Below are 50,565 nucleotides of genomic sequence, written 5' to 3'. Positions count from 1 at the left end.
CGAGGCCACCGCGGCCTGGGACGTCAGCGCCGTCCTCAGCGTCGTCGCCGACGCCGTCGACGACGACCTGCTCCAACGCGTCCTGCTCCAACTCCCACCCGGCTACGACCTGCTCTTCGGCCGCCCGAAAGCAGCCTGACCACTCCACCCCTTCCGCCCGGCGCCGCCGCCGGCGACACCGGGCCGGACGGCCGGGGCCTCGGTGGCCGGGCTGCGCAAGCTGGTTGACGAGCGGGGGCCCGCCGATGTCAGCAGTGTGATCAGCCCGTACAGTCGCCCCCATGACGACACCAGTACTGCGGGCGATCGAGTGGGACGGGACGTCGTGGGACGACCCGTCCGACGATCAGCTGCACGATCTGCTGGCCGACATGAGCCTGACCTGGCGCTTTGTCGTGGTTCAGCGACTCGACCTCGAACCGGCAGGTCAGCACTACATGCAGGTCGGCCTCAACGATGACCTCAGCTACCAGGTCGAATACCGTGACGGTGGCCCGGACAGGCACTTCCACGCCCATGTGCCGCGCGCGCACGGGGTGTTCGCTGTGGAGCCCGTTGCCGAAGTGCTTCAGGACTGGGCCCGCGGCCGACCGGGCTGGCGTGACGCACTTCCCTGGTCTCCGTGCCCTCCCGGAGAACCGGTGCGATGAACCGCCCGCCGCGTGACGTCCGCGCCGTGAGCGTCCCAGGCACTCGTTGAGTTGTGATGGTCGCGGTCGCCCCGTGGCGGATGGCGAGCTTGTCGTATCTCGAGGCCAGCGCGCGGTCGCGGCCGGAACCGCACCGAGCTCGTACTGCCCTGCGACGGTGGCCCCTGGTGTGGGCGGCCCGGGCCGTCGCTCACAGCCTCGAGCCCGACGAAGGGGGAGGGCCGACCCGGCAGGTGCGGGCGCGTGCGCGCCGGGTGCATCCACCGGGGCCGTCATCGCGGAAGCACAGGTGACGGTGGACGGGTCCCCGGACTCGGTGGCGCGTGGAAGGAGGACCGCACGATGATCGCTGTGGAGCGCAGTTTCGTGGTGCACCGACCCTTGTCCGAGCTCGTGGCGTACCTGGAGGACTTCGCCCGTGCCGAGGAGTGGGACCCGGGCACCGTCAGCTGCGTGCGGCTGGACGACGGGCCCGTGCGGCCCGGCGCCCGCTGGCGCAACACGTCGCGGTTCCGGGGCCGTACGACCGAACTCGACTACCGGCTCGTCGTACGCGAGCCGGCGCGGCTGGTGTTCGTCGGGGAGAACGGGACGGTCACCGCCGTCGACGACCTCCGCTTCGTGGGCGTGGGCGTGGGCGAAGGTGGGGATGCCGGTGGCGGCGGTGGCGGCGCGGGCCCCCGCACCCGGCTGACGTACCGGGCGTCCCTGACGTTCAAGGGTCTGGCCAGGCTCGCCGCACCGTTCCTGCGGCCCGAGTTCGAGAGGCTGGCCGACGGGGTGACCGCACGCCTTCCGGCCGCGGCCGAGAAGCGTCCCTCCTGACCGCGCCGCCGCCCGCCCCCGCGGCGAATCCTGGAGCCCGGGGCGCATCGTTTCCGCATCGCATGGTGGGTGGTATGTCCGATTCGGCGTACGGGATCACGACCGGGGCGGTGGCACGGCGCCTGGGGGTCTCGCCGACCACGGTGCGCTCCTGGGACCAGCGGTACGGCATCGGGCCGGCCGTGCGCGCGGAGGGGCGGCACCGCAGGTGGAGCCCGGCGGACGTGGCGATGATGGAGGAGATGTGCCGCCTCACGTTGTCCGGCGTCCCGCCCGCCGAGGCGGCACGGGCCGCCCGGCGGCTGCGCGCCGGAGCACCGGCCGCGGCCCTCGACGCACGCGCAGCCGCACCCCCGGCGGCCCGCCCGGCTCGCCCTCCCGACCCGTCGGGGCCTTCCGGGCCGGCGGAGCCGCGCGCGATCCCGGTCGCCGCGCCACTCCCGGCCGCCGCGCCCCCGGTCGCCGCGCCACTCCCGGCCGCCGCGCCCCCGGTCGGCGGGCCCCCGGTCGGCGGGCCGTCCCGCGGGAGCCGTCGTGCGGGGCCGGGCGGCGGACTTCCCCTGGGCGACGTACGACAGGAGTGCCGGGGACTTGCCCGCGCGGCGGTGCGCCTCGACGGTCCGGCGATGGACGGGCTCCTGGAGGAGGTCGTGCTCCGGTACGGGCTGGTCACCGCCTGGGAGGAGGTGATGTCCCCGGCACTGCACGCGGTCGGCCGCAAGTGGGAGTCCTCCGACGACCGCTACGTCGAGGTCGAGCACCTGCTGTCGTGGCACGTCTCCACCGTGCTGCGGCGGGCCGCCGTCACCGGCCCCGGCCCGCCGGCGGCCTCTTCGGCCTCCCCGGCCTCTTCGGCCTCCCCGGCCTCTTCGGCCTCCCCGGCCTCCTCGGCCGCTCCGGTCGTGCTGGCGTGCGTCCCGGCGGAGCAGCACACGCTGCCGCTGGAGGCGCTCGCCGCGGCACTCGCCGAACGGGGTCTACCGGTCAGGATGTTCGGCGCGGCGGTGCCGGACGAGGCCCTGGTCGCCGCGGTCCGCCGGTCGGGACCGGCCGCCGTCGCGCTCTGGTCGCAGGCCCGGTCCACGGCGAACCACGCCCTGGCCCGGCACGTCGCGGACACGGCGTTCGGGATGAGGGGAGCGCGCACCGCCCCGCTCGTCCTGCTCGCCGGCCCCGGCTGGCTCGGCCGACCGCCCGGTCCGGGCACGGTCCGGCCCGCCGGACTGCGCGAGGCCCTGGACGCGATCGCGCGACGGTACGGGGACCAGGCCGCACCCGCTCAGTGACGGTACGCGGCGGTGGCGGCCTCGACGAAGGACGCCCTACCCGCCGGAGGCCGTCCGCCCGTCCGCCGTACCGCGCGGCGGACGCGGGAAGAACCCGCTCGTACGGGCCCGGTAGGCCGCGTACCCGGGCCGATCGGCCATGTGCTCCTCCAGGAGCCGCTTGCCGCTGCCCCAGATGAGCAGTCCGCTCATCACGACCGGGGAGACCAGGACGAGGAGGGCGGTCCCCCAGGTGGCGCAAGCCGTCAGGTACAGGCCCCACCACACCAGGAAGTCGCCGAAGTAGTTGGGGTGCCGGGTCCAGCTCCACAGGCCCCGGTCCATGATCCGGCCCCCGTTGGCCGGATCGGCCTTGAAGCGGGCCAGCTGGTGGTCCCCGAGCGCCTCGAAGGCCAGGCCCACCGCCCAGACGGCGAGTCCCAGAACCCCGGTCGCCCCCAGCGGGCCGGGCACCAGGACGGCGACCTGGACGGGCAGGGAGACGAGCCAGACGAGGGCCCCCTGGAGCAGGTAGACGGTCCGCAGCGCGTAGAGGACGGGGTTGCCGCGGGCACGGGCCAGCATCCGGGCGTACCGGGGGTCCTCGCCGTGGCCGCGCCCGCGGCGGGCGATGTGGGCGGCGAGCCGCAGGCCCCAGACGACGGTGGCCAGGGCGACGGCGGTCCGGCGCACCTCGTCGCCGTGACCGGCCGTGAGGGACCAGGCCACGACGGCGACGGCGGCGAACGCGACCCCCCACGCGACGTCCACGATCCGGTGCAGGCGCTTCGCGGTGCCGACGGCGAACGCCGCCAGCATGACGGCGAGGGCCGCGGCCGCCGAGGCGGCCAGGACCGCGCCCCAGGCACCGCTGTCGACGACGGCGGTCACGACGGGCTCCCGTACACGGCGGCACCGGCGCCCGCGCCGTCACGGCCACGACCCGTGCTCATGGCGTGCTCTCCGCGCCCCCCGCACCGTCCCCGCCGTCGCCGACGAGCCGCAGCTGGCGGACGTCGAGGTAGCCGGCCCGGAAGCCGGCCTCGGAGTAGGCGAGGTAGAACTCCCACATGCGCCGGAAGACGCGGTCGAAGCCGAGGGCGGCGACGGCCGGCTCCTCACGAAGGAACCGTTCCCGCCACTGCCGGAGGGTGGCCGCGTAGTGGTCGCCGTAGCCCGTGTCGTGCGTGATCCGCAGACCCGCGGCGGCGCTCTCCCGGGCGATGGCCCGCGAGGAGGGGATCAGGCCGCCGGGGAAGACGTACTTGCTGATCCAGGTGTGGGTGCGGGCGGTGGCGAGCATCCGCTCGTGCGGCATGGTGATGGCCTGCAGCGCGATCCGGCCGCCGGGGGCGAGCAGGCGGCGCAGCGCGGCGAAGTAGTCGGGCCAGTACTCGGCACCGACGGCCTCGATCATCTCGACGCTCACGACCGCGTCGTAACGGCCCCGTACGGCACGGTAGTCGAGCAGCTCGACGCTGACGCGGTCGGCGACCCCGGCGCGTGCCGCCCGCCGCCGCGCGAGGGCCAGCTGCTCCTCGGAGAGGGTGACCGTACGGACGCGGGCGCCGCGGGCGGCGGCGCGGATCGCCAGTTCGCCCCAGCCGGTGCCGATCTCCAGGAGCGCGGTGCCCGGGCCGGTCCCGGCCAGGTCGAGGAGCCGGTCGATCTTCCGGTGCTGCGCGGCGGTGAAGTGCGCGTCGGAGAGGATCCCGGGCTCGTCCGGGAGGGGGTCGAAGACCGCGGAGGAATAGCTCAGGCCCGGGTCGAGGAACAGCGCGAACAGCTCGTTGGACAGGTCGTAGTGGCGGTGGATGTTCTCGCGCGCCCCCTCGGGGGTGTTGAGCTCGGCGGCGGGGCGGCGCCGGACCCAGGCGCCGCGCAGCCGGCGCAGTGGCGCCGGGACGAGGTCGTCGACGTGGCGGGCGAGGACGGTCAGGACGCCCACGAGGTCGTCGGCGTCCCATTCGCCGGCCATGTACGACTCGCCGAAGCCGATGAGTCCGTCCGCCCCGATCCGGCGGTGGAACGCGTCCGGGGCGTGGAGCACCAGGGTCGGCGGGGCGCCGTCGCCCCCGCGGCCGTGGGGCACGGCGGGCGGGTCGCCTGCGGCGCGGACGCGCAGCGGCAGGCGCGCGAACGCCCGCTCGACGAGCCGACGGGCGACGGCCGTGTGCACGGCCGATGCCCGGGGCAGCCGGGCGACGCCGGGCCACCGCTCGGGATCGACCGCGAGGCGATGCGGCGTGCCGGGGGCTGCCGTCGCGGGGGCCACCGGGGCGACGACCGGCCCCGTGGTGAGGGAGGAGGTCACGGGGTGCCTTCCTGGAGGGGACGGGGTTCGCTGGAGCTGGAGCTGGAGCTGGAGCTGGAGCTGGGGCTGGGGCTGGGGCTGGACCCGGCGCCGGGGCCCGGGTGGGGGCGGGGCCGGACCGGGAGACCCTTGAGGTACAGGCGGATGCCGTGCCGGCGGATGCCGATCGAGACGCCGAGGGTCGACCAGGGATGGCGCAGCGCGGCCGCGAGCAGCGTGCGCGGGCGGGCGGGCCGGTGGGTGCCGCGGACGGTGGCCGTCAGCGGGCGTGAGCCGTCCCCGAGGCGGAGCTGGACGGTGAGGTCGAGCCGGTCGCCGGGCAGCGGCAGCCGCATGCGGTAGGAGCCCTCGACGTCGAGGAACGGCGAGACGTGGAAGTCCTTCGCGACCTCGGCGCGGGCTCGCCCGTCGGGCCGCAGCAGGTAGCAGTGGCGCCCGCCGTAGGTGTTGTGGACCTCCGCGACGACGCAGACGGGACGGCCGGCGCGGTCGTGGCACCAGTACAGGCTGAGCGGGTTGAAGACGTACCCGAGGACGCGCGCGTGGGTCAGCATCAGCACCCGCCCGTCCGCCTCCCGTACGCCGTGCGCGGCGAGGTACGCGTCGAGGCCGGCGCGCACCGTCGGCGCGTCGCCCTCGAAGTGGTCGCGCGGGTCGAAACGGGCGAGCGGCCGCAGCGGCCCCGGCGGGACGGGCAGGTCGTCCAGGTCCACCAGCCACATGTACGTCCGGTGGCGCAGCGCGTACCGGAAGGGCGTGGTGCGGGTGTGGGCGACCTCGGTCTCGTACAGGGCGGGAACGGTCGGCAGGTCGGCGGCGTCCGGCGCGCGGGACGGGGGCTCGTCGGCCGGGGGCACGGGGGGTTCGGGCGTACCGAGCCCGGGTGCGCGGGGCAGGGGCGCGGCGGGCATCACCAGTCCACCCCCAGGTGCCGGGCGGCCTCGACACCCGACCGGCAGCCGTCCTCGTGGAACCCCCAGCCGTGGTACGCGCCCGCGTACGCGGTCACCGGGGTACGGAGCTCGGGCAGGAGGCGCTGGGCCGCGACGGACTCGGGGGTGTAGACGGGGTGTTCGTACGTCATCCGGGCCAGGACCGTCGACTCGTCGAGGCGGTCGTCCGGGTTGAGCGTGACGATGTGCGGCTCGGCGCACGGCAGTTGCTGGAGCCTGTTCATGTCGTAGCTGACCTGGACGCTGCCCGGGCGGGCGGCGCAGGAGGGCAGCCGGTAGTTCCAGGAGGCGCGCGCGTGCCGCGAGCGCGGAAGCAGCGTCGTGTCGCGGTGCAGGACGGTCGGGTTGCGCGAGTAGGTGAAGGCCCCCAGGACGCGCCGCTCCAGCTCGGTGGGGTCCGCCAGGAGGCGCAGGGCCTGGTCGGGGTGGACCGCGACGACCACGGCCGCGTGCTCCACCGCCTCGCCGTCGGCCGTGACCACCGTGGCGCGGTCGGCGCCGCGCACGACGGCGCGTACCGGGGTCGCGGTTCGGACGGAGGAGACGGACTTGGCGACGCGCTCGACGTACGCGGCGGAACCGCCGGTGACGGTCTTCCACTGCGGGGACCCGGTCACCGAGAGGAGCCCGTGGTGGTCGAGGAAGCGGAAGAGGTAGACGGCGGGATAGCGCAGTGCCGTGTCAGGGGCGCACGACCAGACGGCGGCGACGAGGGGGAGAGCGAAGTGGTTGGTGAAGTGCGCCGAGAAGCGGTGGTCCCGGAGGAAGTCGCCGAGGGTGCGCGTGCTGTCGTCGGCGGACAGCAGGCGACGCGCGGCACGGTGGAAGCGCGGGACGTCGGCGAGCGTCAGCAGGTGGCGGCCCCGGCGGGCGTTGCCGCCGCCGAGCAGGCCGCGGACCCCGCGCGCGCCGGCGTACTCCAGGCCGCATCCGTCGCAGCGGACGGACATGCTCATCTCGGCGTCCTGCGTCGCGACGCCGAGTTCGCGGAAGAGGCGCAGGAGGTGCGGGTAGGTCCGCTCGTTGTGGACGATGAAACCGGTGTCCACCGCGAGCGTCCCGCCCTCCCGGGCCGGCAGCTCGTGGGTGTGCGCGTGGCCGCCGATCCGCCCTTCGGACTCGTACAGCACCACGTCGTGCGCGCGGGAGAGCACGTGGGCGGCGCTCAGGCCCGCCACCCCCGCCCCCACCACGGCGATGCTACGTCCGCTCATCGTCTCCACCCTCGTCTCCACCCCTCTCGTGTACCGGCCGCCGCGCCCTGCCGGGGCGGCGGTCCGTTCTGTGCGGTCGTCCGGTGTCTGCCGGTGTCTGCGGTGGGGTGTTCGGAGCCCTCGCCCGGCCGGATGGGCCGGATCAGCCGCGGATGTCGGTGCCGATGTCCCTGCCGGTGCCGGTGCCGGTGCCGGTGCCGGTGTCGGTGCCGGATCCCGTGCCCGCACCGGCGGGGGCGAGGTTGTGCCGCATGCGCTGGAGGCCGCGGCGGGCGTGGCTCTTGACCGTGCCCAGCGGGAGGCCGGTGCGGTCGGCGATCTGCGCCTGCGTCAGGTCGGCCCAGTAGGCGAGCGCCAGGACGTCGCGCTGGACGCGCGGCAGCCGCGCCAGTTCCGCGGTGACGACGAGCCGGTCGACGACCCGCTCCGCTTCCTCACCCGCCCCGCCCGGACGGCCCGCCCGGCCCTCGTGTTCCAGGCCGGCACCGAGGGCCAGGACGAGTTCGGTGGAGCGCGTGCGCGCGGTGAGGGCGTCCGCGACCTTCCGGCGGGTGATGCCGCTCAGCCAGGCCGGCAGGGTGCCCCGGTCGGGACGGAAGCCGGCCCGGCCGCGCCAGGCCGCCACGAACACCTGCTGCGTGACGTCCTCCGCCTCGCGGGGGTCCCCGAGCGCCCGGGCGGCGATCGTGTGGACGAGCCTGCCCCAGCGGCGGTAGGCCGCGTCCAGGCAGCGCTCGTCGCCCGCGACGAGTCCACCGGCGATCGAGGCATCGGTGTCGGCCCCGGTGCCGCCCTCGGTCCCGGTGTCGGCTCCGGTCCCGGTCTCGGCTCCGGTCCCGGTCTCGGCTCCGGTCCCGGTGTCGGCGTCCGTGCGCGGGCCCGTGCCCTTGACGCTGCCGATGGGCTCCGCCAGGTCGGAGCCGCCCGTCGTCCGGTTCGCGGTCATGACGGTCCTCCTCCGGTGGGGGCGCGGGTCCGGGGGCCTTCGGCCGCCGCGGAGCCGCGGTCCGAGGGACCCTGCGGTCCCGTGGGTGTCCTCCTACGTTCCGGCCGCCGGGCCCCGCGCCGCAATTCGCATCGTTTCCGCATCGAAGTGGGGCGCGCGTCGGTTTCCGGCGGCTGTCGCGGCCCTGCTCCATCGCGCGATCGCCGGGCCGCCGCCCCCCGGCGTCGCCGCTACCGCCGCCGCACCACCGCGCCGCTGTCCGCCGCACCGCCTCCGTGGCCCGCCCGCGGACGAGTTCGCCGGGCCCGTTCCGCGCAGGGGCTGGTCCGCAGGAGGCGCGGATGATGAACTGCCTCCCATCCGCCGGCCCGTCCGCTCCGAAGAACCGACGACACACCCGCACGGGGTTCGGCGGCCGGCCCACCCGAAGGACGGCCGGCCACGCCCGAACGACACGGACAAAGGACCGGCATGCGATGGACGCCCCGCCCCCCGACGGCCGACCCCGGCCGCCCCTCCGCCTTCTCGCAACGGCCGGAGCGGTGCCGGTGAGCCAACCGATCCCGTTCGGCACCCGCCCCGGCCGTCGCGACCGCGCGGGCCTCGTCGAGGTCGTGCAGCAGGTCGCCCGCGGCGACAAGCAGGCCTTCTCCGCCCTCTACGACGCCCTCGCGCCCATGGTGTTCGGGATCGTCGTCAAGGTCGTGCGCGACCGGGCCCAGTCCGAGGAGGTCGCCCAGGAGGTGATGATCGACCTGTGGCGGCAGGCCGCCCGCTACCGGCCGGAGGCCGGCGGCGTCACCACGTGGGCCGCGACGGTCGCCCACCGGCGGGCCGTGGACCGGGTCCGCTCGGCCCAGGCCGCCACCGACCGCGAGCAGGCCCAGGCCGCCCGCGCGCACGCGACCGCGTTCGACGAGGTCGCCGAGCAGGTCGAGACCCGCCTGGAGAGCGAGCAGGTACGCCGTTGCCTGCGCGGGCTGACCGAGCTCCAGCGACAGGCGGTGATCCTGGCCTATTACCAGGGGCTGACCTACCGTGAAGTCGCGGCAGCCCTGGGCACACCGCTTCCCACGATCAAGACACGCATGCGCGACGGGCTGATCCGGCTCCGCGACTGCATGGGGGTGACCACATGAAGCACCACGCGTCCGACGCCCACACCCTCGCCGCCGCCTACGCCCTGGGCGCACTCGATCCCGCTGAACGCGAGGCCTTCGACGCCCACCTGAAGACCTGCGAGGCCTGCCGGCAGGAGGCCGGGGAGTTCGAGGCGACCGCGGCACGGCTGGCCGCCGCCGTGTCCCAACCGCCGCCCGTGGCGGCCAAGGCGCGGGTCATGGACGCCATCGAGGGGGTGCGCCAACTGCCCCCGCGCGTCCCGGCCGCCACCGTGTCCGAGCGCGCCGTCCGAGGCGGGCTGCGCCGCAGGGCCGTGCCGCTGGCCCTGGCCGCCGGCGTGGCCGCCGCCGTGCTCGGCGGTGCCGCGGTGTGGCAGGCGCGCACCGGCGAGGACCTCCGGCAGGAGGCCCGAGAGGCCCAGCGGCAACTGGACGCCGTCAGCACCGTCCTGGCCGCACCCGACGCCCGCACCGTCCACGGCAGGGCCGCCAACGGCGCCCTGACCACCGTCGTCACCTCCCGGCGGCAGAACAGGGCCGTCTTCACTGCCGGCAACCTCCCCGCGCCCGGAGCGGGCCGGACCTACCAGCTGTGGCTCGAACACGACGGCACGATGAGCCCGGCCGGGTTCATCGAGGGAGACGGTACGGTCGTCCTGTCCGGCAGCCCCGGAGACGCGGGGGCGGTCGGCCTCACCCTCGAACCCGCCGGCGGGTCGCCCCGGCCGACCGGCGACCCCCTGCTCGTGATGCCCCTTCCCGTCTGACCCGCCCCACCGCACGCGAGCAGCCACCGCGACGGGCTGCCGGCCGCCGCCACGCCGCAGCGGCCGACCAGGAAACAGGAGGTGACGGTGCGCAACCAGACCGACCGCGAGCGGACCGACCGCAAGCGGACCGACGGCACGCAGACCGACCGCGAGCGGACCGACCGCAAGCGGACCGACGGCACGCAGACCGACCGCGAGCGCACCGACAGCGGTCGGGCCGACCGCACTCGGGCCGACCGTGAGCAGCCCGAACCCGAACCCGCGCACACGGACCGTGCCCGGGCGGACCGCGGGCAGGCGGGCGAACCGGCCGCGCTGCTGCTGCCGCCCGCCCGACCCCTGCCCGCGGCCGGGGTGAAAGCCGCGGTCCTGCTGCTGCACGGAGGGCGGGAGGCCGGACTGCAGCCCCCGTCCGCCCTGAACCCGCCCGATCTGCGGATGCGGCCCTTCGCACGGGCGATCGGGAAGGCCACCGCCTCCGGCGACGTGCTGGTCGCCCGGGTCCGCTACCGGCACCGCGGCTGGAACGGGCACCATGCCCACCCGGTCGCCGACGTCCACCGTGCCCTGGACGAACTCCGCGGCCTCGTGGGCCCGGTCCCCGTGGTCCTGGTCGGGCACTCCATGGGCGGCCGGGCCGCGCTCCGCGCGGCGGCCGTCCCCGGCGTCGCCGGCGTCATCGCCCTCGCCCCGTGGTGCCCTCCGGACGACGGCGTCGGCCACCTGCGCGGCCGTACCGTCGTGGCGTTCCACGACGAGGCCGACCGCGTCACCGCCGCCGCCGACACCTGGAGCTACCTGGCCCGTGCCCACGCCGCCGGTGCCCGTGCGGCGGGGGTGCGGATGCCGGCCGGCGCCCACACCATGATCCGCGGCGCGCGGCACTGGCACCGCCTCACGGCCCGGACCGCCGCCGCGCTACTCGGCCTGGGAGACCTCCCTGCGGCCGTCGCCGCCGGCTTCGCCGCCGGAGGCCTCCCCCGCCCCGCCCACGGACCGGCCGGCGCCGCTCCCGGACGGTGAGGGGCCGTCGCCCCGGACCTCAGCGCGGCGAACGCCGCCGCGAGCACCACCCGGGCGGAGGTGACCGCCCCTCCCGTCGTGACCAGCCCGCGCAGCACGCCCTCGCGGGTGCCGTGGAGGACCGGGGACCCCCCGCGCGCCGTGCCCGCGCGCACGGCGGCGTCGAGGCGTTCGGCCGAGTCGTCTCGGTCCGGGGCCCAGCGCAGGCGACTTGGGGGCGGTCGGTAGGGTCGTGCCCCGACCGCAGCGCCGAGGAGGCCGTCCGATGGGACCTGTCACGCTGATCACCGGAGGCTCGACCGGCATTGGTGCCGCCACCGCCCGAGCCTTGCTCAAGGAGGGCCACCGGGTGGCTGTCACCGGACGGGACACGGACAAGCTGACCGCCTTCGCCGCCACGGCCGGAGCGGGCGGGCGGCTCCTGACGATCACCGGGGACACCGGCGACGAGCACGACGTCGCCGCCGCCGTGCGCCGCGTGGTGGACACCTGGGGCCGGCTGGACAACGTCATTGCCAACGCCGGGTTCTCGCTGCCCGGGAACCTGGAGAGCCATGCCCCCGAGGACATGCGGGCCATGGTCCTCACCAACGTCCTGGGCCCGGCGCTGCTGGTGCGGGAGACCCTGCCGAAGCTCAGGGAGTCCAAGGGCCGGATCGTGCTGATGGGTTCGGTTGCGGGAGTGCGCCACACGCCCGGCAACCTGTACTCGGTCACCAAATGGGCCGTGCACGCGCTGGCCGAGAACACCCGGCTGCTGGTCGGCCAGGACGGGGTCGGCGTGACCGTCGTCGCTCCCGGGGTGGTGGACACCCCGTTCTGGGACGAGCGCGGCGGCAGCCCCGAGACTGCGCTGACCGCCGAGCAGATCGCGAACACGATCGTCTTCGCCCTCAACCAGCCTGCGGGCGTGGACATCAACCACATCACCGTGCGGCCGACCGGGCAGCTCGGCTGAGCAGGCTGGTGAGAAGCGGTTCCCCATCCGACGGGAGGGCCGGGTTTCCCAGGTCACATGGCGTGGACACGGATCCGGGCAATGCGGTGGACGTCGAGTCCGCCCTGATCTCCGCGGTCCGGGCCGGAGACACGGACTCGGTGAGGATCCTCCTCCATGAGGACAGCGACCCCGGTCTTCGGGATGCCGCGTTCTGCCTCGCGGTCCGGATGCACGCGGGGCACATCGCTCAGCTCTTGCTCCAGTACGGTGCGGACTCCGCCCGGAGCAGGCAGGAGGACCTCATCCCCCTGAGCGAGGCGGTCGACTGGGGTTCGCCCGCTCTGTTCGACGCGCTCCTGGACCACGGGATCCGGGGCAGGTACCCCGAGTCCGAACTCCTGGAGGCGCGGGACCTCGCGCGCCGCTGGCACGAAACGGGGGTCGAGGCCGAACTGCGACGCCGTACGGGCTCCCGGGATGCCGTGGTCCGTACGCAGGTTCAAGACGACGAGTACTGCAGCGTCGACGAGTTCACCCTTGGTGGCATGACCGTGCGGGACGGCCATGGGGCGATCCTCACGTACGTCGAGGAACTGCTGGGGATCCGGACCTCGTTCGAGGAACTGACGGACCGCGCCTCGGCCCACGCCGACCAGGAGAACCACACGACGTGGAGCAGTGCCACCATCCTGCTGGCCGGCCGACGCGACCAGGCGACCTGGACCGCTGCGGCAGCGCTGCGCACGAGCCCGGACCCGTCCCGCCGGTTGTTCGGTGCCGAAGTGCTCCGGCTGACCCATCTGTTCGACGACAGCGACGAGGACACGTTCGCCGGTCCCGCTCTGGACGTGTTCACCGACTGGTCGGCCGAGGAGACGGATCCCACCGTCCTCACCGAGGTGCTGGTCGCCCTCGGAGAACACAGCGACCGCCGCGCGGAGGCGGCCCTCCTGCCGTACGCCGGCCATTCCGAGGCCCGAGTACGGCGCGCGGTGGCGCACGGGCTCACCGGCGGGTCGTCCTCACCCCCAGCCTTCTCCAACGACGCCCGCGCGGCGTTGCTGCGGCTGATGGCCGATCCGGACGCACTGGTACGGAAGACGGCCTGCTGCACGGTTGCCGAGGGACGAGAGCACGATCCCGACCTCGCGGACGCCATGGCCGCCGTACTGGACGACCCGGACCGCCTGGTCCGGCTTGCCGCCGTCTACGGACTCGCCCTCCACGACGACGAGCGGTGCGTGGAAGCGGCACGCTCCCTCGGCCCGCCTCAGCGCGGTTCCTTGGAAGAGGAGTCCTACCTCGAAGCGGCGTGGCGCTACGAGTGGCGCCGCGACCGCCGCTGACGTCTCCGCCTCGACCCACCAGATGCATCCGGGCTGGGGCCTCGCGCGCGGACCTCCGAATACCTACCGCGCCGCCTTCCTAAAATCTATGACGGCCGAAGTAGACATTGGTGGGCGGCGGGGGTATGGTTTCTTTCGTAGCCCAGAGAGGACCAAGGGCCCGGCGCAGATGACCGGGCAGCAGTACCCGCAGTTGCAGGACGGTGCGGTGGCGGAGTGTCGAAGCCGGAGCGGTTACAAAGGCGACGGGACTGGCGACCGGACCGGGCGGCCCGCAGTCATCGGGGGCTGCCAAGCAGTTGACGAAGAGGGTGGCGCTCGGCCAGGCCACCGGCAATGAGCAGTACAGCAGTACCGGTAAGTGATCGACCCCAGAGGGAAGAACGGAGGAACCGAGCGCCATCAGGATCGCCCGGGCGGAAAGCGGAGCCCGGGTACCGCAGGACATCGATAGTGAGGTGGTCTCCGGTCAAGCAACCGCGATCCCCGCAGTCCCGACTCCGTTCAGGTCGGGCCGGCGGAAGCAGGAAGCCGGTGCAGTATCAGGGCCGGCAGATGGTGTAGCTGTTCCTTCGGGGCCCTGGTGCCATAGGCGCCAGGGCCCCTCGACACGTTCACCCGTTTCACCCGTTGCATGAGAGAGGTTTCATGGCAGCTGACAATCCGACCGGCCCGCTCGGCGGCCACCTGGATGACGACGACTACCCCGCCTACACCATGGGGCGGGCCGCCGAGATGCTCGGCACCACGCAGGGCTTCCTCCGCGCGATCGGCGAGGCCCGCCTCATCACGCCGCTCCGCTCCGCCGGCGGCCACCGCCGGTACTCCCGCTACCAGCTGCGCATCGCCGCCCGCGCCCGGGAACTCGTCGACCAGGGCACGCCCATCGAAGCGGCCTGCCGCATCATCATCCTCGAGGACCAGCTCGAAGAGGCCCAGCGTCTCAACGCCGAGTACCGCCGCGCCGCCGAATCGCCCGGCCCGGACGCCGCGGCCTGAGGTCCCTGGACCGCTGGAACAACGAGGGTTCCCTACCCGTACTCCGCCGGGACGCACCGGCTCGGTTCCTCTGGTGACAGGCCGTTGCCGGCGGTATCGTCTGCGTCAGCTGTCGTGGTTCGGAAGTTCCCCTCGCCCACGCCTTCGCGGTGGGTGTTTTGCTGTGCTGTGCCGCAGGAACCAGGGCGATCACCTCCGCCTCCCGCACCGTGCGGAGGCGTCCGTCGACTGGAAGGCATGAACATGGCTACGGGAACTGTGAAGTGGTTCAACGCGGAGAAGGGCTTCGGCTTCATCGCCCAGGACGGCGGCGGCCCGGACGTCTTCGCCCACTACTCCGCGATCAACTCGACCGGCTTCCGCGAACTCCACGAGGGCCAGGCCGTGACGTTCGACGTCACCCAGGGCCAGAAGGGCCCCCAGGCCGAGAACATCAACCTGGCCTGACCTTTCGGGCTCGGCCTACGAGTGCCGCGACCGGCCCGCTTCGCGCCCTGACCGAGGAAACCGGCCCGGACGCCCGCCGGATGGGGACCGCGCACGCCTGTGCGCGGTCCTTCCATCGCCCCGTGGAGCGGCAGAGCATGTGTTGACCGGAACACTGCGCCGACCCCAGGGCGCAACCGCTGGTGATCGTCCGGTGGCCTTTGGGCGATCAGGCGCGGTCGTGGAGCGTGACGTGGTAGCCGTCGGGGTCGGCAAAGGTGAACGTCCGGCCGAAGGGGCCGTCGATCGGTGCGGACGCAATGGTGTGACCGTCGGCGACGAGCGCGTCGTGGATGGCCTGGACGTCGGTGGCGTGGAGCCAGATCGCGGCACCGATGCCGGGCTGAGCGACGGTTGCGAGGTCGGTGCCGGGAACGACGTCGCGGAGTGCGAACGCGATGGGCTTCGTCTCGAAGACGACGGCGTGCGGAGGTCCGGCCGGCGAGCGGACGAGGCCCAGGTACCGCTCGTAGAACGCCTGTGAAGCGTCGAGGTCGCGCACTTGGAGCGAGATGAAGTCGGGGCCGGTGGCGGGCATGAGGGCACTCCTTTTTCCGTGTCAGTTTTCTGACATGCGGCAAGCTATGTCAGAATGCTGACATGAGTCAAGAAGGTGTCGGCGTCGACCTGGAGACGTCACTGGGCTACCTGCTCAAAGAGGCGTCGAGCGCCCTCCGTGCGGCCATGGAGGAAGTGCTGCGGCCGCTCGGGATGAGCGTGACGCACTACTCCTGCCTGGAACTGCTGGCGCAACGACCGGGCTTGTCGAACTCCGAGCTCGCGCGGGGCGCGTTCGTGACACGGCAGACGATGAACGTGCTGCTCCAGGCCCTGGAACGGGACGGCTACGTGACAAGGCCTGCGCAGGCACCCGTCGGGAAGGCGCTCCCCACGCGGCTCACGCCCCGCGGCCGACGAAGCCTCGAGACGGCGAGCGCAGCCGTCCGGTCCGTCGAGGCCAGAATGCTGGCCGGCCTGACCGAGACCGAGCAGTCAGAGGCGTTCCGGATCCTGCAGGGCATGATCCATTCCCTGCGCGGTGACGACGAAGGTGCGTAGCCCGTGCCGCGGCGCACGTAGCGTCGCGCTCGGACAGGAGGGCTGCCGAGCCTGAATTCCGCGTCGGCGACCTCGAAGACCGACAGACGGCCCTCGGCGTGGACGCCGGCGCGGCGGGAGGCGTACGCGAACGACCGGGGCCGGCCGACCTCGCTGGTCGTCGCCACGGCCGCTCGGACCCCAGCAAGGCGGACCGGGACCCGGCGGCCCGGTGGCTGCCACCCTCGGTGGACGCGCTGTGCCGGCACGGCGCGGGGCGGACCGGAACCACGCGGCGCCGGGGCCTGGACGTGAGGACGGGAGCGGTTGACGAGGTGGAGCGGGACCAGCGGTTGGACATCGCGGCGGGCTGCGGTGGTACGGACGTGGAGTTCACCCGGGCCTCGTAGGCCGGGGTTGGAAGTGCTGCCGGCGGGGCGGGGTCTCCGCCTTCGGGCTTCGTCTCGAATTTCCCGAACCGCGGCGCCACGGCTTGCCGGACTGTCTAGGCTGAGCGCCGCTCATCTCCACTGATGCCCTGGAGCCCTCCCTGTGTCCATGCCTCCGCAGCAGCCCGGCTACGGCTACCCGCAGCAGCCGTACGGCCAGCAGCCCCCGCCCCACGGCCAGCCGCAGTGGACCCCGGCCCCACCGCCGAGGCAGGGCATGAGCACGGGCGCGAAGGTCGGACTCGGCTGCGGCATCCCCGTCATCGGATTGCTCCTGCTCGGCGCCTGCGGGGCCATCATCAGCGCAGGGCAGGACGCCAAGCCCAAGTCGGCTGCGCCCAGGCCGTCTCCCTCTCGCTCCGCCGGCGCCGGTTCGGCCAAGGCGGCGCCCCTGTTCGTCGGCGAGAACCTGAAGCAGGCGAAGGCCGCTGCCGACGCGGCCGGATACAACGCCATCTCCCACGACGCTGGACCGGGCAACGCCGGACAGTGGGACGACGACAACTGGAAGGTGTGCTTCCAGACCGTGGCCGCCAAGCCGGTCGCAGGAATTCCCACCCTGGACTTCGGCGTGGTCCGCAACGAGTGGCCGTGCCCGGCCGAGGACGGCGCCCCGATCCCCTACCCGAAGACGCCGAAGGTCCTGGGACAGACCTTCGCACAGGCATCGAAGGCCCTCGCGCCGATCGGCTTCGAGCGGATCGAGCCGCAGAGCGCCTACACCGACGTCTCCGTGCCCGCCTCCCCGGACGACTGGAAGGTCTGCTTCCAGGACCCCGAGGAGGGCAAGGAGATCCAATACCCCAAGACCACCACCGCCTACCTCAAGCTCACCGCGCCCGGAACCGCGTGCCCGAAGACGGAGTACACCCAGCTCCACCCGGACCCGACGCCACCGAGCACGGGGGACGACAACACAGGGGACGACAACTCGGACAACACCTCCGGCTCCGGCGGCGGCGGAGACTCCTACTACAAGAACTGCACCGAAGCAAAGAATGCCGGCGCCGCTCCCATCCACAAGGGCGAGCCCGGGTACAGGCGGGCACTCGACCGGGACGGCGACGGCATCGCCTGTGACCGCTGACGACCCAGGACTTGGCTGAGGCCGCCGTCGACGCAGACGCTGTGCCGGTCCGGTGCGAGGGGGCCGCGACCGGCCTTCGGCGGCAGGACGCGCACGATCGCGGTCGGGGGGTTGCGCCCCGGCGCGCGGCCTCGGCGAACAGCATGAGCAGCACGCCGCGGCCGACGAGGCGGCGTCCGACGGACCGGACGGCGGCCCCGCCGGGTCGGCCGGGACCGAGGAGGACCGGACGGCCGCCCGGCCGGGACCGAGGAGGGCTGAACGGCCCCCTCGCGGGACCCGGAGGCCCCAAGCGCCCCCGGCAGTCGGCGCCCGACAGTGGAATCGGACCCCGTCCAGGGCGCCGGCCGACGGCGCCGCGCTACCCAGGAGGACGACATGGCAGGCAGACAGATGGAACGCAGGCACCTCCTCTTCCCCGACCTCGCAGACTGGCTCGGCGTCGACTCCCCACGGCTGCGGACCTGGTGGCCGGGCGACGACATCCGCCCCATTCCCATCGAGGTCACCACCGAGGCGGGGACGTCCGCCCTCCGTGCCGAGCTGCCGGGAATGGACCCGGAGGAGGACATCGAGATCACGGCGGAGGGCGACACCCTCACCGTGAGCGCCGAGCACACTGAGACCAAGGAGGACAAGGAGCACTCCGAATTCTGGTACGGGTCCTTCCGCCGCAGCGTCAGGCTGCCGGGCGAGATCCCGACCGAAGGCGTCCAGGCCGCGTACGAGGACGGCCTCCTCACGGTCCGCGTACCCATGCCGACCCAGGCCGCCGCCCAGACCAGCCGGAGCATCCCCGTACGCGGTGGTGCCGACGACATGGAGGGAGAGTCATGAACACCAAGCGGGTCCTGGTCGCCTACGGCACCAAGCACGGCGCGACCGCCGTCATCGCCGAGGAGATCGGCAAGACCCTCCGCGAGGACGGCCTCGACGCGGTCGTCCTGCCCGCCGACGACGTGGCGGACGTGTGCAGCTTCGACGCCGTCGTCCTCGGCGGCGCCCTGTACGCCGGTCACTGGAGCGGCAAGGCCAAGCGCTGCGCCGAACGCAACGCCGAGCACCTCAAGCACCGTCCCCTGTGGCTGTTCAGCAGCGGCCCCGTCGACAGCTCCGCCGAGCAGCACGAGATCCCACCGGTCAAGGCCGTGGCCCGCCAGATGGAACGGCTGGGCGCCCGCGAACACATGACCTTCGGCGGCAGCGTCACCGACAGCACCCCCGGCTTCATCGCCAAGGCGATGGTCCGCCAGGGCAAGGGCGGCGACTTCCGCAACCCCGAGCGGATCCACACCTGGGCCCACCACATCAGCCAGGAGCTCACCGCCGTCTGAGGAACGCGTGACCCTCCGGACGCACGTCGACCTCCTTCAACAAGGCGTCCGGCGGGACCGTGACGACCTCACGGGTCATCAGGCCTCTCACTTCGCGGTGTCTCAGCCACTCTCTCCTCTCCTTTGGACGGGACGGGCCCGCACGGCGGACCGGTGTCGTCGCGGGCGGTGTCGTCGGGTCGGGCACGTTGCGGTGGAGCACCGCACTTCCGCCCGTCAGGCGGGGACTTCCGCGCGCAGCTTGACGTCGACGACTCCCGGGACCGAGCGGGTGGCGCGTACGAGGACGTCGTGCATCGCCGGATCGGGGATCGAGCCGGTGAGGCGGACCAGGCCGTGGTCCACGTGGACGCGGACCACCGCGGACCCTCCACCGGGAATGAGCTGCTTCATCAGGACTTCCCGGACTTCCTCGGCGATGTCCTCATCGGACCGCAGGTAGATCTTCAGGAGGTCGCCGCGGCTGACGACGCCGACGAGGCGGTCGTCGTCGTCGACGACCGGGAGGCGCTTCAGGTGCCCGCGGGCCATCAGGCGGGCGGCGCCCGTGATGGTGGCGTACCTGCGCACGGTGAGCGGCGGTACGGTCATCAGCTGCCCGGCGCAGATGTCGTGAGAGGTGTCGGTGCCCTCCGCCTTGCGCAGCAGGTCGGCCTCGGAGACCACGCCGAGGACTCGGCCTTCCGCCGACACCACCGGCAGGGCGCTGATGCGCCACCGTTGCATCGTCTCGACGATCTCCTTGACCATCGCCCCCTGGGCGACGGAGACGACGGCGTGGGTCATCACGTCGTCCACGGTGTGCAGGTGCTTCATGATTCCTCCAACGGGAGGGTCGGGGCGCAGCCGCGCCGCACGGCCGGATCAGTCGTGGGCGACCACGACGACGGGGGCGGTCACGTGGTGCATCACGGCGTGCGTGACCGGGCCGAGGTGGGCGCCGAGAGGGGAGCGGCGGACGTGCCGGCCGACGACGACCAGGTCCGCGTCGGTGGCGGCGCGGACCAGTTCGTGGCCCGCATGACCGCGTACGGCCGTGGCCGTGACCGGTACCTTCGGGTACTCGTGCCGCCAGGGCAGCAGGGTGTCGTCGAGCAGGTGGGTGACCGCCCGCTGGATCTCGTCCTCGGCGTCGGGGTCGGCGTAGGCGACGTACTTGTAGGCCGGCGGTAGATGCCAGGCGTGGACCGCGTGCAGGGGGCAGCGGCGGCGCGCGGCCTCCTCGAAGGCGAAGTCGAGCACCCGGTCACAGGCCTGGTGGATGTCGACCCCGACGACGAGGCGCCGGTATTCCGGCGTCTCGGCCGGGTCCGGGTCCGTGGAGGTCCGGACCAGTGCCGCGGGCGTGTGCACCGCCGTGAGCGTCGAGAGGGCGACGGACCCCAGGAGGAAGCCGGTCGTCGTGCCCAGCCCCCGGGATCCCAGGACCAGGAGTGAGGCGTCCGTGGCCTCGGCCGCCAGCGCCGCGGCCGGCCTGCCGGCCAGGCGGCGCGTTCCGGCTTCCAGGCCTGCGTAGCGGTCGCGTACGTCACGTACGGCATCGGTGAGTTCCTGGTCCGCCCAGCGGTCGGCGGCCACGCGGTCCATGCGGGCCTCGACCGGGATAAGGGGCGCGTCCACGACATGGACGATCCGCAGGGGAACGTCACGCAGTGCGGCCTCGCGGGCGGCCCAGCGGGCCGCGGCCCGGCTCTGGGGGGTGCCGTCGACGCCGACGGTCACGTGCTGCCTCATGGTGCACCTCCTCACCCGGGGCGTGGTGCGGGCGGCCCGGAGGCCCGGGACGGGCCGCCCGGTGGTCGGTCTTGATGGCACCGACGCCCGCACGGAAGACGAAGCGCCAGGGTTGGGCGTTGTGCATGGACGGCGCGGTGACGGCGTCGTCGACGATGCGGACGACGAGCAGAGGGTCGAGCGAGGCGGTCATGGGAGGCTCCGATCCAGTTCACCACGGCATCGCGTCCCGGGTGGGGAGGGTCGGAGCGGCCAGGGCGTCGTCGACCGTCGCGCCCGTCGGCCCGGACGTATGGGTCCTGGGTTCACCGTCCACCGCGGGGCGCACGGCGGGGGAGGGCCGAACGGTCCCGTCGGAGGCCCGGTCGGGCCACGTGACGGGCACCGCCCGGCCCGGTCCCGCGCGGGTAGGGACCTTTCGGTCCCCACCGGGACCCGGGCGGCCCTCTCGCCCCGTCGGCGGGCGGCGCAGCGTGGGAGGTGCCACCCGTAGTTCTCGGTTGGGAGGAATCGTGGAAGGCACCATCCGGACCCCGGACACCAGCTCGGTCGTCGTCGGCGTCGACGGCTCGAAGCCCGCGCGCGCGGCCGCCCTGTGGGCGGCGGACGAGGCCTCCCGCCGGGGCCGCCCCCTGCACATCCTGTACGCGGCCGACACCGACAACAAGGCGCTGTACCTGTCCGCCGAGATGATCGAGGAAGTGCGCGCGGCCGGCCGTGCCCTCCTTGACGGCACCGCCCGGGCGGTCACCGAGGAGCATCCTGACCTGCAGGTCACCACGGAGTTCAGCCGCCGCGACGCCGTGTCGAGCCTGCACGCCGCCGGCGGCGTGTACGGCACGATCGTGGTCGGCAGCCGCGGCGTGGGCGGCTTCAACTCCCTCATGCTGGGCTCCACGGGCCTGAAGGCCGCCGCTGGCGCGAGGACACCCGTCGTCGTGGTCCGCGGCGACGGGGGTGGAGCGGAGAGCGGCACGGTCCTGACCGCCGTCCGCGACGAGCACGATCTCGTCTGCGCCCGCTACGCGGCCCGTGAGGCCGAACTGCGCAAGGCATCCCTGCGGCTCCTGCACGTATGGAACCTGCTGGAGTCCGTCGGACTGGTCGTGGGCCAGCTCGACACCGTCGACGAGGTCGCCCAGGAGCACGCGCGGCACCTGACGGCCGTCGCGGACCAGATCCGCGAGGAGTTCCCCGCCCTGACCGTCCAGTCCGACGCGGAGAAGAGCATCTCCGTCGGCGGCGTGCTCGTCGAAGCCACCCAGCACGCCGACCTGCTCGTCATGGGCGGGCGCCGGAACCGCGGATTCATCGGCAGCACGCTCGGCCGGGCGACCCACACCCTGGTCCACCACGCCCACTGCCCCGTCCTGCTGATCCCCCGCACGCCCGCGCCGAAGGGCGAGCCGTGAACCGCCGGCCGTCCGACCGGGTCGGCATCGTCGCCGGGATCGACCCCACCAGGGAGTGGCACCTGCCGGTCGCCTGGGCGGCCGACGAGGCCCACCGCCGCCGACTCCCGCTGTCCCTCGTCGTCGCACAGCCCGTGCGCGGCGACGCCCGCGGATCCGACGGCGCACACCTGCCCTCGTCCGCGCGCCACGCGGCGGCGCAGACCCTGCGCGAGGCCGGCGAATGGGCCGGCCTGCGCCACCGGGGGCTGGTCCCCGTCCTGGAAGTGGCGGACGGCTCCCCGGCGGCCGTGCTCGGCGGGATGTCGCGGGAGGCCCGCATGGTCGTGCTGGGATCCCGGCACCTGAGCCGAACGGAGGAGTACCTCAGCGCCGGCTCCGTCGTGGTGCCCGTCGCCGCCCAGGCGACCTGCCCGGTCGTTGTCGTGGGCGACGCGGAGCACGTCACCCAGCAACCCCCGTACCTCGTCGTCGGCGTGGACGGCAGCCCGCACGCGCAGGCCGCCCTGGCCTTCGCCTTCGAGGAGGCCGCACTGCGGGGCGCCGCACTGCGCGCCATCGCGGTATGGCAGGCCCCCGTGTTCGCCCTGCACGACGAGGAGACGGCGCTCCGCGCCCAGCGAGCCCTGCTCGCGGAGGCCACCGCAGGCTGGCCGGGGAAGTACCCGGACGTGCGGCTCACCCGCGAGGTGCCGGTCGGGCACCCCGTCGAAGAGCTCGCAGCCGCCTCCGAGCACGCACTGGCCGCGGTCGTCGGCCGGCGGGGCCGGGGCGGCTACACCGGCATGCGGCTCGGCTCCGTCGTCCACGGCATGCTCCACCGCGCGCACTGCCCGGTCGTCATCGTGCCCGCCGACTGAGGCAGCCGTGAGCAGCCCCGCGGTCGACGCCGCCAGGACACCGCCGTCCCCGGCGCCCGCCCCGCGCCGGCTCACCGAAACGGACGTACGGCGTCGCCTGGCGGAGCACGGCCCCGACGAGGTGGCACCGCCCGCCCCACACCGGTGTGGCAGCGGGTCCTGGCCCGACTGCGCGACCCGCTGATCATGGTCGGGCCGGGACCTCACCGTCCTTTCCTACGCCGACCCGCTGCCCGCGGTGCAGGCGCTCGCACACGCCGCCGACCGCACCGCATGGCTCGCCCGCCCCACGGGAACGGCCACCGATCCCGGCGGCGTCGATGCCCGGCGGGCGGCCGAGGTCGTCGCCGACTACCCGTCTGCCGGCCGTGGGGACGTACGGGTCCCGGATGGGGACCGTTCGGCCCTCCCCGGTCCCGGTGGCGCGCCAGGAGGATGACCCCATGGACAGCGACCGGCCGCTCCTCGTCGCCACCGGAGTACGCAAGGTCTACCGGACGGGCTCGGTGGCCGTGACGGCCCTTGCCGACCTGGACATCACAGTGGGCTCCGGCGAGCTGGTGGGGGTCATGGGACCGTCCGGCTCCGGCAAGACCACCTTGCTGAACTGCCTCTCCGGCCTGGACGACATCGACGACGGCCGCGTGCTCATCGACGGCCGCGACCTCTTCGCCATGTCCGACGGGGCAAGGACCCGGCACCGGGCGCACACCATGGGATTCGTATTCCAGGCCTTCAACCTCATCCCGGTGTTCTCCGCGGTGGAGAACGTGGAGCTGCCCCTGCTGCTCGTGGGCACCCGGCCGTCCGAGGCCCGCGGCAGGGCCCTGGCCATGCTCGACCGGGTCGGCCTCGGACATCGGGTCGAGCACCGGCCGAGCGAGATGTCGGGCGGCGAGCAGCAGCGCGTGACCATCGCCCGGGCCCTCGCCGGACGTCCGGCGATCGTGTGGGCGGACGAGCCGACCGGCAACCTGGACAGCACGATGGCCGACCAGGTGATGGACCTCCTGTGCGAGCTCAACGAAGAAGAGGGCCAGACGATCGTCCTGGTCACCCACGACGGCGCCATCGGCAGCCGGGTGCCGCGCCTGATCCACATGCGCGACGGACGGCTGGTCGGCGACGTCCGCCAGGACGTGGCCGACCGTCGCGTCGGCACCGACCTTCCCCTGGGCTGAGCCATGTACCCCGGCCTGCTGGCACCCCTGCTCATCACCCTCGGGCTCGCCCTCGCCGCCCTCGCGGTGGCGGCCTTCCGCCAGCCGGTGTCGCGGCGGCTCGCCTTCCGGCAGCTGGCTCGCCGCCCCACCGAGGCGGTACTGGTGATCGGCGGGTCCGTCCTCGGAACGGCCATCATCATCGGCGCCCTCGTCGTCGGCGACACCCTGGACTTCTCGGTCCGGCAGGAGGCGTACCGAACCCTGGGACCGGTGGACGAACGCGTGGTCGCCCCGCCGGGCGCGGCGGGGCGTGCCGTCACCGGGCGGCTGGCGGCGCTGGCCCGCGATCCCGACGTCGACGGCGTACTGACCGCCCAGGCCACCCAGGCATCCGCGGTGAGCCGACCGGACGGCCGGCCCACCGCCGAACCGCGTGTCCTCGCCTGGCAGATGGACTTCACCGACGCCTCCCGATTCGGCGCGCAGCACGGCGACCCGGGCCTGGGCGGACGGCAACCGGGACCGGACCAGGTCGTGCTCAACGCGCCGCTGGCCCGCTCCCTGCGCGTGGGAGCCGGGGACACCGTCACGCTGTACCTGTTCGGGACGCCGCAGACGTACCGGGTGGACCGGGTCGTGCCCGAGCGAGGACTGGCCGGCGTGGGGCTGGGCGGTCGGATGAACCGCGACGCGTTCCTGGCACCCGGAACGCTCGACGCCGCAGCCCGGGCGGCCGGGACGGAGCCGCGCTCCGTCACCTTCGTGTCCAACCGCGGCGGCGTCGAAGCCGGCGACGCCCTGACGGCGAAGGTCGGCGCGGACATACGCCGGGCACTGGGACCACTGTCCGGCCAGGCTGCCGTGGAGACGCCCAAGCACACCGTGCTGCGCGACGCCGAGCAGGCCGGGGACTCCCTCGGCGCGCTGTTCCTCATGATCGGCAGCTTCAGCATCATCGCCGGTGCCCTCCTCCTGGTGAACATCTTCGTCATGCTCGGCGAGGAGCGGAAACCCCAGATGGGAATGGTCCGGGCGGTCGGAATGAAGCGTTCCCACCTGGTGGGGTCCTTCACCCTCGAAGGGACCGCCTACGCCCTGCTGTCCGCGCTGCCGGGCGTGGCGATCGGCATCGGCGTCGGCTGGGCCGTCGCCGTGGTGGCCGCGGAGATCTTCCGCGGCTGGTCCGTCGGCGGGAGCAGCATCCAGATCGCCTTCTCCGTCACCCCCACCAGCGTCCTCAACGGCGCCGCCATGGGCCTGCTCATCGCCTTCGCGGCCATCCTGGCCACCAGCGTGCGCATCAGCAGGTTCAACATCATCGCCGCCATTCGGGACCTGCCCGCCGCGCCGGGGCAGCGCCCGCGCCGCCTGCTGCTCGCCGCCTCCGCCACGCTCGCGGTGCTCTGCGCACTCGCGGCCGTCCCCGCGGTGGCCAGCAGCCAGCCGGACGCAACCTACCTCCTGCCCGCCCTCGCCCTCGCCCTCGCCGCCCCGCTGCTGCTGCGCCTCCTACCACGGCCCGCCGTGACCACGCTCGTCGCGGCAGCCGTGCTCGCGTGGACCCTGCTGGCGCCCGTCGTCCGCCCGGCGATCTTCGACACGCCCTCGATGTCCGTGTACGTCATCCAGGGTGCCCTGGCGGCCTTCTCCGCGGTCGTGCTCGTCAGTAACAACCAGAAGGCCGTGCTGCGACCCGTGCGACGGTTCCTCGACCGCCCCTCGGAGGCGGGTCTGGCAGCGCGTCTGGCCATCGCCTACCCCCTGGCCAAGCGGTTCCGCACCGGAGCCACCCTCGTGATGTACACGCTCATCGTGTTCGTCCTCGTCCTGCTCACCGAGATCTCGGGCATCCTGAACGCCGGCGTCGACGGCGTCGTGGCCGACGCCACGGCCGGCTACTCGCTGCGCCTGGACTACAACCCCCAGGCCGCCCACGACCGGCTCCCCGCCGAGCTGCGCGACGGCACCCACGCCGATGAACTCGCAGCCGTCACACCGCTGCTCAACACGGCCGGCCGGGCCAGCGACCCGGGCGGTCGCACCGCCCAGCCCCTCGACGCGGCCGTCGTCGGAGTACCCGACGGGTCCATCACCGGCATCACCTTCCGCGAACGGCTCGCAGGGCTGAAGGACGACCCGGCCGTGTGGCGGGCCCTCGCCGACGACCCCCGCTACGTCGTGATCGACGCCTTCTTCGGCAGTACGGGCGGCCCCGCCGGCGACTACTACGACCCCGGAGACACCCTCACCCTGACGGATCCGCGGACGGGCCGGAGCGAACGGAAGACCATCGCCGGAGTCCTCAGCAACGGCATGGTCTTCTACCCGGGCACGGGTGCCAGTTCCACCGTCTACCCCGTCGTCATGGGCGAAGGCGGAGTACGCCAGCTCTTCGGCCCGCAGGCCCAGAACGCGTCCGCACTGGTCAGGACCCGACCCGGCACCTCACCGGAGACCCTCGCGAGCCGATTGCAGGGAGAGCACCTCTCTTCCAGTCTGGTCGCCACGCCGATCGCGTCCGACATCCGCCGCCAGTTCGACTCCAGCACGGCCTTCTTCCGCCTCATGCAGGGCTTTCTCGCCCTCGGCCTCCTGGTGGGCATCACCGGCCTCGGCGTCGTCATGGTCCGCGCCGTACGCGAACGCCGGCGCACCATCGGCATCCTGCGGGCGCTGGGCTTCCGGTCCCGGACCGTCCAGCGATCCTTCCTCTGGGAGAGTGCCTTCATCACCGTGGAAGGCATCGCGCTGGGCACCCTGCTGGGGGTGCTCACGACCTGGCTGATGTACGGCAACAGCGCCGCGTTCGCGGGTCTCGAAGGCGGCTTCCCGATCGAGTGGACCAGCATCGCCACCCTGGCCGCCACCACCTTCGCCGCATCGCTCCTGGCCACCTTCGGCCCCGCCCGGCGCGCAGCCGCCGTCCGCCCGGCCCTGGCCGTCCGCACCACGGAGTGACGACCGTCCGCGGCTGGCGATGTTCCCGCCCCACGGTTGGGACCTGCGGCGACGAACGGCTCCGGATCGCCCGCCTCCCAGGCCGGCGCGGCCATGCCGGCCAGGGGCCCAGGTCCCCGACCTGGGCCTTCGGGTTTGGTCCGGCGTTTCACCACCCCGCGGGCTCTGGCGCGGCGGTGTCGGCGTCAGTGCGAGGCCCACCAGGTCGAGGGGGCCGCGACGGTGTAGCCCAGCGACTCGTACAGCGGCCTGCCCAGCTTCGACGCGGTGAGCGTGAGCGGGAGGTCCGCGAGGGGCGCGAGGGAGCCGAGCATGACGGCCCGGCCCACGCCGCGCGACCGGAAGGACGGGGACGTCCCGATCCAGTAGTGGCTGCCGATGCCGTCGTCCACGACGCTGACGCCGGCCCCCACGGGCACGCCGTCGTGCCTGGCGACGAACACGTCCACGCCCGGCTGCTCGATCAGCGCCGCCGGGAACAGCTCGCCGGGGCGGTACGGCTCGAATCCGGCCAGCTCGAAGCCCTCGATCACGATCCGCTCGGCGGCCTGGAGGTCCTCGGCCCGCCCCGCCCGGATCACCTCCAGCGCCGGTTCCCCGACCGGGCCGGGGGGCCGCAGCATGACCGGCATCTGCCAGCTACGCAGGTCCAGGTGGCTCAGGTCGGTCGAGCTGAACGGATCCTCGACGTTCGCCGGGCCCGCGGCCCGGCGTACCAGCTCGCCCACTTCGGCCAGCTCGTCCGGGTCGAGGTCCGGCTCCTGGATCAGGATCCGAAGGCCGGCGCGCACGTCGCCGTCGACCGCGACGAACCCGCGGCGGCGGATGACCGCATGCCCCCGGCTCTGGCCGGTCGCGGCCCAAAAGGCGGCGGAGTTACGGGCCTGACGCAGCGGCGCTTCGGCCAGGGTCAGGGTCACTGGCTGTCCTGCCGGCATCGATCGTGTTGTCATCGCACCAACGGTAATGCCCAACTGCCGCATGTCGGAGCCGTTTTCCTGCGGCCTCGCAGGGCGCTCGCCCCCCGGTCCCGTCACCCGATCAGTGGCCCCGTCGAAGATCCTCACTCGTCAGCTGCTACTGCCACCACGATCGGGGGTTGCACCCGGAGACCGTTCGCCGTCCGCGGCCTGCGCGACTGGTTATGTCCGTGGTTGCGGGAGTCGTCTGTCGATGAGTTTGGGCGTCGATCGCGCCCTCTGCTGGCCGGGAACGTCGATGAAATTCGATGTCGCCCAGTAGTTCGATGGGCTCCGGCTTGTGGTGCTGGAGGGACCGTAGGATGCGGGTGTGACTCGGTTCGATGAAGTCAAGGTGACGTTCTGGGACGAGGGCCCTTATGGGGTTCAGGCGCCGTTGACCGACGTGGATGTCGAGGATGCCGAGCGTCAGCTCGGGGTGCGTCTGCCGTCATCGTTGCTGGAGATCTTGCGGCTGCAGAACGGTGGCCTGGTGGCGTCCGACTGGGACGCCTTCCCGACCACGGTGCGGACTTCGTGGAGTGAGAGCCACGTGCCGTTGGACGGGCTGATGGGCATCGGGCGCCGCGAAGGCCAATTGTCGTTGCTGGACACGCCTTATCTGGTCGAGGAGTGGGGCCTGCCGTCCCCGCTCGTCCTGCTCTCTGGCGATGGGCACTGTTGGATTGCTCTCGACTACCGGCTCTGCGGCCGGCAGGGCGAGCCGTCGGTGAGGTGGTTTGACACGGACTGGGACACCGAGCTCACCCTGGCCGCGGACTTCAGGACGTTCATCGAGGGCCTCACCGCGGCCGCGACGTTCGACGCCGACTGATCGGGGCCCGGGTTCCTTCAGCTACCCCGTGGGCGGCGCGGGCTGCGGCCCACCAGTTGTCGTGGACCGGGGTGAACCGGCCGGCCGAGCGGGCCTGCTCCAGCGCGGTCGGGCCGGGAAAGGCGCCGGGCTTGCGGATGAGGGCTTCGAGACAGTGATCGAGAACGGGGTTCGAGCCGCCTCGGGTGCTGAGCCGCTCGTGCCGTGCGATTTCGGTCCGGCCGTCGTAGACGATGGGGTCGTTGGCGGTCAGGAGGACGCGGACGGTGTGACCGATGAACCTGACCGGGACCGAGTAGCGGTTGGTGCGGACGGTGACCTGTTCTCTGAACTTGCCGGGTGGGGCCTCTCAACGGCCTCCAGGACCTCGATAGAGTCGGGGCGATGACTGGGAGCCGAGGCCGCTGGCCAAAGACCGATGAGGAGCGTGGCGTCGAGGACGTGACGCTCTTGATACTGGAGTGGCTGGGCGAGCAGGGTGTGAACGCCATGATCAGGATGGACGCGGAGAGGCTGGCTGACAACGCGCCAGCTTGGACGTTCGCTGCAAGCGGCGGCCCATTGGAGCACGGCATGCGAGCTGACGGCAGGACTGTCCAGCAGTGCATGTCTGTCGCTCTGGCCCAGTTGCGCGACGCTGGGCTATCGGTTCCGTTTTGATCTTCGGCCGCCTTTGACTTCGATCACGATGCCGACTTCGTCGTTTCGACGGTTCCTGTGGACTGGCCGAAACCTGGCATGCCGAGTTCGACAGAGGTCGACCGCCTGTTGACGAGCGCGTCGATCTGGGCGAGCTTGTCGTTGGCTCCGGCCATGCTGGCTTGCAGTCCCTCGACCTCACCGAGCCAGCCCTCGCGTTCGGCTTCGGCGATGCGCGCGATGAGGTTGTCGCGGATCTCCTCGATGCGGAAGCGCTGGTCAGGGTCGGGCCAGTGCATCGAACATCGCAGGCAGGCGTGTTCATGAATGCAAGGGGTTGAGAAAGCGCGTCCGCAGAGCCCGGTGGCGACCTTTCGCCGCTCGAAGTGACCGAGGAATTCCTGCCACTCGGAGTCGGTAGGTGTGCGGTATTCCTCGCTCGGGCGAAGGGCTCTGCGGCGGGCGAGGAAGACCAGGTGGGACCTGATGGTCTCCTCCGGATATACAGCCTTGTATCCGATCGTCACGGAGATGTCCTGGTGCCCGGCGATCACCTGGGCGATGTGCGGGGGAAGGCCGTTGAGGATGGCGTCGGTGATGAAGATTCTGCGGAAGTCGTGCGGGGTGTAGTGCAGTGGGGTGCCGTCGGCCTGGTCGACCAGGCCGGTGCGGGACAGGGCACCGTCCAGCAACGTGCTGACCCGCTCGCGGGCGATGCGCTGTGGTTCGGCGGCGACGTGGCGTTGGAACAGCAGCGGGGCCGGTGGCAGCCAGATGTGTTCGTGGTAGTCCCGGGCGCGGACCAGCGGGACTGCGCCATGGGTGTCGCGGATCCGGCAGATGATCCCGCTGAGCACGTCGGCCAGTTCGGGGCTGACCACGAGAAGCCGTTCGGCGTCGGTTTTGGACGGGGCGATCTGCAGCAGTGGGACGATCTCCCCGGTGGTCGGCTCGGCAAAGAGCTGACCTGCGGGACGGGAACGAAGTGGTTGCGGCGGAAGGAGCCGACCTGGCCCTCCACTCCGCCCTTCTCGTGGGCGCCTTCGAGTCCTGGGCGGCAGTAGTGATGGCGCTCTTTGAACCTCCCCAGGTGCCGCTCGCCAGGTGGCCAAACCTGCTCAGGTGATCTCCCCACCCTCTGCGTGATCCTTCTCGGCGTGTCGAACTGGTGTCGGCGTGTCGTGGAGAGCCTGCGTGAGCACGAGTTCGGCCTGTTCGAGGGGCCTGAATGCTCACCTGGGAGGAAGACGTGGATGCTCACGCGCTGCGTCGTCAGGGCTGGTCGATCTCAGCGATCGCCCGGCATCTGGGGCACGACCACTGCACCCCCCGCTGCAAAGCATAGGCAGGCCGACGTCGACGCCGGGAACGCGACGAAACAACCAGCACTGCTGAAAGCGAAACGATGACGGCGGCGTCGCCAGATCCGACACCACTCGCGCCCACGGCCGTCCGGAACTGCCCGCACTGCGACAAGCCCGTCACCATCGTCGCCCTGCTGGCCACCCCCGAGGCCGCACGACCCACCATCCCGATGGCGAACCCGGACGTCATCCCGATGCGCCGCAACTGAAAGTGCAGGTCAACGACCCTGCCGACCACCTGGACGGCAGGGTCAGTCCGCGTCCGCGAACATGGTGCTGATGTTGTTCCACATGAAGGCGTCCTTCCACCCCGGACGTTCCTCAGCCCAGCCGCTCAAGGCGGCGATCACTCTTTCCTGAGAGATCGTCCTGGTCTGGTAGTGCTCCGCCGCGGAACTCCAGCTGATAGGTGTTGTCATCCCTCAGCCACACCTGCACATACCAGTCGCCGTCCGCCTCATCGTCGAGTCGCTCGACGATCACGAAGGCGTTGCCCCGGCCGAGGTTCGCCACCATCCGGCTCAACGCTGAGTCCTTCGGATTCCTCACCCGTCGGCCGTGTTCATCTCTCGCTTGCAGCATGGCCAGATCATCGCCCACGGGTCTGACACCACTCCATGAGCAACCACTCGTACTCGGCCTCGCTCACCGCTTTCCTCAGTTGGTTCACTCCGTGAACCAACTGAGGCGAAGAGGAAAATTCGAGATCCGCATCAGTAGAACGCGTCGATGCCCCAGTGCGACCTGAAGGCGGTCCAGCGTTCGGCTTCGACCCGCATGCGCCCCAGCCCCGTCACTCGGGAGACGGCCGCCTTGAGGTTGTCGTAGCGGCCCTGCCGCGGGGGACACCGCCCAGCGTATTCAGAGCGTGGACGTGGCCCTCGATGAAGGCTTCCTGGCCGCAGGAGGCGAAGACGCGGTGGACGGCCTTGCCGGAGTACGAAAGGCGGAAGGAGAACAGGTAGCAGCGAGTGGGGACGCCGGCCAGGACGATGTGCACATCTCCGAAATCGGCTTCCGCTTCAGCTCCGGGGATGTGGGACTGTGGGACGAACGCATCCGGAGCCCGGCCGGCCAGCAGATGGATCTGCTTGCGCCGGTCGGCGACGTAGGAGCGGACCATCTGATACGAGATCTCGACCGCGCCATGCTCCTCCACCAGCCGGTCGTGGATCCGCTTGGCCGTGTGCTTCTGCTTCGGCTGCGCGTCCAGGTCGGCCTGGAGGAACCCGTCGATGATCTTCTTGTAGGCGTCCAACCGGGTCGCACGCGGCCGGTGCTTCTTCCGCGGCTCCGGCCACTTCGAGTCCAGAGCCTTGCGCACCGTCCGCCAGGTCACCCCGTACTTGTGCTCCAGGGCCCGCATCGACAAGCCGCCCTGACGGTGATCACGGCGGATCGCCGCGTACAGCTCGACCTTCGACTTCGGCATGCGCATACAGGCCCCAGCGGGAGAAGCATGCCCAGCGCCCCACCGCAAGGCCCCCACTGCCATCACTACCTCGGCGGCGCGGCAGTCCCTGAACCCGCTCGGCCTCGCCCAGCGCGGGCGGTCGCGGCTGTGGATCGATGATCACGGGTGGTGGCTCGGTGTTGTGGAGTTCACCCCGCCACGCACTGCCGGCAGCGGTCTGCACGTCGGTGCGATGTGGCTGTGGCACGACGTGGACCACCTGGCCTTCCACGTGGACGCTGTCCGAGTCAGCCCTGAGCCGTTCCGCACCGAGGACCAGTTCACGCCAGCAGCACTCGAACTCAGCCGGCAGGCGGCTGCGAACGTGACCGCGCTGCGGGAGAAGTTCCCGGCTCTGCCAGACGTCGCCCGATACCTGACGTCCAGGCCGGTGCGGCGGGGATTCCTCTGGGACAGTTTCGACGCCGGGATCGCGGCCGCCGTGGTCGGGGATCCGGAAACGGCCCGCGATCAATTCGAGCGAGTCCTTCGAGAGGACCCGCTGGCCCCGTGGATGGTCGAAGCCCAGGAGAAGGCACGTGAGCTTCACGCGATCGCGCCAGATCGCGACGCTGTGACTGCCTGGGTCACCCGGGCCGTCGACTCATGCCGGAGCAAGCTGGGCCTGGATCCTGTGGCGCTCGCGATCAGCTGAGTGGACCCACTCGTCGAGCAACGGAGCCGCGGTCAGGCCAGCAGGACTCGCTTCTGCAGCAGGTCGAAGCCAGCCTGGCCGTACATCTGGCGCTTGATCATCCTGATCCGGTTGACATGGCCCTCCACGACGCCGGAACTCCACGGCAATGTCAGGCCGGCGGTGACGGCGGCGAGATCGCGTTCGAGGCCGTTGACAAAGGTGTGGAGGCTGGGCAGGTCGTCGGCGCGGACCGCCTTGATCCATTGCGGGAGCTGGTCACCCTGGAGCTGGGTGAGCATCTTCCCGAACGCGCGGATGTGCCCGGCGAGGGCATCCAGTTCGGGGCAGTCGGCGAGGACGGATTTGAGCTCCAGGCGCTCGCTCTCCGGCAGGGTGTCGGGGTGGGTCAGGATCCAGCCGGTGACCGTGCGCGGGGACGGCGGACGGGCTGCAGGTGCGGTCGGGGACGTGCGGAACGGCTGGAGGTAGGCGCGGACGGCGCCGTAGCCGCCCGTGTAGCCATACGTCCCGATCTCTTCCCAGAGGGTCCTGGTCGGCGAACCGGTGCCCGGTGGGCCACGGCGACTCGCTCTCAGCTGGTGCCGGAGCCGGAGCCTTCTGCGGTTCCGATGCGGCGAAGGTCGCGCGGAAGCACGGACGGTGGCGGGAGACGCACCGCTCGGCCGCTTCGCCGAGGTTGCGCCAGAGGTGGAACCGGTCGGCGACCTGGACCGCGGTGGGCGCCCCGATGCTGGAGCCCTCGGCGAAGAACGGGGCACGGTCGCGGCAGACGACCTCGATCCCCGGGTGCTCGGCCAGCCAGGCCGCGACAGTGCTTGCCTCGCGATCCGGCAGGAGGTCCACCGGTCTGCGGGTCTCGACGTCGACCAGCACAGTCCCGTAGACACGGCCCTTGCGCATCGCGTACTCGTCGACGCCGACCACACGCAGGACCTGTGGCTGGGGTTCCGGGAGGGCATCGACCAGCCGTAGGAGCGTGTTCCGGCTGGCCCTCGCCCCGAAGACGTCGGCCAGCCGGGCACCGGCACGACCGGCCAGGGCGAGGCCGACCTCGGCCAGCACCGATCGCATTCGTTCGGTCCGTTGGCTGTACCGCCGGGTCAGGCCCGCGACCTGCTCGACCAACGTCCGCCGCCCGCAGGAGACGTCTTCGCACGTGAAGCGCCGGACACGAAGTCGCAGCACCACTCGCCGTCCCGCCACAGGGAGGTCAGCGGGAAACCGCAGGTAAGAGCCGTGCACCCGCCCGGACCAGCTTCCACAGCCCGGGCACCGAGCACCGGCCGCCCGGCATCTGACACCGACTCGGATCGCCTCGCCATCGTCCTGGACCGACTCCACCCTGATCCCCGGATCCGCCAGGAAGAGCAGCTCTTCCAGCTGGAGCAGTCCCTCGCCCACAGCCCCGAACCATCAGCCCGCACGCGGTCGTCACCGTCAGTTTCCAGACGATCTCGCCGAGACCTACAGCAAGGGCCGCCATTCACAGGGAGTAGTCACATCACAGAAGTTGGACCAGAACCAAAACAAAGCGACATCAACTAACTCGGTCAGGACATGCCTCCCGCGAAAATCATGAACAAACGCCTCCCGTACAGACCGACATAGCCGGCGCGACGATCGATGACGTCGTACCGTCGTCCGCGATCCGGGGTCGTTGGCGCTGCCCACGGACTGGGCAGGGCTCACTTGAGTCCAGGGCCAGCCGGGGCATCCGTGCGCGTGCCGGTAGTAGCGCACGCCGTTCTCTTCAGGCCGATCGGCCCCCGATCCGACGCCGCGCCCGGCCTGATGCGGGGAGTTCGGCCCATCGGGGTCGGGGAGCCCGAGCCGTCTGGAAGGTGCTGGCGTTGTGGCTGCTGAGAGGGGTCTTTGAGTGCTTGCTGTGAGCGGGGCCGGTGTGGTCGATGTCGAGTTCGCGCACTTCGACGTGGGTGAGGCGGCGGAGGAGGGCTTCGAGCCGAACGGCGAGCTGCCGGACTTCGATGCCGGGCGGGACGTGATCCCTTCGGCCGGGTGCCTCACGATCGTCTCCCGCGTCCAGGACCACGAGGCCTGCGTGGCGTTGGCGCTGTCGGACAGCCCGGGGACGCCGGCGGGTGAGGGCTGGGAACTGCTGGACTCGCTGTCCTACCGGCCCGTGTACGGGGGGCGTCTTGAGGTGTGGGGCCCGACGTCGGGGGCCGCGTCACCAGCCGCGTCCCCGATGGTGGTGTGGGGGCAGGCGGTGGCTCCGGGTGAGCCGGTCCTGGAGCTGGATCCCGGCCGGACGTATGGGGTCCAGGTGTGGGCGCAGGGCCGGCATGATGCGGCGGAGCGCTTTGACGCTGCCCTGCGTGCGGGCGCGGATGCTCTTCACCAGGGGCTGGAGGCGTACGTGATCGTCTTCACGCCGGACGGGCACCAGGAAGCCCCGCGGCCGCGGCCGGCACTGACGCGTCGTGAGCGGTCGGTCGCGCGCCACGGGGAGCCGCCGTTGAACATGCGCGGGTAGGCCGGGCCGCGCCGGGCCGGACGTCCGGCCCGGCCCGGCCCGCGGGTGCTACTTCGGCCAGATGCCGAGTGCGTTGCCGTGCACACGGTGCCGCGGAAGGAGCCGACTGCTCTCTTCCCGCATCTTCATCTGGCAGCACAACAACAAGCTCACCCCGGGCCGAAGTCCAGCAGGTCATCCCGCTCTACCGGCCATGAGCAGCCGTTTTCCGCATGAGATCGCACGGCTGGCACCACTGTCGCGGTCGTGTCAGCATGGAGAGAATTGATCAGGCCTTCAACAGCACTGCGGTGCGGGGAGTCCAACGGGGAGTCCCCCCACCCGCACAAGTCCGATTGAACCCGAGCCTCAGCGTCCGCGCAGAACCGCCCCCAGCAGCTCGCCGACGCGGCGCTCAGCCGTTCTGGACGCGGCGTCGGGCCCCGGGAGGGCTTCTGCCGTTCGGCTGAGCCGGCGCCCTCTCACACCGTAGCTCCCGATCCGACCCCGCCAGCTCCTGTCCGAGCCCGCCGGACGGCCACCCCTCGTTTCGCGACGGGTGGCGAAGTATCAGGACACCTGGCCCTGCGAGGTGGAGTGATGAGCATGCAGCGCTCCCGTCCGGACCCGAACGGGATCACCAAGCGGTTGCCGTCGCGAGCAGCATGCCCAGGACGAGGGAGGCGGTCGCGCCCGGGACGGCGGCGGACGGGCCCGATGACGCTGTCCGCGACGCTGGTCGCGGTGCTGCTCGTCGCGGGGAGTGCGTCCGCACAGGGAGCCTCCTCGCGCCCTGGCGATCAGGCCGCGCCCGCCGGCGCACGGACCGCCGTGACCGTGCCGGACAGCTTCAGCCCCGTGGTCGTGACACCGATCAGCAGTCCGACGTTCCCCTGGCTGGGCAGCGACCAGAAGTACCACGTCTCCTACGACCTGCAGTTGACCAACGCCTCGCGGCTGCCGGCCACCCTCACCCAGGTGCAGGTGGTCGACGCCGAACACCCCGACACCGTCGTCGCCACCCTCTCCAGCCGCCAACTGGTGGATCCCGACTGCGAGTACGGAGCCTGCAACCTGCTGCGGGTCCTGCCCTCGTCGAACGCCACCGACACCGTCATGCCCCCCGGCCAGTCCCGAGCCCTGATGGTGGACCTGACCTTCGACTCGCTGGACCAGGCGCCGGCCGAGGTCGTGCACCGGCTGTCCCTCACCGGGCAGGCCGCGCCCCCGGCCACCAGGCCGAGTCCGATCAGCTACCTCGCCGCTCCGTTCGACATCTCCTCCGGCAAGCCGCGGGTCATCGCACCCCCGCTCAGGGGGGACGACTGGGTCGCCGCGAACGGCTGCTGCGGCACCGGCGGGGCGCACCGTACGGCGCTCAACTCGGTGAACGGCAAGCTGGGCAACTCCCAGCGCTTCGCCATCGACTGGATGAAACTCACCGACGAGGGCAAGTTCTACAGCGGTGACAAGACGAAGAACGAGAGCTATGCCGACTACGGCGAGGCGGTCTACGCGGTGGCCGACGGCACCGTGAGTTCGACGCTCGACACCGTCGAGGCCGGCACCCCCGGCATCCTGCCCGCCAACGACCCCGTCCTCGGTCCGAAGCTCACCGTCCAGAACGTGGACGGCAACCACATCATCCAGGACCTCGGCGGTGGCGTCTGGGCCATGTACGCGCATCTGATCAAAGGCAGTCTGCTGGTCAAGCCGGGGGACAAGGTCAAGAAGGGCCAGAAGATCGCGGATCTGGGCAACACCGGCAACTCCAACGCCCCTCACCTGCACTTCCAGCTGATGGACAACCCGTCGCTGCTGGAGGCCGACGCCGTCCCCTACGTCATCGACCGCTTCACCTACCAGGGCCAGATCCCCTCCACGGTCTGGCTGGCCACCGACGACTACCTGAGCGGCACCTTCCTGCAGGGCAGGCTGCCCGAGGCACAGTCCCGCACCGACGAGCTGCCCCTCGCCCTGGCCGTGGTCGACTTCCCGGAGTCGTGAGGACGTGTGTCGGGCCCGACGTCGGCCAGACCTCGCCCGCCACGGCATCACGTCGACAACGAGCGCCCTTCGCAGTCAGCTCGACCGGAACGTCCCGTGCGGACCCGGGTTCTACGGCGTCACCGCGGACGGGTACGTACCGGAACAAGTCACCCCGCGCCTGACGACTGCGCGAGCCCCGGGTCCGCACGGCCCGGGGGAGTGCCGTGCGAGGCGGCAGGGGCCCGGCGGGATTCGCGAGCGACGGCCTACGGCAGGTGGCGTGCGAAGAAGCGGTCCACCCGGCGTCGTACCGTCGCGATCGTCCGGGTCGGGTCGCCGCGGCCCACCAGAGCGGTCCGCGCCTCGGCCGTGACCAGGCCGGCGGCAGCCAGCTGGGGTACCAGGGCCGCGTAGTCGGTGAAGGCCCAGTGGTTGGCGTCCCGGAGCACCGCCCGTTCCCCCGACACCCCCCGCCACGAGCTGTCGATCCGGTCGGCGCCCGCGGAGAAGCCGTCGGTGCGGAAGAGCAGGAGCGGTCGGCCGATGTCGGGCACGGCCGCGAGATCGGGATAGCCCTCCAGGTCGAGATAGCCCTCCAGGTTGGCGACGGCATTGACCCGCGGGGCGCGGTCGGCGGCGTACACGGCGGCGGTGCCCCCGGCGGAATGCCCGTAGATCCCGATGCCGGAGGCCTCCGGCAGCAAGCGGGGGAGTCGGTCGAGGACGAGCCGGAGGTCGGCCACCCGGGTCTCGATCATGGTGCGGAAGGTCGCCGGGTCCGGCGGCCCCATGAGGACGGTGGTGCGCAGCCCGGTCGGCAGTTCCACCTGACTGGCGTCCCCGGGGTGGTCGACGAGGACCACGGTCCGGCCGTGGCTCGCCAGGTCCTCGGCCAGACTGCTGCCGAGGGCGCGGCAGTCCCCGCCGCCCGGGCTGTAGAGGAGCACCGGCCGCCGCCCCGGCAGTGGGGGTGCGCCGACACGCCCGTGGGTGCGTACGGCGCCCCAGTCCACCGTGCCCTCCGACGGGAGACCCGGGTGGATCCTCGGGGCCAGTTCGGCGAACCTGCGTGCCTCGGCCGGCGTCAGCTGCGCGGCCCGCGGGCAGCCGCGCACCACGGCGGCCGGGTACAGGACGGTGAGCATGACCTCACGAGCCCCGCCCACCCAAGGGTCGGTACGGGTCGGGTCGGTGAGGTGGACGGTGCGCAGGCCGACGGGGTACGGGCCGGTCGGTGCGGGCAGCGAGAGCGCCTCGGGGGCCCGCAGTCGGGCTGCGACGGGGGCGAGCGGCACGGCCAGGGCGCCTTTGAGGAGGGTGCGTCGGGAGGTCATGCGAGCATCCTGGGGGCGCACCGGGTCGGGCCGCGAAGGTTCAGGCCCTGCCCGAAAGGCTGGCGGAGAGCAGGGAGTTGTGAAGGTGCTGCGGATCCACGTCACGGCGGACGACCTCGCGCGGGTGCGCTTCGCGCCCCGCCCGGCCCCGCTCCAGGAGCTCCACGCGGCCCTGACGACCGTCGTCGCGCCCGGCCCGGACCTCCTGCTCGTCGGTCGCTGGCGCGCCCGGGCCCTGCGCAGCCTGCCGGCCGCCGCGGACCCGGTCGCCGATCTGGTGCCGGACGGGCGGCCGCCGGCCTTCCTCGACGTACTCGGCGAGACCCTGGAGGAGGCCTTCGCGTGGATCCGCGCGACCCGCCCGGAGCACGTCCGCGCCGAGCTGGAGCGGGTGTACGGGGCGGGGCGCCCGGCGCCGCGCTGGATCCGCGGGCTGCACGCGGACGAGGCGGCGTCCTGGCGGACGCTGCGCCGGGCCCAGCGGGCCGCGTACGAGGCGGTGCTGGCACCGGTGTGGCCGCAGGTCCAGGACCTGCACCGCGAGGCCTTCGCCCGGCACGCCCTGACGGTCGCCGAGCACGGCCTGGCCGCCGCGCTCACGTCCCTGGCGCCGGGCAGCCGCTTCGACGGCGCCGTCTGGGAGTGGCCGTCCGCCGCCGAGCGCGAGGTCCGCCCGGCCGGCCGCGGCCTCGTCCTGCTGCCGAGCTTCCACCATCCCTCGGGCCCGCTCGTCCAGGACGTCCCGGCCGGCCCCGTGGTCCTCACCTTTCCGGCGGGCCCCGGCCTCCCACCCGCACCGGACACCGCGGACGGGCCCGACGAGCCCCTGGCGGCAGCCCTGGGCCGTACCCGGGCGGACCTCCTGCGCCTGCTCGAGGAGCCACACACGACCACGGAGCTGGCCCGGGCACTGCGGGTGAGCAACGCGACCGCCTCCGAACACGCGGCGGCACTGCGGGCGGCCGGGCTCCTGACGACGACCCGCACGGGCAGATCGGTGCGCCACGCCCGGACGCCGGTGGCGGAGCTGCTGCCGGACGTCCGCCCCGGGAACTAGGACACCAGCCCCAGGGCCTGTCGACCGCGCCGGCGCACGGCCGGCCCGCCCGCTCGCACGGTCGTCAGCGAGCGAACTTCTCGACGGCCACCGGCGTGACAGGGGTGAAGAAGTTGACGAGGTTGCCGTCGGGGTCACGGAGCAGGAGCGACCGGTTCCCCCAGGGCATCGTGGTGGGCTCGGTCACGAAGTCGGCGACGAAATCGGCCAGGTTCCGGTAGACGCCGTCCACGTCGGCCACGAGGAATTCGATGATCACGGTGTGGTTGTCGGCCGGACGGGCGGAGCCGGGAGCGAACAGTGCCACAGTGCGGGTGCTGCCGATGGCGAGGGTCGCGCTCGGGGTCCGCAATTCGGCGAAGTCCTCGGTCGCCCAGTCCGCCCGCACACCGGTGGCTCGCTCGTAGAAGTCGACGAGGCGCGCGACGTCACTGGTGATGATCCGGATCGAGACGAAGTCCATGGTGCTCTCCTCAAGCTGGTGAAGCCGTTGCACCTCGGACGCTAGAGCAGATAGTGGACAGAATCGGTCCGGTATCGACGCTAGGCTCGTGGACATGGCTCGACCCACCAGCCGCGTGCTCACCCTCCTGGAACTCCTGCAGTCGGGCGGCACCAGAACGATGGCCGAACTCGCCGACCGGCTCGGTGTGGACGGACGCACCGTGCGGCGGTACGTGGGCCACCTGGTCGACCTCGACATCCCGGTCGAGACGGTCCGCGGCCGCTACGGCGGATACCGGCTGGCCCCCGGGTACCGTCTGCCTCCGCTCATGCTCAACGACGACGAGGCGCTTGCCGTGCTGCTCGGCCTCGTCGCCGGCCGCAGGACCGGGTGGCCGGCGACGACTGGAACCGCGGGCGAGACGGCGACGGCCAAGATCCGCCGGGCACTGCCCGAGCGTCTGGCCCGTCGGCTCGACGCCGTCATGGAATCCCTCGCCTTCACGGCTGAGCCCGGCGAGGTGGCCACACCGGAGACAGGGGTCCTGCTCACCGTCGCCGATGCGGTACGCCATCACCGCCCGACCTTGATCAGGTACACCACCCGGGACGGCCGCCGAAGCGAACGCACGCTGCACCCGTACGGGATCGTCGCCCATGCGGGCCGGTGGTACGTCACGGGCGCCGATCCCGAGATCGGCCAGGACCGGACCTTCCGGCTCGACCGCATCGCCGACGCGAGGACCCTGCCAGGCGCGTTCGAGCCGCCCGCCGGCCTCGATCCGGCACAGCGCGTCCTGTCAGGGCTCGCCAAGGCCGCGTACCGGTACGAGGTGACCCTGCGGATCCACGGGACGGTCGAACAGATCCGCACCCGACTGCCCGCCGGCATCGCGAGCGTGGAAGAGCCCGTCCCCGCGGAAGCCGCAGATCCGCAGACCGAGCGTTGGCTCCACGTCGAACTGAGAGCAGAGCGGCTCGACTGGTTGCCCCCCGTGCTCGCCTCGCTCGACCGGCCGTTCGTCATCGAGCGACCGGACGAACTACGAGACCTCGTCACCGCGCTCGCCGACCGGCTCGCAGCCTCTGCCCGCCAAGCCTGACGCCGGTACGACCGGCCGGGATACTGCCATCCCATGCCTTCAGGTGAAGACGAATCACCTGTCGACCACCGCCCTCTCGGACGGCCCGCCCGAGGGCGGGCCGTGCCTACGGCCAAGACGCACTGATCTGCTCCTTGGCCGGACGTCTTGTGGACCCACAAGCACGAGGTGCGGGACAGCCAGGTCGATCAGAGGGTGGTCGCCCAGCTCGTCGATGCCCCCCAGACTCGCCAAGGCCGCCTGCGCCGAGTAGCGGGAACCCCGCCGACAACCCGGTACGCCGCATGTCGCGGACAGCTCAGACGAAGTGGGGCGCCGTCAGCCGGTGCAGCCTGGGACGGCGCCGGCCGGGCTGCAGTTGTTCGGCTGGTTGTCGCGGATGACATCGCCATTCAGGGTCAGCACGCCGGACGCCTTGAAGATGCCGCCGCCGTCGCCGGCCCGGTTGTGGGTGATGGTGTTCTCCTCCAGCGTGGTGGTGCCCAGCCCCGCGGGTCCCCCGGCGTGGTAGAGGCCGCCGCCCTGAGCGGTGCCGCCCTTGGCGGTGACCGTGTTGCGGAGGACCTTGTTGCGCCTGGCTGTCAGGGTGCCGCCGTCGGGGTTGTCGATACCGCCGCCCTGAGCCGTGCCGTTCGGTGCGTCGACGGTGTTGCCGGTGATATGACTGTCGTTCAGTTCGAGCGTGCCGAAGGGGCCGACGCGGACGCCGCCGCCTCGCGCGGTGCCGCCTTCGGCGACAGCCCGGTTGCCGCTGATCCTCACCTTGTTCACGGCCATCAGGGCGTTGTTCGCGATACCGCCTCCCTGGGCGAAACCGTGGGGAGCGTCTGACGTGTTGTCGCTGATGGCACCGCCGGTCACGGCCAGTCTGCCGGGCGTCGGAATGCCGTTGGCGACGGCGCCACGCGCGAACCCGCCCGGGGCGAAGGAACGGTTCTTGCTGATGACCGTGTCTTCGACGGTCGTCTCGGCGAAGCTGATGATGCCGGCCCCGAAGGCGAAGCTCTGGGTGTCCTTGGCGACGGTCGCGACGTTTCCGGTCAGCCGGGAGCGGGTGACCGCCAGCGGACCGTCGTTCGCGATGGCAGCGCCGGCCGCGCCTCCACCCACGTCGCTCCCGCTGTAGATCACATGATTACGGGTCACCTCGGTATCGCTCACGCTTCCGGTGCCGGGGTTGTCAATGGCGCCGCCCTGGGCGAACACGTCGGACTCGGACGTGTTGCCGATGAACTTGCTGCGGGTCACCTTCATCGTTCCGGTGTTGGAAATGCCGCCGCCGCAAGCCAGGCCCGGGGGGTCGGGGAAGAAGGGGCAGTCAGTGGCGAATCCGCCGCTGATCGTCGTGCGGGTGAGAGTGAGGTTTCCCGTCGGGGCGACGAAGAGGATCCGGAACTTCGCCACCTTGTCCCCGTGCTCGTCCCGCCTGATCGTGGCCCCACGCCCGTCGATGGTGATCTCACTGGTGATCGCCGGCAGCCCGTTGCCGGGGTTCACGGGGTCCGGCGCTCTCAACGTGTACGTGCACGTGCGCGCCAGCTGGAGCGTGTCCGGTCCCGGTGAGCTGTTCGCCGAGTTGATCGCCGCGACGAGATCCGGGACCGAGCAGCGGACCTGCAGCGTGGCGGCGTGAGCGGCCGGGGCTGGGACCGCCACCAGCGCGCCCGCCACGAGGCCGAGGACGGCCGGGACATGCCGACGAGACATCGGGGACTCCTCCTTCTGCTGTGTACGGCCGGCCGTCCGGGGACCGCAACCAGCCGAGCCCAGCCGACCATGCGCAACGGCCTCCGGCTTCCCGACGTGATCCGTACGGGCAGGCGGACACCCGGACGGAGTATGAAGACACGCGCCTGGTGGTGCAGGACGGTGCGGCTCAGCGCTGCCGGCCGGGAGGGCCCGGTGGCGGCCGGCGGTAGCTGGTCAGTCGTAGGTGGCGTTTGTGTCGGCCGCGGTCTCGGCTGCGTCGTCGCCGTCGCCGTCGCCGTCGTCGGCGACGTGGTCGTGGTTGGTGTGGGTGGTGCCGAGTGCGTCGACCATGAGGTCGCGTAGGCGGGCGAGGTCGTCGGCCATGTCGATGGACGGCTCGAGGAGCCATTGGAACTGGAGTCCGTCGGAAGCGGCGATGATCATCCGGGCGGCCCAGGCGGCGTCCGGTGCGGCGGTGGGTGGGGCTCCTTCCGCCGGTCGGCCTGCGGCGAAGGCGTCGGTGAAGCGGGCGCGCAGGGTGTGGTACCGCTCGGTGAAGAACGTGTGGCCTGGGTGGCCGGGCTCGGTGGCGGCTGCGGCGAGGTCGAGGAAGAGCTGACTGAGCCCGGGGGTGGACGCGTAGTGGCTGACCATGTCCGGGCGCCAGAGTGCCTCGGCCTCGCCGTACGTGTCGGTGTAGGCGGCGTCCCGTGCCTCCAGCACGGCGGTCAGGAGGGCCTCGCGGCTGCCGAAGTGGTGCAGGACGCCCGCGTCGGTCATCCCGACGCGCTGCGCGATGTCCGTGACGGACACGCCGCGGCTGCCGGCTTCGGCGTACGCGGCCAGGGCTGCATCGAGGATCAGCTTCCGCTTGGCGGCGGTCTTCGCGTACGTGCCGCGGCGGCGGGGATTGGTCACGAGGGGACCCTATCCGGGGCCGCCCCAATGAAAACCTAGACACTCTTAATTTTCGCCTTTACGGTGAATGCGGGGGCGGAATGCAGTCCGAGTGATTCCTGACCGACCTGAGGAGGCGGCTATGCCCGCGCCCCTGCTGCCCAGCCCCCGCACCGCACCACGCTGGAGTGACCTGCTCACCCCGGACACCGTGTGCCAGACGCGCTGGGCGTCCTGCACCCGCCAGCCCGAGCTGGTGGCCTGCGGCACCGCCTGGGACGCGGTCGTCATCGCTCCGCTCGAGCGGGGCCTGGCGGGCCTGGACCGGCTGGGGCTGCCCCCGGGGGCGGGCTACCCGATCGTCGCGGACTACGTCCGCCTCCACCTGATCGTGCTGGTCCGGTCCGGGACCGGAGACCGCTGCGACATACCCGGCACCCGTGTCCTGCGCGAGGGGACGTGGCTGCTGGTCCCGGCCGACGACCACGGCACGGCCGCCGCGACCTGGCTGAGCCCGCCCCACCCCCACGCCCCCCTGCTGGTCGACGCGGACCGGCTCCGCGAGGCCCTGCTCCACCCTGACTCCTCGCTCGCGGCCCGCTGACCCGCCCCCGCCCTTGGCGGGCAGGAGCCTGCTGAGGCGAAGCGCGCCTGCCACGAGGGGGCGTCGCGCAGTTGCTCCCGGATGCGGGACGCTTCCCGGCCCCATAGGTCGGCCAGGGGCACGACAGCGCTTTCGAGTTTCCCGTGCATGGAACCTGCCGGAAAGGGTCCCGTGCCCGGTCCACCATGCGGCGCTCACTAGGATTCCATCATGATCCAGGACGGTGAATCGATGCGTGGCGGGCTGTCGACGGTGCGGCGTGAGGGCGAGACCATCCTCCGGCCCTGGCGCGTGTGGACCCCCGCGGTGCGGGAACTACTGCGGCACCTGGAGCAGGTGGGATTCGCTGGCGTGCCGCGCGCCCTGGGTGACGGCCCGGTGGACGGCCACGAGATGGTGTCGCTGCTGCATGGCGAAGTCGGGCTGTACCCGTGGCCCCGGGCACTTCTCGCGGACAAGGGCGTCGTTGCGCTCGGGCGGTGGCTACGTGACTACCACGAGGCCGTACGCGACTTCCGGCCCTCAGCGCAGGCCGTCTGGAGTGACCCGGACGCCTGCTGGCGTCCCGGGCAGATCATGCGCCACGGCGACCTCACGAGCTGGAACTCGGTCTGGGCGGACGACCGCCTGGTGGGCTTCATCGACTGGGACCTGGCCATACCCGGCGAGGCCATCGACGACCTCGCGCAACTGGCCTGGTACAGCGTGCCTTTGAGACTTCACGACCGTCAGCGCAGAGTCGGCTACGGCCCTGCCGGCGCACCGTTGGCGCGACGGCTGCGGCTGCTGTGCGACGCCTACGGCGCCGACCCGGCCGACGTGCTGGACGCGCTGGCGCGGTTGCAGCGTGACGAAACCGAGCGGATAGCGCGCTTGGGCCCACTCGGCCTCGACCCCTGGGCGGCATTCCTGCGGCAGGACTTCATCCCAGACATCGAGGAGGAGCGCGCGTGGGCGCTGGCCCGACGCGAGGAACTCCTCAGCCGTACCTGACGCCACCCGGGACGGACAGGGTCGCGCGGCGGGACGCTGACCCTCAGCCGCCGCAGGCCACCGGGGCCCGCCGCTGGGTGCGGCGGGCCCCGGTCGTGCGCTCAGGGGATCACTAGCCCTTCGTGCGGGCCCCGTCCGTCCAGGCCCGGTCGATCTTCCCGGGCCAGAAGGGCAGGGAGTCGAGCCCGTTCTCGCTGGCCATCCGGTCCTGCGCGATCACCTTCGGGAACTCGCCCCGCTTGTACTGGACCACCTCCATGTCCGGGTAGGGGTCGCCCTTGCGCGTGACCGTGACCGAACTGCTGTTGGCGGCGATGGTCACGTCGTTGTCCACCGCGCCGACGCTGATGAGCGGTTGGACGCCGTAGACGCCGAGGTCGAGCTTCTCCGGCGAGGTGGACCGGTGCCAGGAGTCCTGCCAGCTCACGATGTTGTTGCCGCCCAGGGTGTCACCCTCGTAGCCGTTCTCCTTGATGGGGTTGGCGGGGAGCATCTCGGACTTGCCCGGGATCGTGCGCTTCTTGACGCCCCATCGTCCGCCGACCGTGTGGTCCGCCGGGTTGGTGTGCGACGGGGACACCGAGAAGGTCACGTCCCCGGTCTCGGTGTTCCAGAACAGCACCATCCGGTAGGGCGCGTCCGGGTCGGTGCTGAAGTCGCGGTTGTCACCGAGCAGCTGAGGGAGCGTCACGCCGGGGACCGGATCCATCGCCTTCTCGGTGTGGATGAAGAACCGCATCATGATGATGCCCCGGTCCTCCCCCTTGCCCACGTTGAAGCTCGTTTCGGACGACCCCTTCTCGCCCTTCCTCCACATCTGGGCCCAGGCCTTCTGGTAGGACAGCTGGTGCTGCTCCTCGCGGGCCTTCGCGACCGCCACGACCGTCCGGACGATCTCCTTCGCGGTGTCGATCAGCGCCTTGATCGGGTTGAGCAGCTGGCCGATGCTGAACGCCCCGCTCGGGTCGCTGTCCGTCACCGGCGAGTTGCCCGCGTAGGCGTACCCGCCCAGCTGCTGCCCGTTGGTGCGGTCGACCACCGGGTCGACCGAGACGAACCGGCCGTTGGCCGCGTCGTACTCGCGGGCGCCGAGGTGCGTGAGCCCGGTGGCCGCGTCGTTCGTGCCGCCGACGAAGCCGTGCTCGCCCGCCCACTGGCCCGGCCCCGGCCGGCTGCCGCGCGCGGTGCCGAAGGGTCCGTGGTCGCGCCGGACGACGGCCATGGTCGAGGCGTCCACCGCGACCTCGTCCGTGCCTTGGTGGTCCGGCAGCAGGTAGCTGATCGCGCCGCTCGAGGAGCGGACCGCGGTGGTCTTGCCCAGGACGTAGAAGCGGGTGCCGGTCACCTTCCCGTCGGCCTTGGTGAGCCTGAGCTCCTCGCCGCCGAGGTAGAGGGTGACCGCGTCGGCGTCCCGGCGCAGCAGCCGTTTGCCGTCCGCGTCGTAGAGGAAGGTGCTCTTCCTGCCGGCCGTGGTGGACGACTCCATGCGGCCCTCGGCGTCCCAGGTCAGGACCTGGTCGCCGGCGGCCGTCACGCGCCGGGTGGTGTTGCCGGTGGCGTCGTACTCGAAGGAGTCGGTGCGCGCGCCCGGGCCGGTGATGCCGACCGAGGTCACGGCGTGCGGCCGGGCAGCACCCGCGGCCGGGTAGGTGTAGCCGCGGCGGACGTCCTTCGCGGTGTCACCGGCCGGGTCGTGCTGCACCTCGGCGGTGCGGTTGCCAACCGCGTCGAAGGTGTACGAGTACCAGTACGGGTCGACGCCGCCGACCGCCGGGCGGGCGCCCCCGCCTGGCTTGGCCGCGCAGTCGTCCGTGGAGGTCCAGGCCTCGTTGAGTCGCCGCGCGTGGTCGTACTGGAAGCACTGGGTGTCCAGGACCGACTTGTCGTTGCGCTCGTTGCGGATGCGGGTGATGTTGCCCGCCGGGTCGTAGCCGTAGCTCTTGCTGTCGAGGGTCTGGGGCCCGGACGCCTCCCGGTCGTTGGTGAGGGTGGCCAGGCGGCGGGTGCCCTTCTCGTAGGTGTACGTCTGGACGGTCCGGCCGCCGACGTCGCCGAGGACGGTCTGCAGCGTCTCGCCGAAGGGGGAGTAGACGTTGCCCAGCGAGTAGACCTGCTCGCCGTTGTCCACCGCGGAGGGCAGGCCGGTCGGCGTGTACTGGGTGTACACCGTCTCGGCGGGCAGCCCGCCGCCGGCCGGGAAGCTCGCCGAGGCGATCAGGCCGGTGTCCGGGGTGTACTCGGTGCCGAAGGCGTAGCTGCCCGCGAGGGCGCCCTCCGCCGCGGGGATGCTGACGGTCGAGCCGGTGGCGCGGCCCGCCGGGTCGTAGCCCTTGACCGCGGTGGTGTACGGGCTGCCGTTGTCGTAGCGGGTCGAGGAGGTCAGCTTGCCCTTGCCGCCGGCCAAGGTGTCGTACGTCCACTCGGCGAGCTTGGCGCCCGTGGGGCCGCCCTTGCGGAGCACCGACGGCCGGCCGAGCTCGTCGTACTCGTAGGCCAGGACCTGGCCGCGGGCGTCGGTGCTGGTGGCCAGCTTGCCGTCGACGGTGTAGGTCTTGGTGACCGTGCCCTTGTCCGGGTCCTTCGAGGTGAGTTCACGGCCGCGCAGGTCGTAGCCCGAGAGGTACTCGTTGCCCGCTGCGTCCACGACCCTGGTGAGCCGCTCCTTGTTGTCGTAGGTGTACTTCAGCGCCTCGTAGGCGGCGGGCGCGGCGGTGTAGAGGGGGTTGCCGTTCTTGTACTGGCGCACTTCCACGGGTTTGCCCTGGGCGTTGGCGACGGTCAGCGAGGCCGTGCCGCCCTGCGGGGGGACCACCGCCGTCCAGTTGCCGCCGTACGTGGTGGTCGAGCGCCACTTCTCGGCGCCCTCGGTGTAGAACACGGAGGCCGTGGCGCGGCCCTGGCCGTCGAACTCGGTGCGGGTCTGTGCCGGGATCTGGTTGTCGGCCACCGCCAGCACGGCGGTGCCCGGCGCGGCGGACTCGAAGTAGTCCCCGTTCGCCTTGCTCACCCGGCCCTGGGCGTCGTAGAAGGTGTCCTGGACGATCCGGCCGCCGCCCTGCGCCTCCGTCTGGACCTGGCGGGTGCGCAGCAGGCCGTCGTACAGGGTGACGGCGGTGCGGTACTTCCCGCCCTCCAGCAGGGTCTTGGACGTGACGGTGGTCGGCGCGTCCCGGCGCACCTGGTACGTGAAGAGCACGTCGGCGGGGGAGCTCTTGGCCCGGCCGGGCCGCCAGGCGGCGGTGAGCCGGCCCAGCGGGTCGTACTCCTGGTACGTGGTGCGGCCGTTGGCGTCGGCCGCCTGGACCGTGAGGCCGCGCAGGCCGTCCGTGTCGGCCGAGGTGACGAAGCCCTTCGGGTCCGTGGTGCGGACCGTCGTGGCCTGGGCGCCGGCGGCCGGCAGGTACTCGGTGAGGGTGGTGCGCCCGGCGGCGTCGGTCACCTTGGTGAGGCGGCCGGCCGCGTCGTAGGCGGAGGTGCCGGTCGTGACGAAGACGGGCTGGCCGCCCTCGAAGCGGTCCAGGTCCTCGATCTTGGTGGCCAGCGACTTGCCGGCCACCGGCGCGGCGCCGAAGGCCCCGTTGTCGTAGGTGGTGCGGGTCTCGTCGGTGATGTTCCCCGCGTCGGCCGGCGTGTCGCAGACGGCCGAGGTCCGCTGGACCGAAGACGGGTACCCGATCAGCCAGTTGGTCGTGTCCGGGGTGGTGTAGGCGGTCCGGGTGCAGTGCTCGTCGCCGGTCACGGCGAGGTCGCCCTCGTCGGAGACGGTGGTGTTGCGGCCGTACCCGTCGTAGCCGTTGGTGACCCGTACCTCCCGCCAGGCGCCGGAGGACAGCAGCGTGCGGTGCGTGGTGCTGCCCGTGCCGACCTTGAAGGCCTTGAGGTCACCGGTACCGGCCCGGCTCTGCACGGCCGTCGCGTCCGAGGACCAGGGCCGCTGCTCGACCGCCGAGGCGATGGCGCCGCCGTCCTTGTCGTAGGTCAGCGACTCGATCTCCATGCCGGCGTACTGCGCCGCGTCGGTGACGGTGCCGCCGAAGGAGTCGGGCACGCCCGCGCCCGCGAAGCCGCGCAGGTAGGCGCTCTCGGTCTGGGTGCGGTTGGTCGTGCCGGTGCGGGTCCGGACCCGTCCGTAGCCGCGGTACTGGCTGTACGTGCGGTGCTTGGCCAGGGTGAACTCGTCGTCCGCCAGGGCCCAGCCGGCACCGCCCAGGTACTCGTAGGAGGTCACCGACGAGGTGGCGCCCGCCACCAGGTCGTTGGCGGTGACCTTGGTGACCACGTACTTGTGGAACCAGTCCTTGACCGGCTCGGTGCCGCCCCTGGGCGTCCACCAGGTGGGGAAGCAGCGCTTGCTGTTGGACTCGGGCACGGGCGGGTTGTCGTACGTGCACTCGGTGGCGGAGTAGTCGACCAGGGTCTCGCCACCGGACTCGGAACTCACCCGCGTGATGCGGTACTTGTTCAGCGGCGGCCGGCCCTCGGCGGCGTCCACCCGGTTGGGCATCAGGGTGCCGCCGAACGTCACCGGAGGCATCGCCAGGGTGCCGCCGGCCTTGCCGGTGCGCACGATCGAGTCCAGCCACAGCGCCGCGCCGCCGCTGTCGCCCGTGCCCGGGAAGGTGTGGGTGAGCGCCCAGGTGTCCACGTCCACCGGGGCACCGTCCTTGAGGGCCTGGGCGGTGACGGTGGTCAGCCGGCGGGTGGAGAAGAAGGCCGGGGAGCTGACCTGGCAGTCGGCACCCAGGGTGCAGGACTGGTCGACAGGGGTGTCCGGCCAGTTGGCGGCGTGTGCCTTGTCGAAGGTGCAGTCGGAGGCGGGGCCCAGGCAGCGGGGGGCGGTGCCGAAGACCACCTTGGCGGCGGGCTGGGCGACGTAGACCTGGCCGGCCCGGTGGCCGTACTCGATCCGGTCCACCGTGCCGCCGCGCACGTAGGCCGCGTCGGCCTTGGGCATCGTGGACTGGGTACCGCCGGTGTTGCGGGCGTAGGCGCCGGTCTCCTTGTTGTAGAAGTACGCCATCGCGTTGCCCTGCGGGTCCACGACGTAGTCGAGGTTCCAGCGCCAGGCCTGGTTGCGCCAGGAGTCCGCGAAGGCGGTGGCGTGGCCGGGCTCGCCGGCGTGGTTGCCGAACACGGGCACGGTGAACGTGGAGTTGGTCTCCGCCTTGCCGGTGGACCAGCCGGGCA

At 72.2% G+C, this 50,565-nt stretch carries 46 protein-coding genes and 3 pseudogenes (1 of these 49 cut by a window edge); 29 read left to right on the top strand and 20 right to left on the bottom strand.

The window, feature by feature from the left end; translation table 11 throughout:
• From IF43_RS40925 to IF43_RS0121020, 4 genes and pseudogenes are all read left to right on the top strand, one after another.
• Positions 1-139: pseudogene (locus IF43_RS40925) on the top strand (DUF2267 domain-containing protein); the annotation flags it as partial.
• A 142-nt stretch (positions 140-281) separates the two neighbouring features.
• Complete coding sequence (locus IF43_RS0121030; protein ID WP_030202781.1) at positions 282-650, top strand: hypothetical protein; 369 nt, start codon at positions 282-284, stop codon at positions 648-650.
• Positions 651-992: 342 nt separating this feature from the next.
• A complete protein-coding gene (locus tag IF43_RS0121025; RefSeq protein ID WP_030202774.1) occupies positions 993-1,475 on the top strand; it encodes an SRPBCC family protein in 483 nt (160 codons plus the stop codon).
• A gap of 74 nt (positions 1,476-1,549) precedes the next feature.
• Positions 1,550-2,761 (top strand): MerR family transcriptional regulator, encoded by a 1,212-nt coding sequence (locus tag IF43_RS0121020; RefSeq protein ID WP_030202772.1) that lies wholly within the window; start codon positions 1,550-1,552, stop codon positions 2,759-2,761.
• Between the two features lie 36 nt (positions 2,762-2,797).
• Here IF43_RS0121020 and IF43_RS0121015 read toward each other — a convergent pair whose 3' ends face one another.
• The 5 genes from IF43_RS0121015 to IF43_RS0120995 form a co-directional block, all read right to left on the bottom strand.
• On the bottom strand, positions 2,798-3,559 hold the full coding sequence (locus IF43_RS0121015; RefSeq protein ID WP_078910332.1) for a DUF1295 domain-containing protein: 762 nt from the start codon (positions 3,557-3,559) through the stop codon (positions 2,798-2,800).
• A 130-nt stretch (positions 3,560-3,689) separates the two neighbouring features.
• Positions 3,690-5,015, bottom strand: a complete 1,326-nt coding sequence (locus tag IF43_RS0121010) for a cyclopropane-fatty-acyl-phospholipid synthase family protein (RefSeq protein ID WP_051795742.1) — start codon at positions 5,013-5,015, stop codon at positions 3,690-3,692.
• 35 nt (positions 5,016-5,050) lie between these two features.
• Entirely contained in the window at positions 5,051-5,965 is a 915-nt protein-coding gene (locus IF43_RS0121005) for a DUF1365 domain-containing protein (protein ID WP_063753376.1), read from the bottom strand.
• Positions 5,965-7,221: an NAD(P)/FAD-dependent oxidoreductase gene (locus tag IF43_RS0121000; protein ID WP_030202767.1), complete on the bottom strand. Its 1,257-nt coding sequence runs from the start codon at positions 7,219-7,221 to the stop codon at positions 5,965-5,967. Before IF43_RS0121000 ends, IF43_RS0121005 begins: the two co-directional genes overlap by 1 nt.
• A 142-nt stretch (positions 7,222-7,363) precedes the next feature.
• Positions 7,364-8,167: a sigma-70 family RNA polymerase sigma factor gene (locus IF43_RS0120995; RefSeq protein WP_078910327.1), complete on the bottom strand. Its 804-nt coding sequence runs from the start codon at positions 8,165-8,167 to the stop codon at positions 7,364-7,366.
• A gap of 476 nt (positions 8,168-8,643) precedes the next feature.
• Between IF43_RS0120995 and sigK the strand changes: the two genes are divergently transcribed.
• The 7 genes from sigK (at position 8,644) to IF43_RS0120960 (ending at position 14,813) form a co-directional block, all read left to right on the top strand.
• A complete protein-coding gene (gene sigK, locus IF43_RS0120990) occupies positions 8,644-9,306 on the top strand; it encodes an ECF RNA polymerase sigma factor SigK (RefSeq protein ID WP_078910326.1) in 663 nt (220 codons plus the stop codon).
• On the top strand, positions 9,303-10,055 hold the full coding sequence (locus IF43_RS0120985; protein WP_030202760.1) for an anti-sigma factor: 753 nt from the start codon (positions 9,303-9,305) through the stop codon (positions 10,053-10,055). The genes sigK and IF43_RS0120985 overlap by 4 nt, the downstream gene beginning before the upstream one ends.
• 87 nt (positions 10,056-10,142) lie before the next feature.
• A complete protein-coding gene (locus IF43_RS38730; RefSeq protein ID WP_234332394.1) occupies positions 10,143-11,081 on the top strand; it encodes an alpha/beta fold hydrolase in 939 nt (312 codons plus the stop codon).
• A 265-nt stretch (positions 11,082-11,346) separates the two neighbouring features.
• Positions 11,347-12,039, top strand: coding sequence for an SDR family oxidoreductase (locus IF43_RS0120975; protein WP_030202753.1), 693 nt, complete (start codon positions 11,347-11,349; stop codon positions 12,037-12,039).
• 62 nt (positions 12,040-12,101) lie between these two features.
• Positions 12,102-13,367 carry a HEAT repeat domain-containing protein gene (locus IF43_RS0120970; RefSeq protein WP_158939440.1) on the top strand — a complete coding sequence of 422 codons (1,266 nt, stop codon included), beginning with the start codon at positions 12,102-12,104 and terminating at the stop codon, positions 13,365-13,367.
• Between the two features lie 648 nt (positions 13,368-14,015).
• Positions 14,016-14,366: a MerR family transcriptional regulator gene (locus tag IF43_RS0120965; RefSeq protein WP_030202751.1), complete on the top strand. Its 351-nt coding sequence runs from the start codon at positions 14,016-14,018 to the stop codon at positions 14,364-14,366.
• 243 nt (positions 14,367-14,609) lie between these two features.
• On the top strand, positions 14,610-14,813 hold the full coding sequence (locus IF43_RS0120960; RefSeq protein WP_030202750.1) for a cold-shock protein: 204 nt from the start codon (positions 14,610-14,612) through the stop codon (positions 14,811-14,813).
• 208 nt (positions 14,814-15,021) lie between these two features.
• Here the strand turns inward: IF43_RS0120960 and IF43_RS0120955 are convergent, their stop codons facing one another.
• Complete coding sequence (locus IF43_RS0120955) at positions 15,022-15,390, bottom strand: VOC family protein (RefSeq protein WP_030202749.1); 369 nt, start codon at positions 15,388-15,390, stop codon at positions 15,022-15,024.
• A gap of 62 nt (positions 15,391-15,452) precedes the next feature.
• On the opposite strand from IF43_RS0120955, the gene IF43_RS0120950 reads away from it, so the two are divergent.
• The 5 genes and pseudogenes from IF43_RS0120950 (at position 15,453) to IF43_RS0120920 (ending at position 18,760) form a co-directional block, all read left to right on the top strand.
• Positions 15,453-15,911 carry a MarR family winged helix-turn-helix transcriptional regulator gene (locus IF43_RS0120950; protein WP_030202748.1) on the top strand — a complete coding sequence of 153 codons (459 nt, stop codon included), beginning with the start codon at positions 15,453-15,455 and terminating at the stop codon, positions 15,909-15,911.
• Between the two features lie 93 nt (positions 15,912-16,004).
• A pseudogene (locus IF43_RS42885) lies at positions 16,005-16,165 on the top strand (HNH endonuclease); the annotation flags it as partial.
• Between the two features lie 283 nt (positions 16,166-16,448).
• On the top strand, positions 16,449-17,426 hold the full coding sequence (locus tag IF43_RS39695; RefSeq protein ID WP_051795734.1) for an excalibur calcium-binding domain-containing protein: 978 nt from the start codon (positions 16,449-16,451) through the stop codon (positions 17,424-17,426).
• 378 nt (positions 17,427-17,804) lie between these two features.
• A complete protein-coding gene (locus tag IF43_RS36695) occupies positions 17,805-18,263 on the top strand; it encodes an Hsp20/alpha crystallin family protein (protein ID WP_037889369.1) in 459 nt (152 codons plus the stop codon).
• Positions 18,260-18,760, top strand: a complete 501-nt coding sequence (locus IF43_RS0120920; RefSeq protein ID WP_030202745.1) for a flavodoxin domain-containing protein — start codon at positions 18,260-18,262, stop codon at positions 18,758-18,760. Before IF43_RS36695 ends, IF43_RS0120920 begins: the two co-directional genes overlap by 4 nt.
• Positions 18,761-18,976: 216 nt before the next feature.
• Here the strand turns inward: IF43_RS0120920 and IF43_RS0120910 are convergent, their stop codons facing one another.
• Positions 18,977-19,576: a CBS domain-containing protein gene (locus IF43_RS0120910; protein WP_037889335.1), complete on the bottom strand. Its 600-nt coding sequence runs from the start codon at positions 19,574-19,576 to the stop codon at positions 18,977-18,979.
• A 48-nt stretch (positions 19,577-19,624) separates the two neighbouring features.
• Positions 19,625-20,494: a universal stress protein gene (locus tag IF43_RS0120905; RefSeq protein ID WP_030202742.1), complete on the bottom strand. Its 870-nt coding sequence runs from the start codon at positions 20,492-20,494 to the stop codon at positions 19,625-19,627.
• 512 nt (positions 20,495-21,006) lie between these two features.
• Between IF43_RS0120905 and IF43_RS42880 the strand changes: the two genes are divergently transcribed.
• The 4 genes from IF43_RS42880 to IF43_RS0120885 all read left to right on the top strand — a co-directional run bounded on the left by IF43_RS42880 (position 21,007) and on the right by IF43_RS0120885 (position 26,887).
• Positions 21,007-21,906, top strand: coding sequence for a universal stress protein (locus IF43_RS42880; protein ID WP_030202741.1), 900 nt, complete (start codon positions 21,007-21,009; stop codon positions 21,904-21,906).
• Entirely contained in the window at positions 21,903-22,766 is an 864-nt protein-coding gene (locus tag IF43_RS0120895; RefSeq protein WP_030202740.1) for a universal stress protein, read from the top strand. Before IF43_RS42880 ends, IF43_RS0120895 begins: the two co-directional genes overlap by 4 nt.
• A gap of 443 nt (positions 22,767-23,209) precedes the next feature.
• Positions 23,210-23,947: an ABC transporter ATP-binding protein gene (locus IF43_RS0120890; protein WP_030202739.1), complete on the top strand. Its 738-nt coding sequence runs from the start codon at positions 23,210-23,212 to the stop codon at positions 23,945-23,947.
• A gap of 3 nt (positions 23,948-23,950) precedes the next feature.
• Entirely contained in the window at positions 23,951-26,887 is a 2,937-nt protein-coding gene (locus tag IF43_RS0120885; RefSeq protein WP_030202738.1) for an FtsX-like permease family protein, read from the top strand.
• A gap of 185 nt (positions 26,888-27,072) precedes the next feature.
• On the opposite strand, the gene IF43_RS0120880 is transcribed toward IF43_RS0120885, so the two are convergent.
• Complete coding sequence (locus IF43_RS0120880) at positions 27,073-27,807, bottom strand: GNAT family N-acetyltransferase (RefSeq protein ID WP_234332393.1); 735 nt, start codon at positions 27,805-27,807, stop codon at positions 27,073-27,075.
• Positions 27,808-28,177: 370 nt separating this feature from the next.
• Here IF43_RS0120880 and IF43_RS0120875 point away from each other — a divergent pair, with 370 nt between their 5' ends.
• Positions 28,178-28,681, top strand: a complete 504-nt coding sequence (locus tag IF43_RS0120875; RefSeq protein ID WP_030202734.1) for an SMI1/KNR4 family protein — start codon at positions 28,178-28,180, stop codon at positions 28,679-28,681.
• Positions 28,682-29,364: 683 nt separating this feature from the next.
• On the opposite strand, the gene IF43_RS0120865 is transcribed toward IF43_RS0120875, so the two are convergent.
• The gene (locus tag IF43_RS0120865) at positions 29,365-30,201 is read right to left on the bottom strand and encodes a tyrosine-type recombinase/integrase (protein WP_051795731.1); all 837 of its coding nucleotides are present in this window, start codon (positions 30,199-30,201) and stop codon (positions 29,365-29,367) included.
• Between the two features lie 524 nt (positions 30,202-30,725).
• On the opposite strand from IF43_RS0120865, the gene IF43_RS41730 reads away from it, so the two are divergent.
• Positions 30,726-30,893 carry a hypothetical protein gene (locus IF43_RS41730; protein ID WP_158939436.1) on the top strand — a complete coding sequence of 56 codons (168 nt, stop codon included), beginning with the start codon at positions 30,726-30,728 and terminating at the stop codon, positions 30,891-30,893.
• Positions 30,894-31,005: 112 nt separating this feature from the next.
• Here IF43_RS41730 and IF43_RS36690 read toward each other — a convergent pair whose 3' ends face one another.
• Positions 31,006-31,284, bottom strand: a complete 279-nt coding sequence (locus tag IF43_RS36690; protein WP_234332391.1) for a hypothetical protein — start codon at positions 31,282-31,284, stop codon at positions 31,006-31,008.
• A 193-nt stretch (positions 31,285-31,477) separates the two neighbouring features.
• Positions 31,478-32,116: a transposase gene (locus tag IF43_RS36685; protein ID WP_199922757.1), complete on the bottom strand. Its 639-nt coding sequence runs from the start codon at positions 32,114-32,116 to the stop codon at positions 31,478-31,480.
• Positions 32,117-32,279: 163 nt separating this feature from the next.
• Here IF43_RS36685 and IF43_RS38200 point away from each other — a divergent pair, with 163 nt between their 5' ends.
• Positions 32,280-32,792 carry a hypothetical protein gene (locus tag IF43_RS38200; protein ID WP_051795727.1) on the top strand — a complete coding sequence of 171 codons (513 nt, stop codon included), beginning with the start codon at positions 32,280-32,282 and terminating at the stop codon, positions 32,790-32,792.
• Positions 32,793-32,824: 32 nt separating this feature from the next.
• Here IF43_RS38200 and IF43_RS43905 read toward each other — a convergent pair whose 3' ends face one another.
• Positions 32,825-33,148, bottom strand: a complete 324-nt coding sequence (locus IF43_RS43905; RefSeq protein WP_369405191.1) for a transposase — start codon at positions 33,146-33,148, stop codon at positions 32,825-32,827.
• Positions 33,051-34,037: an ISL3 family transposase gene (locus IF43_RS43900; RefSeq protein WP_369405190.1), complete on the bottom strand. Its 987-nt coding sequence runs from the start codon at positions 34,035-34,037 to the stop codon at positions 33,051-33,053. Before IF43_RS43900 ends, IF43_RS43905 begins: the two co-directional genes overlap by 98 nt.
• Before the next feature lie 643 nt (positions 34,038-34,680).
• On the opposite strand from IF43_RS43900, the gene IF43_RS0120825 reads away from it, so the two are divergent.
• Positions 34,681-35,289: a hypothetical protein gene (locus tag IF43_RS0120825; RefSeq protein WP_158939434.1), complete on the top strand. Its 609-nt coding sequence runs from the start codon at positions 34,681-34,683 to the stop codon at positions 35,287-35,289.
• Positions 35,290-35,985: 696 nt separating this feature from the next.
• A complete protein-coding gene (locus tag IF43_RS43735; protein ID WP_030202720.1) occupies positions 35,986-37,275 on the top strand; it encodes a M23 family metallopeptidase in 1,290 nt (429 codons plus the stop codon).
• Between the two features lie 248 nt (positions 37,276-37,523).
• Here IF43_RS43735 and IF43_RS0120815 read toward each other — a convergent pair whose 3' ends face one another.
• Positions 37,524-38,591 (bottom strand): acetylhydrolase, encoded by a 1,068-nt coding sequence (locus IF43_RS0120815; protein ID WP_030202719.1) that lies wholly within the window; start codon positions 38,589-38,591, stop codon positions 37,524-37,526.
• A gap of 85 nt (positions 38,592-38,676) precedes the next feature.
• Between IF43_RS0120815 and IF43_RS0120810 the strand changes: the two genes are divergently transcribed.
• A complete protein-coding gene (locus IF43_RS0120810) occupies positions 38,677-39,648 on the top strand; it encodes a helix-turn-helix domain-containing protein (protein ID WP_037889359.1) in 972 nt (323 codons plus the stop codon).
• Between the two features lie 64 nt (positions 39,649-39,712).
• On the opposite strand, the gene IF43_RS0120805 is transcribed toward IF43_RS0120810, so the two are convergent.
• Positions 39,713-40,111 carry a glyoxalase/bleomycin resistance/extradiol dioxygenase family protein gene (locus IF43_RS0120805; RefSeq protein WP_030202717.1) on the bottom strand — a complete coding sequence of 133 codons (399 nt, stop codon included), beginning with the start codon at positions 40,109-40,111 and terminating at the stop codon, positions 39,713-39,715.
• A gap of 94 nt (positions 40,112-40,205) precedes the next feature.
• Here IF43_RS0120805 and IF43_RS0120800 point away from each other — a divergent pair, with 94 nt between their 5' ends.
• Positions 40,206-41,195 carry a YafY family protein gene (locus IF43_RS0120800; RefSeq protein WP_030202715.1) on the top strand — a complete coding sequence of 330 codons (990 nt, stop codon included), beginning with the start codon at positions 40,206-40,208 and terminating at the stop codon, positions 41,193-41,195.
• A 318-nt stretch (positions 41,196-41,513) separates the two neighbouring features.
• Here the strand turns inward: IF43_RS0120800 and IF43_RS0120795 are convergent, their stop codons facing one another.
• Complete coding sequence (locus tag IF43_RS0120795) at positions 41,514-42,866, bottom strand: hypothetical protein (RefSeq protein ID WP_158939432.1); 1,353 nt, start codon at positions 42,864-42,866, stop codon at positions 41,514-41,516.
• 252 nt (positions 42,867-43,118) lie between these two features.
• Positions 43,119-43,802, bottom strand: coding sequence for a TetR/AcrR family transcriptional regulator (locus IF43_RS0120790; protein ID WP_051795724.1), 684 nt, complete (start codon positions 43,800-43,802; stop codon positions 43,119-43,121).
• 121 nt (positions 43,803-43,923) lie between these two features.
• On the opposite strand from IF43_RS0120790, the gene IF43_RS41725 reads away from it, so the two are divergent.
• Positions 43,924-44,385 carry a hypothetical protein gene (locus IF43_RS41725; RefSeq protein WP_051795722.1) on the top strand — a complete coding sequence of 154 codons (462 nt, stop codon included), beginning with the start codon at positions 43,924-43,926 and terminating at the stop codon, positions 44,383-44,385.
• A 35-nt stretch (positions 44,386-44,420) separates the two neighbouring features.
• Here IF43_RS41725 and IF43_RS42860 read toward each other — a convergent pair.
• A pseudogene (locus tag IF43_RS42860) lies at positions 44,421-44,522 on the bottom strand (AraC family transcriptional regulator); the annotation flags it as partial.
• A 73-nt stretch (positions 44,523-44,595) separates the two neighbouring features.
• Between IF43_RS42860 and IF43_RS0120780 the strand changes: the two are divergent.
• Positions 44,596-45,378, top strand: coding sequence for a phosphotransferase (locus IF43_RS0120780; RefSeq protein WP_030202707.1), 783 nt, complete (start codon positions 44,596-44,598; stop codon positions 45,376-45,378).
• 112 nt (positions 45,379-45,490) lie between these two features.
• Here the strand turns inward: IF43_RS0120780 and IF43_RS0120775 are convergent, their stop codons facing one another.
• Positions 45,491-50,565 carry the 3' portion of an RHS repeat-associated core domain-containing protein gene (locus IF43_RS0120775; RefSeq protein ID WP_158939430.1) on the bottom strand. 1,258 nt of this gene lie beyond the right edge of the window, so only the last 5,075 of its 6,333 coding nucleotides appear in the window; its start codon lies beyond the right edge, outside the window — the gene reads right to left on this strand; it ends in the stop codon at positions 45,491-45,493.

The sequence above is a fragment of the Streptomyces sp. NRRL S-87 genome (genome assembly GCF_000719335.1).
In the GTDB taxonomy this organism is placed as follows: domain Bacteria; phylum Actinomycetota; class Actinomycetes; order Streptomycetales; family Streptomycetaceae; genus Streptomyces.
This window is presented reverse-complemented; position numbering and strand designations above follow the sequence as displayed.

Excerpts from the sequence above, each read along its gene's own strand:
- sigK (WP_078910326.1), top strand. The coding sequence starts at position 8,644 with ATGGACGCCCCGCCCCCCGACGGCCGACCCCGGCCGCCCCTCCGCCTT.
- IF43_RS0120955 (WP_030202749.1), bottom strand. The coding sequence starts at position 15,390 with ATGCCCGCCACCGGCCCCGACTTCATCTCGCTCCAAGTGCGCGACCTC.
- IF43_RS43735 (WP_030202720.1), top strand. The coding sequence starts at position 35,986 with ATGACGCTGTCCGCGACGCTGGTCGCGGTGCTGCTCGTCGCGGGGAGT.
- IF43_RS0120960 (WP_030202750.1), top strand. The coding sequence starts at position 14,610 with ATGGCTACGGGAACTGTGAAGTGGTTCAACGCGGAGAAGGGCTTCGGC.
- IF43_RS0120800 (WP_030202715.1), top strand. The coding sequence starts at position 40,206 with ATGGCTCGACCCACCAGCCGCGTGCTCACCCTCCTGGAACTCCTGCAG.
- IF43_RS0121000 (WP_030202767.1), bottom strand. The coding sequence starts at position 7,221 with ATGAGCGGACGTAGCATCGCCGTGGTGGGGGCGGGGGTGGCGGGCCTG.
- IF43_RS0121005 (WP_063753376.1), bottom strand. The coding sequence starts at position 5,965 with ATGCCCGCCGCGCCCCTGCCCCGCGCACCCGGGCTCGGTACGCCCGAA.
- IF43_RS39695 (WP_051795734.1), top strand. The coding sequence starts at position 16,449 with ATGCCTCCGCAGCAGCCCGGCTACGGCTACCCGCAGCAGCCGTACGGC.
- IF43_RS0120815 (WP_030202719.1), bottom strand. The coding sequence starts at position 38,591 with ATGACCTCCCGACGCACCCTCCTCAAAGGCGCCCTGGCCGTGCCGCTC.
- IF43_RS0120920 (WP_030202745.1), top strand. The coding sequence starts at position 18,260 with ATGAACACCAAGCGGGTCCTGGTCGCCTACGGCACCAAGCACGGCGCG.
- IF43_RS41725 (WP_051795722.1), top strand. The coding sequence starts at position 43,924 with ATGCCCGCGCCCCTGCTGCCCAGCCCCCGCACCGCACCACGCTGGAGT.
- IF43_RS41730 (WP_158939436.1), top strand. The coding sequence starts at position 30,726 with ATGACGGCGGCGTCGCCAGATCCGACACCACTCGCGCCCACGGCCGTC.
- IF43_RS0121030 (WP_030202781.1), top strand. The coding sequence starts at position 282 with ATGACGACACCAGTACTGCGGGCGATCGAGTGGGACGGGACGTCGTGG.
- IF43_RS0120805 (WP_030202717.1), bottom strand. The coding sequence starts at position 40,111 with ATGGACTTCGTCTCGATCCGGATCATCACCAGTGACGTCGCGCGCCTC.
- IF43_RS0120905 (WP_030202742.1), bottom strand. The coding sequence starts at position 20,494 with ATGAGGCAGCACGTGACCGTCGGCGTCGACGGCACCCCCCAGAGCCGG.
- IF43_RS0121015 (WP_078910332.1), bottom strand. The coding sequence starts at position 3,559 with ATGCTGGCGGCGTTCGCCGTCGGCACCGCGAAGCGCCTGCACCGGATC.
- IF43_RS0120995 (WP_078910327.1), bottom strand. The coding sequence starts at position 8,167 with ATGACCGCGAACCGGACGACGGGCGGCTCCGACCTGGCGGAGCCCATC.
- IF43_RS0120890 (WP_030202739.1), top strand. The coding sequence starts at position 23,210 with ATGGACAGCGACCGGCCGCTCCTCGTCGCCACCGGAGTACGCAAGGTC.
- IF43_RS0120910 (WP_037889335.1), bottom strand. The coding sequence starts at position 19,576 with ATGAAGCACCTGCACACCGTGGACGACGTGATGACCCACGCCGTCGTC.
- IF43_RS36685 (WP_199922757.1), bottom strand. The coding sequence starts at position 32,116 with ATGCCGAAGTCGAAGGTCGAGCTGTACGCGGCGATCCGCCGTGATCAC.
- IF43_RS0120950 (WP_030202748.1), top strand. The coding sequence starts at position 15,453 with ATGAGTCAAGAAGGTGTCGGCGTCGACCTGGAGACGTCACTGGGCTAC.
- IF43_RS0120885 (WP_030202738.1), top strand. The coding sequence starts at position 23,951 with ATGTACCCCGGCCTGCTGGCACCCCTGCTCATCACCCTCGGGCTCGCC.
- IF43_RS0120985 (WP_030202760.1), top strand. The coding sequence starts at position 9,303 with ATGAAGCACCACGCGTCCGACGCCCACACCCTCGCCGCCGCCTACGCC.
- IF43_RS0121025 (WP_030202774.1), top strand. The coding sequence starts at position 993 with ATGATCGCTGTGGAGCGCAGTTTCGTGGTGCACCGACCCTTGTCCGAG.
- IF43_RS0120965 (WP_030202751.1), top strand. The coding sequence starts at position 14,016 with ATGGCAGCTGACAATCCGACCGGCCCGCTCGGCGGCCACCTGGATGAC.
- IF43_RS0121020 (WP_030202772.1), top strand. The coding sequence starts at position 1,550 with ATGTCCGATTCGGCGTACGGGATCACGACCGGGGCGGTGGCACGGCGC.
- IF43_RS0120780 (WP_030202707.1), top strand. The coding sequence starts at position 44,596 with ATGATCCAGGACGGTGAATCGATGCGTGGCGGGCTGTCGACGGTGCGG.
- IF43_RS0120975 (WP_030202753.1), top strand. The coding sequence starts at position 11,347 with ATGGGACCTGTCACGCTGATCACCGGAGGCTCGACCGGCATTGGTGCC.
- IF43_RS36695 (WP_037889369.1), top strand. The coding sequence starts at position 17,805 with ATGGCAGGCAGACAGATGGAACGCAGGCACCTCCTCTTCCCCGACCTC.